Genomic DNA, 57,671 nt, shown 5'->3' with positions numbered 1-57,671 from the left:
TATTGCGAAACATAGGTAACACTTTTGAGGTATAGCCAAACGCTAAGGGATGACTTAAATCCAACTGAGCTTCAAATACGGCACCAGCAATTCTTTGTTTGGCTCTAAGTCCATCCTGATCTTTGTACGCTAAACCCGTTGTCTCAAATGCCGAGTTGATCTCGTTTTTACTCTTAAAACTGGTCTTAAGCCAATTTTGCTCCGCAAACCAATTTGCAGCCGATTTTTGACCAATAATTATACCTCCTGACTTCAACCACGCTTCGATTTTTCTGACTGTTTTATCAGGTACTTCTTTATAGCTACCTTCTACCCAAATTATATGGGTATAGCTTTCTAACGGAAATTTTCCTAATTGCTTTAAATCGGTGATTGAAACAGGCATATCCACGTGCTGGTCGAGATAATGCCATACCTCTCCCACTTCATACTGAGACGTACCGCGCCCGCCCACTAACAAAACTTTAGGTTCACTCACATTGAGCATTTTTCTGCTACCTAGATCTATACCTTGACGGGTTAAACCTGACGTCACCGAATGAATCGCAATATCAATTCCCTCACTCTGAGAGTTGATTATCTCTAGTAAATCATCTGGTTGTTGCAGAGATAAGGGGATTAGCACGGCTCCTGAAGAAAAGCTCATGCCACCTTGAGTTGTACTTGCAAAAAACGCTTCTCCCGCGACTTTTACTTTCACATCATGGGCTAATAAGCGTTGTAATAGTTTAGGAGCCTGATAATTTTCCCATGAAAATGCATAAGCATAAGCTCCTAGCGAAAGCTTTGGGGTAACTTTTGGTAACTTTTTAGCTAGCTGTTTATCAAGCTTTGGTTCGCGCTTTACGGCTTGATATCGAATATTAAAGGCTAAAGGTAAATTCCAGTTCGATACATCATAAAAGGTATTGTCATCAAAAAATTTACGGATTGAAAATAGTGACTTAATTAGTCGATATTGAGGCTGATCGAGAGGCACATACATACTGTGGATCGAATCAAACAATTGTCCCTCTACCTTTACATCCTTACTCAAAGGAAAATACTGAATTTGATGAGAAGATAACAGCTCTAGCATCGTAGAAAACCGAAAATGGTCGGACTTTTCATTCAGAATATAACCAGAGAATTCATCGTCTTTAATTAACATTTTAGTCTGCTTGGCAAACTCAATTTGATAAGCAAGAATCGCCGACTTATTTGCTAAAGCACCTTTGAAAGTTGAAATCGAGGTTGTCACTTGATTTTGAATCGTATCCGAAAATGCCAAGGGACCATTGGTTGAGTTTTGCAAATGTCCTCTACTACTGGCTTGTTCAAACAAAATACCAATACTGCCGTGGGCATCTGGATAAGTAGAACCTTTACCATAATAAAAATCATCATAACTTTCTTGAGTAAAATAGAGCTGTTTAGTTTTATCCAGCGCCGCAGCATGGAAATCACCCAAAGCAGCCGTCAACTCTGCGTTTTTAAGCGGCGTCCATGGATTTTTCCTTGATGGAATACCGGGTTGGAAAAAGTAGCTACTGTTAGTACCCATTTCATGAAAGTCAGTTAATACGTGGGGACGCCACTGATGAAACTGATTGATTCTTGCCCGTGACTCAGGATGAGTTAACAACAACCAATCTCGGTTTAAATCAAACCAATAGTGGTTAGTTCTTCCTGAAGGCCACGCTTGTTGGTGTTCTCGGCTATTAGGGTCAGAAACCAGGTTATGACTCTTGTGCATATTCGCCCATTGCGCAAACCTTGCGAGACCATCAGGGTTCAAACTTGGGTCAAGTAAAATAATATTGTCATCAAGTAATTGACTGATTAGTTCACTGTTACCGGCAGCAAGATAATAAGCAATTAACAGAGCCGCATTTGAACCCGAAGGTTCATCTCCATGCACGCTGTAACCCATCCAAATAACTAACGGATCATTCTTATCAGTAGACTGGCCTAGGTTTTGAATATGTTTAGCTTGAATATCGGCTAATTTTTGTTGATTTTCAGGAGCACTAAAAGCCAATAAATATAGCGGGCGGTTTTCGTGGGTGCGCCCAGTTTCCACCAAGCTGACGCGATCAGATTGTAACGCTAAGATACGCATGTAATTAACTATCTGATCATGGCGCACATGCCATTCGCCCACAGGTGCACCTAATGCTTGAGTCGGAGTAGTAATCTCTATGTTATATTGCGTATTGACTGGTAAGTATTCGGAATCAACTACGGCTACTACTTGAACACTGTTAAATAACAAAAAACACGCAAAAATTCGATATACGTAATCCATAAAATCCGCCGAAATAACCAATACTTACAAAAATAGTCGCACGTTTTAGTTTAAATTAACATAAGGAAAAATGATTACCTGAGTGTTTTAGTCAGGTAATTTTGGTATTATGCAGGCAGTCAAATATTAGAGGTACATAGTCCATGATTAACATTTCAGAAACAGCGCAAGCACATTTCTGTAAGTTGCTTGCGAACCAAGAGCCAGACACTAACATACGTGTGTTTGTAGTCAGTCCGGGGACGCCTAGTGCAGAATGTGGAGTGTCTTATTGCCCACCAGATGCTGTTGAAGAGTCAGATACAGTGTTGGAATTTAATGGCTTCGATGCGGTAGTAGATTTAGAAAGTGCGCCATTTCTTGAAGAAGCTGAGATTGATTTCGTTACTGATCAAATGGGGTCACAACTCACACTTAAGGCTCCCAACGCAAAAGCACGGAAAGTGGATAGCGATGCTCCTTTAGCCGAACGTGTGACTTACATGATTGAAGCCGAAATCAATCCACAACTTGCGAGCCATGGCGGTAAAGTGATGTTGGTAGAAATCACCGAAGAAAAAGAAGCAGTATTACAATTTGGTGGAGGTTGTAACGGTTGTGCGCAAGTAGATGTCACCTTAAAAGATGGAATTGAAAAACAAATGTTGGAACAGTTTCCAGGTGAATTAACAGCCGTGAAAGACGCGACAGAACATCAAGCTGGCGAACATTCTTACTATTGATTAAGTAGCAACTGCCAAAGGACAAAAACATTAACTGTTTACAGCGTTTAGGCAAAGATCCAATTAAAAGCTGGGCTTTTTTTAAACGCGGTTTAGGCATTTTTTGTTTAGGCGCAGCACTCATAATAATAGGGACAAAGTTTGTGCCTATTATTCAAATTCCTGGACTAGTTCTACTGGCAGTAGGTAGCCTTTATTCTATCAGAGGTTACCTTGGTATTCTGGCACACCGAATGACCAGTAGCTTTATACGGCCACCTTCTGAGTTCGACAAAGATAAATAAAGTATCCGCCTAAGCTTATTCCTCTTGTTAGCAAAAATAGCAACATTGCCAACCACAACCCTTTGTTTTCAAAATCTACAAACAACCAGAAAGCCGGAAAGTAAATCACCACAGCACAAAACAACATACTATTTCGCATTGCTTTTGCCCTTGTTAATCCCACAAAAACACCATCAAAAAAGAAACACCAATGGGCAATAAGAGGCAACCAATAAACAATGTTTAGATAGTCATACGTGGCGATTTGCAGACTGGCTTGATCCGTTATTATGGCGATAATTTCAGTGCCAAAAACCACAAAAATCAAAGAGTACAATCCAGCCACAATACTGGACCAAAGTAACCCATGTAAAATCACGTGAACAATACCTTTGGAATCTTTTTTGCCTTTTTGTTCACCGACTAATGCTTCTGCGGCATAAGCGACACCGTCTAGGCCAAGTGCTATTAATGTGAAAAATTGCATTAAGATTGCGTTGATTGCGGCTGAAGTAGCACCAAAGCCCACGCCTTTAAAAATCAGAAAGGCGATACAGGCTTGTAATAGCAGATTTCTAAAAAACGTATCGCCGTTGAGGGACAACAAGGGTCGCAAATAGGTAACCGAGAACCACTTTTTTTGAACTATGGGTTTTCCAATAACCTTCAGCGCGGCTACCAGACTCACTATGGTAATAAAATATTCGGCAAAAACGCTAGCCAGCGCTACCCCGAAAACCTCTAACTCGAGTCCAAACACAAACCAAAGGTTTAAAGCCAAATTTATTAGATTTGCTAGAACTTGAATAAGCAATACTTGTTTGGCTTTTTGCTGCCCGATTAACCAACCTATTAAAGCCAAATTCAGCACTGCTGCAGGTGCGCCCCATATACGCACAGAAAAATATTCGGATATGACATTTTCGACTATGGGAGTTGCGTCAGCAAAAAATAGCCCCAAGCTCAAAATACTATCCTTCACTAACAACAACAAACAACCCAGCAAGAAACTAATCAACATGCCTTGAAACAAACTTTGATTGAGCCTAAGTGGATCTGCACTACCTTTTGCCTGGGCGCTTAATCCGGTACTGGTCATTCTCAAGAAACCGCATAACCAATACAGTTGAGTAATGACCAAAGTGGCAACCGATGCCCCAGCCAGAAAATGTGTGCCTGGCATATGCCCCAACACTGCGGTATCCAACAATCCCATCAAGGGTGTAGTCACATTACTTAAGATCATCGGTATCGCTATAGCAATAATTTTTTGATGCAGACTAATCTGAAAGAAGTTTGATAGAGTAGTATTGTGTGTCATTTAGTCATCGTTAGGAAATTCATGGGGAAAAATTGGAGATTGATTACAGTCACTTTAGCATGTGCGCTGATTAGCTTAAATACGTGGGCAACTAACAATGCAGTGATACTGCTATATCACCATGTCAGTAGCACTACCCCAAAATCGACATCTGTTTCAGAACAAACGTTTCGTCAACATATGCAATATTTGGCAGACAACCATAACGTTTTACCTTTAAAACAAGTAGTGGAAGCCCTGCAAAACAAACAAAAGTTGCCAGACAAAACCGTGGTTATCACCTTTGATGATGGTTATGACAACATTTATGACAATGCACATCCCATTCTTAAAGAATTTGCATTTCCGTATACTATTTTTGTGAATCCTCCTCTAATAGGTGAAGCCAATTACCAACTAGACTGGCAACAAATTAAACAAATGTCTAAAGAAAATGTCAGTTTTGCCAATCATGGGAAACAACACAATCACATGCTTGGTAAACGCAAAGGCGAGTCGCAACAAGACTGGCTAAATCGTACGATGCAACAGGTTGAAGAAGCTGAAAAAATGCTGCAACAGCAGATTGGCTATAGCCTAAAATATTTTGCATACCCATACGGAGAGTTTGACCAAGCCTTGAAACAAAAATTAAGCTCAAAAGGCTACGTTGGATTTGCCCAACACAGTGGTGCCATAGCGTCATATAGTGACTTTTCAGCCTTACCCAGATATCCCGCAGCGGGCGTGTACAGTAACCTTAAAACCCTAGCAGTAAAATTAAATAGTTTGGCTATGCCAGTGACTAACAATTCGATAAAAGATCCAAAGGCAGCGCTTCCTTTTCAAGAGCAAACTATGACTTTTGATGTAAAAACCGCTGACATGAAATCACTTCAAATAGCCTGCTTTCAAAATGGCCAGCCTCTTAACACAGACGTATCAGAAAATACTGTGTCAGTTCAAATTAGCTCGATTACTCAAGCGGGCAGGCATAGGGTTAACTGTACTGCTCCCAGTAAAAATAACAAAGGTCGCTTCTATTGGTATTCTCAACCTTTTTTTATCCCTACTTCTGTTGGTAGCTGGTTAGATTAACTGTTTACTTAAGTGAAAATACGCACCTAAGCCTAAGGTTTTCATCCTTAGGCTTACGCCTGATTCTGCATTTTTCTGAAAACCGTGCCCTAGATAAAATTTGACTGCTTGGGTATTGATACTCTCAACATCAAGACATAAATGAGACTTACCAAAATTGAGTGCTTTTTCATTCATGAAATTTAATAGTGCCGTTCCGACACCTATTTTTTGAAAAGCGGCGGATACCGCAAAATGTCCGATACACCATTCGTGCTCTTGAGGTTTAGGAATGCAGTCTTGTAGAGTTTGGCTAGCTTGCAAAACTGCTAACGTATGGGCAACACCATAGAATTCAGTTAATTGGGTTAATGTAGCGTGATGGAATGAACTCGGCAGAGCACTATGCCAAGCACTTACGCAGCCTACGACGCGATTGTCTACCACAGCTACCCAATGATTGTTGTAACCATATTGCCCCTCAGCTCCTAACAAACAGCTTTCAAGAAAGTTTTCTGCAGACAATTTTTCATTGATACTAAACATAGCAGTAAGAACTAACGGTGCTGAAGAAAAGATCAAGGCCGCTAATTCCTTGGCATCTGCCTGATTAGCGAGTCTTATGTTCATAGACTCGCGACTTACTGAGCAACAATGGCTGGCATGTCAGCCAATATCTTTTGTCCCTCACTAATAGGTAATTTACCCACAACGAAATCTGGTTTAAAACGACCTATCACTTGAGCTTTTGGATTGATTACCACCACTGAAGAACTATGATCGACCAAATAATTTGGGTTATCAGAACTTTCAGACATCGAATACATCATGCCCATAGCCCGCACCAAAGGAAATAACTGCGCATGCTCGCCACTGGCGGCAATAAAATCAGGATGAAAAAACTTGATGTATTCATTCAAGCGCTCAGGGGTATCACGTTTGGGATCAACCGAAACCAATATGACTTGAATAGGGAAATCTGTTGGTATTTCCTGTAGTGCTGGATAAATACCCTTTAATTCAGCCAAAGTAGTCGGGCAAATATCTGGGCAAAAAGTATATCCGACGAAAACTAAACTCCAATGGCCTTCAAGGCTTTTCGAAGTAAATGGCTGTTTTTGGTGGTCTTGCAACTCAAAATCTGGCAATACTCTTGCCGCCGGATACAGACTCACGTATTGAGTGTCTTTATCACTTGCTGGAGGCGCGATAAAAATTGCCGCCGCTATACCAATAATCAGAGCGATAAGCGCTAATAAACCTGCTTGCAATTTACTCATATGTAAAACCGAAAGTAATGATCGACTAAAAGCACTACAAACAGCACCATTAGATGAATAATCGAAAATTTAAAGGTTTGCATGGCGGTTGTTTCAGAAGCGGTAAACTTTAACTTCCAAGCGTAGTATAAAAACCCAGCATTCAAAACGGTCGAACCTACTAAGTATATGAGCCCAGTCATAGCGATTAAATAGGGCAACAAACACACTACGCAGAGTAAAACCGTATACAAGAGTATTGAGGTTTTAGTGAATTCGATACCGTGAGTCACGGGTAACATAGGCACTTGTGCTTTGGCATAGTCTTTTTCACGATGAATCGCTAATGCCCAAAAATGCGGCGGAGTCCAGACAAATACAATCAAGACCAAAAGCAAAGCATGAGCATGGATCTCTCCGGTGACCGACGTCCAACCTAATAGTGGAGGAATCGCACCAGCTAACCCCCCAATGACAATATTCTGAGGTGTAGCGCGCTTTAAGTACATAGTATAAACCACAGCATAACCAAGCAGCCCAGCCAGCGTTAATAATGCAGTTAAGCGATTAACCCATAATTCGAGTATCACGTATCCAATAACAGTTAAACAAGCAGCAAACACTAGCGCTTTTCTGGGACTGACTTTGCCTTTAACTACCGGACGATTAAAGGTACGGGCCATTTTCCCGTCAATTTTTCTATCGACTACGTGATTAACCACTGCAGCTGCAGAAGACAAAAACCCAATACCTATAAGCCCCGCAGTGAATATCTGCCAACTCACCCAGCTCTCACTGGCTAAACACATTCCAACCAAAGCAGTCAATAATAGTAATAACACTACTTTGGGTTTCGTTAATTCATAATAATCTTGGCAAGTGGACCATAAATTAAATTGATTGTTTTGTTGACCTAAAGTCACGCCCTTACTCACCTTTTTCTCCTACGTTTTACGATACAGCGTATAACTAATGTTGACTAATACCAACATCAAACACGCCGCCACAGCGTTATGCATTACCGCTACTGCAACCGGCAAACTAAAGACGACATTGCTTACACCGAGTATGACTTGTACCCCCATAACCAATACCATTATGGCCGAAAGCTTTTTAACTAAGCTAGAACTGGCTGCAGCATACAATCTGAGACCTAACCATGATAAATATAAAAAAGTAATCAAGGCACCAATACGATGCACAATATGCATTGTCATTCGTTCATCATAGTCATGAGCACCAAACTCATAGTTCTCAGCGACAGGGATACTAAAAGCGCCAGCAAAGTCTAATCGTTGATACCAGGCTCCCTCACAAATAGGTAACTCTGTACAGGCTAGCGCGGCGTAATTTGCAGATGTCCAACCACCTAAAGCGATTTGTCCGGTCAAAATAAACACACCTAAAATTGCATATTTTCCATAGTGGCGCACTCGCGCATCACCACCGGGAATTCGGTAGGGAGTCAATCTCAAGTACAGTAAAAATAAAGTAGATAGAACTGTAAAACCACCTAACAAGTGCCCCATTACTACTATAGGTAATAAATTAAGGGTGACGGTCCACATTCCCAAAGCACCCTGAAAACAAACAAGAAACACCAGAAAAAGCGGCAATTTCACTGGTTTATTATAAGCACGACTAAATAGGCTACTAATAAAAATAACTAAGATCAAAAAACCTAAAGCACTGGCAAAATAACGATGAATCATTTCATTCCACGCTTTATGCTCTTCAAAGGGCCGTTCAGGAAATGCTTGTTGAGCAGTTTCGATATTTTTGGTGGTATTTGAAAAGCTAAGATGACCATAACACCCTGGCCAGTCAGGACACCCTAAACCAGCGTCAGTCAAACGCGTGTATGCGCCAAGTACGATTACAACCATTGCCAGCAGAATGCTTAAAAATACCAACTTCTTCATTAAAGTATCCTCTAGCCAATACGCGACAGTTTGAGTACCTTGCGCATATCCGCCAGAATATCTCGGCTATGCAAAATGGCTTGCTCTTTATCGATTTGTAACGGATAACGCAAAAATACGTTATTTAGGGTATCAGCAATAAAAATACCATCAGTGGGAGTTTCTTTAAACACTTGTTGCAGACTTTTCAGATCGCTACTCAATAATCGGACATTTTGCTTATTAGCGAGTTCTGCTAGTTGCTCAATATTGCTTTGTTCATGGGAAATAACGACGACTTCAGCTCGGTCACTCTCTTTACCTAACGCACTATGTACTTGAGCAATACTATACAGTGCATTTTCGCAACCCAAGCTGCACTTTTGAGGCAATATGTAAATTAACTTCCATTTGGGTTCTTGCTGCTTAGTCTGTAGAACATTAATATCTATGGGAGGTGATATAAGCTCACCTTTATTGGTCACACCTTGATTAAACCAGCCATTATCGAGCGCGAGCTTAGCTAATAATACCGGTACGATAAAAACAGCCGCTAGTAGTAACATCATCGATTTATTATTTTTTTTGGTGGTACTCACTTTGGGTTCCTTTTAAATTTATTTCTGTGGGCAATAATAAATACTGTCAACGCCGCACATGCCAATAAAAACCATTGTACTGCATAAGCTATGTGTTTTTCTGGAGCCATTACCACAGGTTGCCAATTTCTGACAAAATCTGAAGTGTCTTGTGCATCTAATAACACCACAAAGGGCAGTAGTTCTTGCTTATAATGTTGCTGAATGACATTGAGATCGGATTGTTGTAATACCTTTGGCCAAATACCGTCAACTAATGCAGTTTCTTCTATCATGGCATTATCCAAAGGCAAGGATACAACACCGGCATAGATAGACTTCTCGCCATTAATTTCGATGTCCGGCAAAATATTTCGGTTGTTAGTGGCAGCGACCCAACCAAAGTTTGCTATTACCGTGCCTGAAGTGGTTTGCAAAGGCACTAATACCTGATAACCGACTCTACCTTTATGGATTTTATTATCCAATAGAAAAAATTTCGATATGTCTGCGGTTCCCTCAAAATTTATTGGCATATCGAGCATATTATTTAAATTGCCTTGCAACACTTGTTGTAAATCGACCTGAGCTGTTCTACCAGCGATATCTAAGGCCAACAATCGCTGGGTTTTTTCTTCAGCTCTTTGCAATTGCCAATTTCCCAAAGCAAACATAATGACAACACACACAAAAGTTACTATGGTAGCTACAATGGGTAAACGTGATAAAAAAGTCCACATCGCGGCTCAGGATATCTTTAGGAGTAAGTAGATGTTAATCAAAATACTAGTTGGTGGGTTACTGTTGTTTATGGTGTTCAATTTATTTAAAGCCATGATGATTATGCTCAAAGACAATCCAAATGGTCCCTCAATGAGTAAATTTATAGGTAGAAGAGTACTCACATCAGCGATTATTATTGGTCTTATATTGCTCGCTGTTGCTACAGGGCTTATCACCCCAAACCCAACACCCCACTAGATAATGCTAAGAGCCACGGTCGTGTGGCTCTTAGTTCTCATCCATGTTTCGCTTAAAAGATATAGACGACAGCAAATAGTATTACCCAAACTACATCGACAAAATGCCAATACCAACTCGCTGCCATAAACGCAAAATGGTTATCTGGTGTGAAATGCCCTTTAAATACTCTAAGCAACATTATAAATAGAATAATTGCGCCAAGGGTTACATGAAAACCATGAAAACCAGTCAGTAAAAAGAATGTATTCCCATAAATTCCAGATTGCAAAGTCAAATTCATTTCATTGTAAGCATGAATATACTCTTCAATCTGCATCACCATAAAAATAGCGCCAAGTAATACAGTTAACCCAAGCATTAACTTTAATTTTCCACGATTGTTATTTTCTAACGCGACATGTGCAAAGTGACAAGTCACCGAAGACGCAAGTAACAATACGGTATTTATTAATGGTAATCCTGTCCACGGCATGGCTTCGGTAGTGAGGCCGCCAGGTGTTTGTACTAGTGGCCAAATGGCTTCAAATGTGGGCCATAATATTTCGCCAGTCATATCGTTATTTGATGCACCTCCTAACCAAGGTACAGAAATAAACCTAGCGTAGAATAGTGCGCCAAAAAATGCTCCGAAGAACATCACCTCAGAAAAAATGAACCAAGACATACCTTGTCTGTATGAACGCCCCAATTGCGCGCTATACATACCACTCATAGACTCGTGTATTTGATTTCTAAACCAACCGAATAACATAACAATTAAAACGATAAAGCCCGCACCTAAAATATAAGCGCCATATCCCTCTTTGCCTCGAGTACTTTCAATCACAAAATTACCTGCCCCAACAGCCATTAAAAATAGCGCTACGGCGCCCATAAAGGGCCAAGGACTTTCTGCGGGAACATAGTATTTTTCGTATTCTTTTTCTGACATTGTGTTCTCCTTCATTCTCAATTCATTGCAACCACATCGGCAGTGGCAGTGACGTTATATAGAGTATATTGCACAGTAAAATAAGTAATATTTTCAGGCAGTTGAGGGTCGACATAAAATTTCATTGGCATCAACATTTCCTCCCCAGCGTGTAACTTTTGTTGCTCGAAACAAAAGCATTCAGTTTTATTCATATATAAAGCAGCAGGACCCGGTGAAACTGATGGCACAGCTTGACCAACAATATCGGTCACGGCGGTATTTTTTACGTAAAAATCTACTTGATTGAGTTGCCCTGGATGGACTTTCACTTGTCTAGTTTCAGCTCTAAACTCCCAAGGCATACCGGTATTGGTCCGGGTGATGAAATCCACTGTTACCAAGCGGCTCTCATCAATTTCCACTGATTCATACAATGCAGCGGTATTTGATGTTTTACCATTAATGCCTAGCGCATCACACAGCACATCATATAAAGGCACCAAAGCAAACCCAAACCCAAACATACCCACAACGATGACTAATAACTTAATCACCATTTTGCTATTTTTGCTTTGGGTACTCTGCTCACTCATCAAGAATGTCTTTAGTTACTTAACAACAGGTGGTGTTTCAAAGCTATGGTAAGGCGCTGGAGACGGGATTTCCCATTCCAAGCCTTCAGCTCCTTCCCATACTTGGTCAGAAACCGGCTCACCTTGTTTTTTACAGGCTTTAATCAGCAATGCTAAGAAGATTAGCTGAGATAAACCAAACGCGAATCCACCAATACTGATCCACTTGTTGAAGTCTGCAAACTGCAATGCGTAATCTGGTATACGTCTAGGCATGCCCGCCAATCCAACGAAGTGCATTGGGAAGAACAACACGTTAACCGAAACCAAAGAACACCAGAAATGCCATTTAGCTAAGCCGATATGGAACATTTTTCCGGTCCACTTTGGTAACCAATAGTATACCGCGGCCATGATTGAGAAAATGGCACCTGTCACTAGTACATAGTGAAAATGAGCTACCACGAAATACGTATCATGATATTGGAAATCCACTGGCACAATGGCCAACATTAACCCCGATAAACCACCTATGGTAAATAACACGATAAACGCTATTGCAAACAGCATAGGTACTTCAAACGTCATAGAGCCGCGCCACATCGTGGCAACCCAATTGAACACTTTTACACCTGTGGGTACTGATATAAGCATAGTAGCAAACATAAAGAACAGCTCTGCCGCCACTGGCATACCTGTTGTAAACATATGGTGTGCCCAAACGATAAATGACAACAATGCAATAGAAGCAGTTGCGTATACCATAGAGGCATAACCAAATAATCGCTTACGTGCAAAGGTCGGCACAATCGCTGAGATAATACCGAATGCGGGTAAAATCATTATGTATACTTCTGGATGACCAAAGAACCAGAAAATATGCTGAAACATAACAGGATCACCGCCACCAGCCGCATCAAAGAAGCTGGTACCAAAAAACTTGTCGGTTAGCACCATAGTCACAGCACCCGCCAGCACTGGCATTACCGCAATTAATAAAAATGCGGTAATTAACCAAGTCCAAACAAACAAAGGCATTTTCATCCAGGTCATACCGGGAGCACGCATATTGAAGATAGTGACGATAACGTTAATCGCCCCCATAATGGACGAAGCCCCCATGATATGAACTGCAAACACAAACAACGCAGTACCATCGTTACTATAGGTGGTAGAAAGAGGAGCGTAGAAAGTCCAACCAAATGCTGGACCGCCACCTTCCATAAACAATGAAGCTAACAAGATAGCGAAAGCAAAAGGTAGTATCCAAAAGCTCCAGTTATTCATTCGAGGTAGAGCCATATCTGGCGCACCTATCATCATAGGCACCAACCAGTTTGCTAGCCCAGTAAATGCTGGCATTACCGCACCAAACACCATAATCAAGCCATGGACTGTAGTCATTTGATTAAAGAAATTGGGGTCAACTATTTGTAATCCAGGCTGAAACAATTCGGCGCGGATAACCATAGCCATTGCACCACCAGTCAAAAACATAATAAATGCAAACCACAAATATAGAGTGCCTATGTCTTTGTGGTTAGTGGTATATAACCAACGTTTTATACCCGGTGGAATATGATGATCGTGGTGGTCATCATCATGGTGATCATCTATGTGAGTGGAATCAGTTGCAGTTGTCATGGTCACCTTCTCCTATTGTCCGTTGATGGCTGAATTAATGTCTTTAGCTTGTACCAAGTCGCCAGTATCGTTACCCCAAGCATTTCGCTCGTAAGTCACCACAGCGGCAATTTCAGACATAGTTAATTGTTTAGCATAGGCTTGCATAGCAGTACCGGTGACACCGTTTAGTAAAATGTCGATATGTTTAGGTTGGTCTGCGATAGCGATTTGACTGCCTTTTAACGCTGGGAACACACCTGGAAGCCCTTCGCCATTTGGCATATGACAAGCCGCACAATTGGCATTGTATATTTTTTCACCCATATCCATCGCTTCATCCATGGTCATATTCATCGCTAAAAGTCTTTGCTCTTCGGCTTTAGCTTGTTCCTGAATCGCTTGTTGTTCAGAAATCCACTTATCGTATTCAGCGGGCTCTTTTGCAATCACTACTATGGGCATAAAACCGTGATCTTTACCGCAAAGCTCAGCACACTGACCACGATAAACACCAGGTTCATTAACCTTAGTCCATGCGTCGTTAATAAAGCCCGGGTTTGCGTCTTGTTTGAAGCCAAAATCTGGAACCCACCAGGAATGGATAACGTCGTCTGAAGTAATGAGGAAACGAACTTTTTGGCCAGTAGGAATAACGAGAGGGCGATCGACTTCGAGTAGATAGTTGTTATTTTTAGGAAGCTTACCCGAAATTTGCTCTGCTTGAGTCGCCATTTTTGAATAATACTCAACGTCATTATCCATGTATTTATAGTGCCACTTCCACTGTGAACCCGTTACTAGGATAGAAACATCAGGCTCGCTGGCGTCTTCCATATCAATTAGCAAGTTCATAGCGGGAACAGCCATAAAGATTAAGATAATAAAAGGGATAACTGTCCACGCGATTTCAACTTTGACGCTTTCATGAAAATTGGCTGGTTTAGCTCCTCTAGACTTCCTATGGAAATACATAGAGATAAACATAGCGATAAAAACACCCGCTCCTATTACTACGCAGATAATAAACATCAACATATGCATGTCGTAGACACCAGCACTGATATCCGTCACGCCTCTGGTCATGTTTAGCTGGTATTGCTCAATTTTATCACTTGTCTCTGCAAACACCGGTGCTGTCATCAATGCAGTAAGCATTGTTCCAGCCTTGAACAAAAATCTTTTCACATGGCACCTCATATACGTTACACGTACTTTTTATTTTTCACTGAAACACCAACGCCAGAAACAGTAATCGCCACCATTTTGAGTTAATGTATAGTTAATATATTGTTATTTTTTTCCACTGGAATGTTAAGGGTCGCTCATTTAATAGCTAATAGTCTAGCTTTTTTATTTAACTTACAACCAACCGGTTGTTTTTTAAACAATAAATTGTTAATAAATGATAAATAACGGAAATAAAGAGGGAAATGGCATGCAAAGACGGGAAAAGAACTAAAAATGATAAAAAAAGACGCATTATTGTAAAATAATACGCCTTCTCAATGTTACATCCAATCGGCGTTACGAATAACTCCAACTGCGATGCCTTCGATATTGAAAGGTTGAGTCGCTAAATCAACCTTGATAGGAGAAAACGCTTCGTTTTCGGCATGAAGCAGAACCTGTCGACCTTTTTTCTCAAGCCTCTTCACAGTGACATCTTCGTCCACCCTAGCCACAACTACCTGACCATTATGCACGTCAGTGGTACGATGCACCGCCAGCAAGTCACCATCTAATATCCCAATATCTTTCATGCTCATACCATTTACGCGAAGCAAGAAATCGGCACTGGGTTTAAACAAACTAGGATCCACTTGATAATGCCCTTCGACATGCTCTTGGGCCAATATGGGTTCTCCAGCAGCCACCCTTCCAATCAAAGGTAAGCCAAGCTCTTCAAGTTGGTCTTCTAAGGGGATATTCAATTTAATGCCACGAGATGTGCCGGGCAATATTTCTATCACTCCTTTACGAGCCAAAGCTTTTAAATGTTCCTCCGCAGCATTAGCGGATTTAAAACCCAGCTCTCGTGCTATCTCTGCTCGGGTTGGCGGCATACCTGTATCTGACATGGTATTTTTTATTAATTGAAGTACTTCTTCTTGTCGTGCAGTTAGTGGACGCATAAACAGCCTGTTTTTCTATACAGTTGGTGTCAGTATATACAGTTATAGCCAAATCTCAAACTTGTTTTTTCTGAATGCTTTTTGACACAAATTAAATAGCAGTCATCGATTATCAAAGATAAACAGCTAGGAATGTCTGTGGTATCCTGCGCTGGTTTTATTTTTTGTGAGCAAATAAGTATGTTGTGGCTGCATAAATTGCTGTTGGCAATGGTATCAGTGCCGGTCAAGTGGCTGGTAAAGGTAAACAGTATTCCTAGTGATCTCAGATCAGAATTGGGGATAGACAAAGAACGTCCTATTGTTTATTTACTACGTACCCGTTCAATCACCGACGAAATAGCATTAAAAATGTCAGCAGTCGCCTTGGGGCTGCCTAAACCTACGCTAAGCATCAATATTGCTGATCAGAGTCATTCCGCATGCTTATTTTTGCAAAAGCCACGCTCTGTGTTAAATCGTAAAACTGGCAGCACTTCTATCCAAGAAGATGCGGCAAAATTATTTAGATTACATAGAGAAAATCCCGATTTAGATATTCAAATAGTGCCTGTATCTATTCTTTGGGGCAGAACGCCTGAGAAAAACACTTCAGGTTGGTCAGATGTGATCGCCAACCAAATGTCTCCCAGTTGGTTACGTAAATTTTTTATTGTGTTGTTTTTGGGCAGAGACAACTTCGTTTGTTATAGCAAAGCCGTATCTTCACGCAAGATGATTGAGTTAAAAGGTAGTGATGATGAAATCGCCCATAAGCTGATTCGCTTAGCAGGTACACACTTTTACCGACGTCATCAAAACTTAACTGGCCCTAACATTCTTGAACGACATCAATTGTATAACGGAGTGTTAGGATCAAAACCGGTACGCAAGGCCATTGTTGAACAAGCTCGAAGTAAAAAATTGAGTCATCAACAAGCTAAGCTTCAGGCAAAAAAATATGTAGATGAAATTGCTGCTGATTATAGACCCGGTCTGATCAGGTTAGGCGAGAGGATTCTAACTAAGATTTGGAATAAAATTTATAACGGAATCGAAGTTAGACATGCAGAAAAAGTTAGAGCCTTAGCGCAAAATGGCCACGAAATTATTTACGTGCCATGTCACCGAAGCCACATGGATTATTTATTACTTACCTATGTAATTTATCACCAAGGCCTAGTCACGCCTCATATAGCTGCGGGTATTAACCTTAATTTTCGACCAGTAGGAGGAATATTGCGTAAAGCCGGTGCATTTTACCTACGTCGCAGTTTTGCGGGCAACAAACTCTACACTGCAGTGTTTCGTGAATACTTAGAATTGCTGTTTAACAAGGGATATTCAGTTAAGTATTTTCCTGAAGGTGGCCGCAGCAGAACGGGGCGTTTGTTACCGCCTAAAACAGGCATGTTGGCTATGACGTTACAAGCAATATTAAAAGGTGTTAACCGTCCTGTGAGTATTGTACCTGTGTATATAGGCTACGAACATGTCATGGAAGTCTCTAGCTATCTCAAAGAGCTCAACGGAACTGGCAAGAAAAAAGAGTCGTTTCTACAGATATTTTCGGCTATCAAAAAACTTAAAAATTATGGCTATGGATTCCTTAATTTTGGTGACCCTATCAATTTAACCAATTACCTCGACCAACAAGTTCCAGATTGGCGCGACGATCAAGATAACAGTAACGACAAAAAACCTAAATGGCTGACACCTGTTGTCAATAATCTCGCTACAGAAGTGATGGGTAGAATAAACCAAAGTGCAGCGATCAATGGCATGGCAATATGTGCCATGTGTTTGTTGTCAGCTAAAAAACACGCTATGGCGCAGTCTGAATTGGAACAAGCGATTGAGCACTTTTTAGAACTCTTAAGTGACGCCCCATACAGCGAACTAGCCACATTACCTAAAATATCAGGCAAGAAGTTATTGGAAAATACTCTTAAACTGAATAAATTTGATGTACACAAAGATAGTTTTGGCAAAATTATTTCATTGAGAAATAGAAATGCCGTGTCCCTCACCTATTACCGTAACAATATTCTGCATTTGTTTGCGTTGCCTGGCCTAATTGCCGCAATCGTTTTTGCCCACAAAGGTTTGCCCAAAAATCAGATTGTGCTGTTGGTAGCCAAACTGTATCCCTTATTAAAACGTGAACTATTTATTTACATGAGCATTGAACAAGCCTCTGAATATACAGAGTCAATAATTAGTAAAATGTTAGAAATGGGCTTATTGCAAACTAACCAGACTGACATTCAACCGCCATCAGCGAACAGTAAAATGTTTTATTCAGCTTGGTTACTTAACCGCAGTATTCAAGAAACCTTGCATCGCTACGCGGTAGTTTTAACTTTGTTATCCAGACAAGAACAAGTTAGCCGCTCAGAGTTAGAAAAGAAAAGCGCACAATTTGCCGAAAGATTAACGGCGCTGCATGGTATCAATTCACCTGAATTTTTTGACAAAAATGTACTAGGAACCTTTATCAACGCATTAAAGGAAAACGCCTTAATAGAAACCGACGATACCGGTCAACTGCACCACACTGAACAAAGTGCATTATTAAAAACTGATGTCATTGATTTAATCGAACCTGAAATAGCACAACGCTTACAGCAAATATAAAAACGTTAGATATTGGGTACATAAGTGCTATTCACCAAACACAGACCAACCGGTCTTTTGAGTGAGCAGTTCCAGTGCTTGTGTTCCAAGTTTACTATTACCTATGGTGTCCAATCCTGGAGACCATACCGCAATTGACGCTTTACCAGGGGCAATAGCAAGAATTCCTCCACCTACACCACTTTTACCGGGTAAACCAACACGAAAAGCAAATTCACCCGAGCCATCGTAATGACCGCACATCAACATTAACGCATTGATGCGTTTTGCTCGGTTCGAAGATACAACTCTATAGCCCGTAATAGGGTTTATGCCATTGTTTGCTAAAAATAACCCTGCAGTAGCAAGTTGTGCTGTGGTCATGGCAATAGAACAATGATGAAAATAAGTGCCTAACACTGCATCAACAGGATTTTCAAAATGCCCGAAAGATGCCATAAAATGAGCCAACGAGGCGTTTCTATCGCCTGTCATTTCCTCTGAGCGCGCCACTTTTTCATCAATTGCAATACTTTCATCGTCTGCTAAATAACGCATAAACTGCAGAATTTCTGCCAAAGTTTCTTTTGGTTGATGACCCTGAATAATTGCGTCAGCAATTGCAATGGCCCCTGCATTAACAAACGGGTTGCGAGGTTTTCCCTGTTCATGTTCAAGTTGCACAATAGAATTGAAAGGGTCACCTGACGGTTCTCTACCCACTCTATTCCAAACTCTTTCACCTAGCTTTCCTAAGGCTAGAGTTAAGGTAAATACTTTCGAAATACTTTGAATAGAAAACAAAGTTTGCGCATCGCCAGCGCTATAAATCGAACCATCTGGCAATGCTACACTAATTGAAAATTGATTAGGATTAACACAGGCCAGTTGCGGAATATAACTAGCTACCGAACCTCTATTCGTTTTTGAGACTATCTTCCTAGCAATATCGTCGACTATTTTTTGCATTTATCACTCGAATACACCATTTAAGTCAGACAAGAAAAATTTATATGCAGGGTTATCGGTTTGTTCTTGGTACAGATAACCCAATTTGGCTAAGTGGCTATCAAATTCACTTCGATCACTATCGGCTATATCAAAACCCGCCAATACTAGACCATCTGCAGCACCATGATTGCGATAATGAAACAGGGTAATATTCCATCTTTCTCCTAAAGTATCCAAAAACTTCATTAAGGCTCCGGGATGCTCTGGAAATTCGAAGGAAAATAATTTTTCGTTGAGCAGGCTAGGAGGTCTACCACCTACCATGTAGCGTACGTGCAACTTAGCCATTTCATTTTCAGATAAATCAAAACTCTTATATCCACTAGCGCTTAGAGAATCAGTCAATTGCGCTAATTCTTCTCGGCCTTTTTTTAACTTAATGCCGACAAAAATATGGGCTTCACGATCAGTAGAATAACGGTAGTTAAATTCAGTGATCGCACGACCGCCTAATAACGCACAAAATTCTCTAAAAGCGCCGGTACGCTCGGGGATTTTAACGGCAATCACCGCCTCTTTTTGTTCACCTAGTTCACAGCGTTCAGAAACATAGCGCAAGGTATGAAAATTAATATTAGCGCCACATAAAATGCCACCAATTTTTTTGCCTTGCATAGGATGGTTTTTTAAATATTTTCGTATACCTGCAACCGACAAAGCCCCTGCAGGTTCCGCAATGACTCGGGTATCGTCGAATATATCTTTAATCGCAGCACAGATTTCATCAGTGTTGACTGTAATGACTTCATCAACGTATTTTTGGCACAAACGAAATGGTTCTTCACCAATAATTTTAACTGCCACACCGTCTGCAAAAATGCCCACATGATCCAGAGGAACAGGTTTACCCGCCAACATCGCGGCCTGCAAACAAGCTGATTCATCAGATTCTACCGCAATGATCTTTAGATCTGGCTTGAGCTGTTTCAAAAACACCGAAATACCGGAAATTAAACCACCGCCACCTACAGCGATAAACAAGGTGTCCAAATCAGGATTTTGTTCAAGTAATTCACGGGCAATGGTGCCTTGACCTACAATCACATCCTCGTCGTCAAAAGGCGCAACCATAGTAAACCCCTGCACTTTGGAGAGACGTAAGGCTTCTTCTTTCGCCTGGTCAAAACTCGTACCATGCAACACGACATTGACATATTCACCGCCAAAATCTCTCACAGCTTCAACTTTTATGTCTGGTGCAGTTGCAGGCATAACTATTGACGCGTTAATGCGCTTTTTTCTTGCAGAATAAGCAACACCTTGCGCGTGATTGCCCGCAGACGACGCCACAACACCTTTGGCGAGTTGCTCGTCAGATAATTGGCTTAGCTTGTTATATGCGCCCCTCAGTTTGAAAGACTTAACGGGTTGTTGATCTTCTCTTTTCAGCCAAATTTCGTTACCTAAAGAAGCAGATAATTTTTCTAGCTTTTGTAGATCAGAATTCACCGCCACGTCATAAACAGGCGATAACAAAATACTCTTTAAGTAATCATTGGCTGAACGGCTCATTTAATCTTCCAATTTCGATGCGTCTCGCACCGCTCCCTTATCGGCACTTGTCGCTAATAAAGCATAAGCTTTAAGGGCTAAAGACACTTTGCGCTCACGAGAAACAGGTTTCCAAGGCTTTTCACTCGCATCCATTGCATCGCGACGTGTTTGTAATGTTTGGTCACTAATATCGATACCAATTTTACGGGCAGGAATATCGATAACAATAGTATCGCCTTCTTCAACCAAACCAATGCCACCACCACTAGCGGCTTCTGGCGCACAGTGACCAATAGACAAACCTGATGTACCACCCGAAAAACGTCCATCAGTAATCAAAGCACATTGTTTACCTAAACCTTTCGCTTTTAAATAGGTTGTTGGGTAAAGCATTTCTTGCATACCCGGTCCACCTTTAGGGCCTTCATAACGAATTATCACAACATCACCAGCTACAATTTCATCAGCCAGAATCGCTGCACAAGCGGTGTCTTGGCTTTCAAAAATACGCGCACGACCCGTAAATTTATGAATGGATTCATCAACACCTGCGGTTTTAACAATACAACCATTTTCGGCTATGTTGCCAAATAACACCGCTAAACCGCCTTCTTCACTAAATGCGTTGGCACGATTACGGATACAACCATTTTCACGATCAGTATCGGCGGTTGGGTAGCGACAATTTTGACTAAAAGCTTTGGTGGTACGAATTCCAGCCGGTCCTGCCTTATAAAATTCCAAGGCATATTTGTTTGCAGGATCCGTGATATCCCACTGTGCGACCACTTCACCTATGGTTTTCCCTAAAACGTGCGGCGAGTCTGTATGTAACAAACCTGCACGGTTTATCTCAGCTAAAATTCCCAATACGCCACCAGCACGATGCACATCTTCCATATGATATTGAGGTGTAGAAGGCGCGACTTTGCATAAGTGAGGTACTTTACGAGATAGCCTGTCAATATCGTCCAAAGTAAAGGGAATTTCACCTTCAACAGCGGCGGCCAATAAATGCAAAATCGTGTTGGTGGACCCCCCCATAGCAATGTCTAAAGTCATCGCGTTTTCAAACGCTTTGAAATTAGCGATATTGCGAGGCAATACGGACTCGTCATTTTCTTGATAATAACGACGACATAACTCTACTATTTGTGAGCCGGCTTGTTTAAACAACCCCTCGCGATCGGCATGTGTAGCCAACATCGAACCATTACCAGGCAATGACAAACCTAAGGCCTCGGTCAAACAGTTCATAGAATTAGCGGTAAACATACCAGAACATGAGCCACAGGTTGGGCACGCAGAACGCTCAACTTGTTCACTTTCTTTATCGCTAATATTATCGTCAACACCCGCCACCATAGCGTCAACTAAATCTAGCTTAATGATTTGATCAGACAATTTGGTTTTACCGGCTTCCATCGGGCCACCGGAAACAAAAATCACAGGTACGTTTAGACGCATTGAAGCCATCAACATACCGGGAGTGATTTTATCACAGTTTGAAATACACACTATCGCGTCAGCGCAATGTGCATTGACCATATATTCAACGGAATCGGCAATAATCTCGCGTGATGGCAGGCTATACAACATACCACTATGCCCCATAGCAATACCGTCATCTACTGCAATGGTATTAAATTCTTTTGCTACACCACCAGCTGCTTCTATGCTGCGCGCTACAAGTTGCCCCATATCTTTTAGATGTACATGTCCTGGCACAAATTGAGTGAATGAATTGGATACAGCAATAATTGGTTTTCCAAAATCGCCGTCTTTCATACCGGTTGCACGCCACAAAGCGCGAGCTCCCGCCATATTTCGTCCTTGGGTACTAGTGGCTGATCGTAACTTTGACATGATCTTTACTCTTTAATTAAATATCTAAACTGATTAAGTTAACTGTTTAGGCACGCTACAAATAAGCTCTGCCATTAACAAAAAACCCCTCGGACTTTCGTACGAAGGGTTTAGAATTCTTACTCGACGTAAGCACTATCCCCGCAATAAAATAATCACTAGCCTGGAGACTAAGTAAGTTGTCACTGCATTGCGCAAAAAAGAATAGAGCATCACATCACAAATTTTATTTATCATTACTTGAACATAGAAATAGCATGAAGCTGATAATTTGATCAAGCATTGCTATATGCCTTTTTAGCGGGTTATATACTCATATACATCGAAAATGAAAGACGTTAATTGTTAGGGGACTTATGGAAACTTGGTTACATTGGGTTGATTTAGCAGGAGTGGCTGTTTTTGCAATCGCTGGCACACTGATGGCCTATAAGAAACATATGGACGGTTTTGGAGTGGTTGTGCTGGCGTCAGTAACTGCTATTGGCGGCGGCACACTGCGGGATATGATTTTAGATCTACCAGTGTTTTGGGTACAAGACCCCAGCTTTTTTTATGTCATCATACTTGCGGCCTTTTCCACCATTTTTTGGCTACGTAGCAAAGACACCTTTCCTCTCCGCTATCTGTTTTTTGCAGATGCCATAGGGTTAGCCTTCTTTAACGTAATGGGGTTACAAAAAGCGCTAACTTATGGGGCGTCCCCCTTAATTGCCATCGCACTGGGTACTATGACAGGTGTATTTGGAGGCTTGATTCGAGATGTGATTTGCCGGGAAATTCCGTTAGTTTTAAAAGGCGAACTCTACGCTACCGCTTGTATCATAGGTGGGGCATGTTACATCTTAGGTTTACAGCTAGGTTTGAGCACTGTGAGCTGTATGATAATTGGCTTTTGCATTACATTATTCTGTCGTTTAGGTGCGATGAAGTGGAATTGGCATCTTCCTGTTTTTAATCCCCATGATTCAGTAAAGGATGAATAACTCGCAATTTTAAGAGGATTAGCTAGCCTTAAAGACTCACCTTTTACGCAAATGGAGTTGCTTGATGTCACTAGCAATTGTTTATTCACGAGCCAGCGTGGGCATTGACGCGCCACTGATTACAGTTGAGGTACACTTGGCTAATGGCCTACCTTGCTTTAACTTAGTAGGCCTACCTGAAGCATCGGTGCGCGAAGCGAAAGACAGAGTGCGTAGCGCCTTGATTAATTCTGGTTTTGAGTTTCCTGCAAAACGTATCACTGTTAATCTCGCACCTGCGGACTTGCCCAAAGAAGGCGGACGTTTTGATTTAGCCATTGCTATAGGCATTATCGCTGCTAGCAATCAATTAACCAGTAATCAACTAGAAACCATAGAACTGGCAGGGGAACTCGCCCTCTCTGGAGAAATACGCCCAATAACCGGCGCACTACCCTTTACTTATGCTTGTTCACAAGCTAAGCGAATCGCAATTTTACCCCTTGAAAATGCCCCAGAAGCATCATTAATAAAACAGGCTAACATTGTACCTGCCAAGCAGCTATTGGATGTGTTTCACCACATCGCTGGGCAACGTCCACTCGATTTATACCAAGCTGAGGTTTCAAAGCCAACGCTGACCTATGAGAGTGATTTACAAGATGTCGTAGGGCAAGCGGCTGGGAAAAGGGCTTTAGAAATAGCTGCAGCAGGCGGCCACAACCTGTTATTTACAGGGCCACCCGGCACAGGTAAAACCATGTTGGCCAGTCGTTTAATCACTATTCTTCCCCCAATGACAGATGCAGAAGCCTTGGCATCAGCCGCGATCCATTCAATTGTGGGTAAACCTGTTGACCCCAAGACTTGGAAACAAAGGGCTTTTCGTCACCCGCACCACACCAGCTCTGCCGTTGCATTGGTTGGTGGAGGCAGCATCCCTAGACCTGGAGAAATTTCTCTAGCTCACAACGGCGTGTTGTTTTTAGATGAACTTCCAGAATTTGACCGCAAGGTTTTAGATGTACTACGTGAACCTCTCGAATCCGGCACAGTCAGCATTTCAAGAGCTGCTAGACAAGCCCAATTTCCCGCAAGGTTTCAACTCGTTGCAGCGATGAACCCTAGTCCAACAGGCAGTTTGAATGATGGGCGTAGCAATTGTGACCAAATATTGCGTTACCTTAACCGCATTTCAGGCCCTTTTTTAGATCGTATTGATTTACAAGTTGATGTGCCTAAACTGCCAAACAATGATTTTTCCGAGCAGGTGAAAAGCCGCGGCGAAAGCAGTGAAGTAGTCCGTGCTCGAGTCATTCAGGCTCACCAATTACAACTTAATCGCAGCGGAAAAACGAATGCACAACTTGGCAGTAAAGAAGTCGAACAATATTGTAAGTTAGATAAGTCAGAACAGTTATTTTTACAGCAGGCTGTCGAAAAACTAGGACTCTCTTTACGCACTTACCACAGAGTACTTAAAGTCGCGCGCACAATTGCTGATTTAACCGATAGCTCAAATATTAGTAGGCAACATTTAGGCGAAGCCCTGAACTACCGTGCTTTTGACAGAATGCTGGCGCAATTGACTAATAGTTAAAATATCAATCAAATACGCTCAGTCAATTCGTATAAAATGCTATCCAGATTAATGCCAAGCCAACATTCAATACATAAAATTTAAGAATGTTTTCATAGTGCATTTTCAAAATAGGCCATTATTTCTGCCTGAGTCAACTCTTTGGTCTTATTCGAGAAACAGTAATAATCAGGACGTTGATCACTAAAATATTGCATTTCCATTTTCAAACCTTGTAGATTATTAAATATGCCTACAGGCATATTGTAATCACCACTTTTCTTGAATTTAAAGAATAAATGGGTACCGCACTCGGTGCAAAATCCGCGAGAAGCCCAGGGTGATGACTCATACATCTTGACTTTTTCAGCACCTTCAACTTCCACGTTTGTACCACATTGCACAGCAAAAAATGGTGCGCCGCCCCACCCGCGACATGCATCGCAATGACACACTGTAAATTTCGGATTAATTTCATTTGCAGTAATTTTCACTGCACCACAAAGACACTTGGCTATAGAACTTAACATATGAAAACTTTCCTTAGATATAGCGAAAAAGGATCCCACAGGCTGTGCATACTGCATTTAAGACACACAGTTACAGAGTTGTCGTATTTTCGACAACTCTGATTCAGTAAGATCCGTTAGTTAGTTTGCAGTTAGCTGTCTGCCACGATACAAAACGCATTAAGCTTATTGCCGTCTAAATCTCGAAAATATCCAGCATAAAACCCCGAAGATGCGCCTTCGGGCCGAAATCCAGGCTTACCTTCACAACTACCGCCTAATTCCAGTGCCTTATTATAGAAAGCATCAACTTGTTCGGCGCTGTCTAACGCTACAGCAACCATAGTACCGTTACCTACAGAAGCCGGTTCTTTGTTAAACGGCACAGAAACCGCAATTGAAGCTTCTCCTGGGGCTTTGGCCCATGCAATAAAATAATCGGGCTCTTCCATAAATCGCCCAGCGCCTATTGTGCCCAGTAAGGCATCATAGAATGCGCTTGATTTCGCCAAATCTGCTGTACCTAAGGTTACATATCCAATCATGATTATCTCCAATGAGTTGTTGTTTAGTGCAGATAAATATTACCCTTTAGCTACTGACAGTCTTTGTCAGTAGTGTTTCAATAAGCTTAAGTATTCATATTAATCATGACTCAGGGTATGTATGCAAAAAGCTGAACGACTTAATAACATAGTTCATCATTTACGAAGAATGCACCAAGCAGTTACCGCCTCAGTGTTAGCAGAAGTATTTGAAGTATCCTTGAGAACTATCTATCGTGATATTCAATGTTTAATGGACTCAGGTGTACCTATTAGTGGTGAGGCGGGCGTTGGCTATGTCATAGATAAACGCTATCACCTGCCACCTATTATGTTTGACGCCGATGAATTAGAAGCCATAGCGTTAGGTATTGGTATGGTAGGGAACTGGACTGATGAACAATTCGCTGTCAAAGCACAAAGTGCTTTTAGGAAAATCCAAGCGACCTTACCCGCTCCGTTGATACAAGAATTACATCAAATCAGTACGTTTTCGGCGCCTAGTCATTACAAAATTCCTTGGGAAGTGAGCTTTACCCAAGTAAGGGAGTGTATTCGTCGCAAAAACAAGGTGCAGTTCAGTTATCTAGATTTGCAAGACCAAACCACCCAACGAACCATTTGGCCCTTGGCTTTGATTTCATTTAGTCCAGTTTGGCTGCTGACTGGCTGGTGTGAATTACGCCAATCTTTTCGTAATTTTCGTCTTGATCGAATAACTGAATTCGACATTTTAAAAACTCGCTATCCAAACGACAAAAATAGAAACCTAGCGACTTGTTTAGCGCAAATTAAACATGATTAACCAACTTCCCAGCTGAAGTGTCGTAGTCAGCTCACTCGCCAATATTAGGAAATGACTCGGTCAGCGACTATCAAACTACTGACCTATTACGTTCACCAACTGACGCAAACAGATGCTTTGAGCCTAAACTCTATCAAAGCGCCATCAGTTCAGTACCGGCCGTGTTCAATATTTTCCCTCTTGTAGTTTTACCCAAAATGTTTACACTTCTCGATACTTGTCGGAGTGCCCTCGAGGCTGAGACCGTTATTTTACGGGATCCGTTGAACCTGATCAGGCTAACACCTGCGTAGGAAACAAAGTAACTCATTGTTTTGTATTTAGCTTTATTGGTTATTTATCAAAATTGTATGTCTCTAGATAAATTTTCTATCTAGAGAGCATTTAATGAGTTGCGCAACACTTCTGACAAGCAAATATCCTCTTAACTAACGAGATTTTGCTATGTCTACTCAATTAACTCGCCGTCAACGTCGAGAACAAGCCCAAGCATTTATTGCTAATTTACAACACCAATCTTACCCCAATTCATCGCGTATTTATCTGCATAACTCGGAAGGTGATGTACGTGTTGGTATGCGAGAAATATCTTTAGGAGACTCCGTCATCGGCGGCACTAAAGAAAACCCTAAATTTGCTAAGAATGAAGCAATTCCCGTTTATGACACTTCTGGGCCCTATACCGATCCTAACATCACTATTGATGTAAATAAGGGTTTACCCAAATTACGCAACGCGTGGATAGATGAACGACAGGATTGCCAAACCTTAACAGCCTCAAGTGCCAAATACACCCAACAACGTTTATCCGACGAGACTCTAGATGACCTGCGTTTTGAACACCGGCCTTTGCCTAAAATAGCTAAACAAGGGCAGTGCGTCAGCCAAATGCATTATGCCCGTCGCGGTATTGTCACTAAAGAAATGGAATATATTGCCATTCGCGAAAACATGGGTCGCCAACGTATAACCGATCAGGTATTGCTGCAGCAGCACGCCGGAGAATCATTTGGCGCTAACCTGCCAGAACAAATTACCCCAGAGTTTGTGCGTCAAGAAGTGGCTCAAGGCCGAGCGATTATTCCAGCGAATATCAATCACCCGGAAAGCGAACCTATGATCATTGGGCGTAATTTTTTAGTTAAAATTAACGCTAATATCGGTAATTCTGCGGTGACTTCGTCTATCGAAGAAGAAGTAGAGAAACTCTTATGGTCAACACGCTGGGGTGCAGACACCATAATGGATTTGTCTACTGGGCGTAACATTCACGAAACCCGTGAATGGATCATCCGAAATTCCCCAGTGCCTATTGGCACAGTACCCATTTACCAAGCACTGGAAAAGGTCAACGGCATAGCTGAAGATCTCAACTGGCAAGTGTTCTACGACACTTTAGTCGAACAGGCAGAGCAAGGCGTGGATTACTTCACTATTCATGCAGGTGTATTGCTACGTTATGTGCCCATGACAGCCAAACGTGTTACAGGCATTGTGTCTCGTGGTGGCTCTATTATGGCTAAGTGGTGTTTATCTCACCATCAAGAAAGTTTTTTGTACCTGCGCTTTAGAGAAATCTGCCAACTATGCGCCCGTTACGATATCAGCCTTAGTTTGGGTGACGGTTTACGCCCTGGTTCCATTGCAGATGCCAATGACGAGGCACAATTTGCCGAATTACACACCTTAGGAGAGCTAACTAAAATCGCATGGGAATATGACGTGCAGGTGATGATAGAAGGGCCAGGGCATGTGCCAATGCATATGATCAAAAAGAACATGACCGAAGAATTAGAACACTGCCACGAAGCGCCATTTTATACTTTAGGACCACTGACCACTGATATTGCTCCCGGTTATGATCATTTTACTTCAGGCATTGGCGCAGCCATGATTGGTTGGTTTGGTTGTGCCATGTTGTGTTATGTCACCCCCAAAGAACACTTAGGCCTACCTGAAAAAGAAGACGTAAAACAAGGGTTAATCACCTACAAAATTGCCGCCCACGCCGCCGACTTAGCCAAAGGTCATCCCGGCGCGCAGATTAGAGACAACGCGTTATCAAAGGCCCGCTTTGAATTTCGCTGGGAAGACCAATTTAATTTGTCTCTTGATCCTGAAACCGCTCGAGACTATCACGATCAAACCATTCCTCAAGAATCTGGCAAAGTGGCACATTTCTGCTCTATGTGTGGTCCTAAATTCTGCTCTATGAAAATCACGGAAGAAGTCAGAGCTTATGCAGCCAACTTAGAGAACCAAGAAAAAATCGCAATAAAAATGGTGGATATGCAAGGCAATACCCAAGCAATTCACACCAGTCAAAGTGAGATTGAAAAAGGCATGAAAAACATGTCGCAAGTATTTAAAGACAAAGGTGGTGAATTATATCACCGTGCTGACCAAGTGCTTGAAAAGGAAAAAAGCTAATGGGCTCGCCCATTAATCAATCTGCATCAAAGAGTCACCTAAGCGATACCCACAATAAACATACGCCACCGTCCGTGATGTGGACGGTGGCGGGCAGTGACAGCTCTGGTGGCGCGGGCATACAGGCAGATATTAAAACAGCCCATGATTTTTCAGTACATACAGCTACAGTGATCACTGCTGTCACGGCACAAAATAGTCAAGGGGTGGATCACCTTGAAGTGGTATCTGAACAAAGTTTTACTCAGCAACTTGCCAGTCTGCTAGAAGATATACCGCCTGCAGTCATAAAGATCGGTTTACTCGCATCTGTTACGCAAGTTAACGCTTTGGCCAACTTAATATTGAGCTTTACTGATAACACCTCTGCTACACATTCCTGCCCTTTTATCGTTTTAGATCCTGTTCAAGTGGCTTCGACCGGCGAGGAAATGGCTGGGCAAGAGGTAACTAAAGCAATCAGAAATACGCTTTTACCTGTAGTGGATTTACTGACCCCAAATCTAGTGGAATTAGCTAGTTTATCTAACAATGCATGTGCTGATATAGATGCACAAAAGGCGGCGGCAGAAAACTTGATGAGCCGTGGCTGTAAAGGTGTGTTGATCAAAGGTGGCCACGCTAGTGGCGAGTACTCAATCGACAGATATTACGGCGCCGAACACACATTTAGTATGAGTTCCAAACGCCAAAGTACCGAGCATACACATGGTACGGGCTGCACTCTGTCATCTGCAATTAGCGCAGCAATCGCCAAGGGGTATCTATTAAACGACGCCCTCGTTCTAGCGAAAGCCTATATCAATCAAGGTATTAGGCTAGCTTATCCATTAGGTCGAGGCACTGGCCCTTTAGCACATGCTGGGTGGCCGCAGCACATAACTGATTTTCCTTATGTCGGTACTGTCAGCAAATCAATACCTACACAACAGCTAGCAGCATTTTTACCCTGCAACAAGCAGTGGTTGGGTTTATACCCTGTGGTGCCAAATGTGAAATGGTTAACCCGGTTATTACAAGCGGGTGTCAAAACAATACAACTACGTATTAAAGACCCTGCAGCTACAGACCTAGAAACTCAAATTAGTGAAGCAATCGCGTTGGGGCGCTGTTATAAAGCCCAAGTGTTTATCAATGATTACTGGCAGCTAGCAATTAAACACCAAGCCTATGGTGTACATTTAGGCCAAGAAGATCTGCTTTTAGCCGACTTGCAAAGCGTAAAAACAGCGGGGTTACGTTTGGGTATTTCTACTCACGGTTATCATGAATTACTTATAGCCAAACAGCTCAAACCTTCATACATCGCCCTTGGACATATCTTCCCAACCCAAACCAAAGAGATGCCATCCAATCCACAAGGTTTAGATAACCTAAAGCGCTATGTGGGGTTATGTGAAGACATACCGACAGTGGCTATTGGGGGTATTTCAGAACAAAGAGTAGCAGCGGTACAACAAACGTCAGTTGATGGAATTGCCATGGTGTCTGCAATTTTACAAGCACCCAATTGGCAATCGGTCACCCACACATTACTCAAAAAATTAGTGGCGACTGCTGATGACTCTATTGGGGAGATGCAGCCATGAACCACGTACTTTCCCAGCCAGAGCAGTTACGTTATGCACGGCAAATGTTACTGCCCGAATTAGGCGAAAAAGGTCAGTTACGTCTAAGACAGGCACATGTGTTAATTATTGGTATGGGCGGATTAGGTTGTCCTGCTGCTATGTATCTGGCTGCTGCGGGCATTGGCACTTTAGTCGTTGCCGATTTTGATTCGGTTGAACGCAGTAATCTACACCGGCAAATTCTATATCAAGAACACCAGATTGGCCGTAATAAAGCACAACAAGGCGCTATTAACTTACATGCCATGGCTCCAGGTGTGAATTATCAAGTGGTGAGGGAGAAGGTCACGGCTGATAATGTTTTTAGTTTGGTTAGTGATGTTGATTTAGTACTGGATTGTACTGACAACATCCATACTCGTTTATTGATAAATCAGGCTTGTGTGAACTTACAACGCCCACTTATTAGTGGTGCAGCAATTGGTTTTAAAGGCCAGTTGCTGACTCTGCCAATGACCAAAAACTCTCCTTGTTATCAATGTATCTACCATTCAACACCTGACGACCAAAGCAGCTGTCTACAAGACGGTGTGATGGGTCCATTAGTTGGGATCATTGGCAGTATGCAGGCTTTACAAGGGATTAAATATCTCAGTCAAATAGGCTCAACAGGCCAAGCAGCTAGGTTACAACTATTCAACGCCATAGACATGCACTGGCAAAATTTGGCAATAGAAGTTGACCCGAGTTGTGCGGTTTGTTCAAACAAAGATTCAAGGAGCAAAGATGCACATTAAATTAAATAATAAATCAATCCAGGTCGACCTAACATGCACATTGCAAGCTTTGTTAGACAGCTATCAAACGTCTGAAGCCGGTGTAGCCGTAGCCATTAACGACACTGTCATACCTCACTCAAGCTGGCCGTCAACAACATTAAGTGAGCATGATGAAATTACTTTATTTCAAGCTATAGCAGGAGGCTAACTTATGACCTTACATATTGCTGATAAAACATTTCATTCACGGTTATTGACCGGCACCGGTAAGTTTTCAAGTGGGGAAATCATGGCCAATACTATCAAAGCAAGTGGCAGTGAATTGGTGACTATGGCGTTAAAACGCACCGATTTACAAAAAAAAAATGATAATATCTTAGATCATCTAAAACCACTTGGGGTGCAGTTATTACCTAATACCTCTGGGGCACGCACGGCCAAAGAAGCCATATTTGCCGCACAATTAGGCCGCGAAGCCTTAGGTACCCATTGGATAAAGTTGGAAATTCACCCCGACCCTAAGTACTTAATGCCCGATCCTATTGAAACCCTATTAGCCGCCGAACAACTCTGCGCTTTAGGATTTGTGGTATTACCTTATTGCAGTGCCGATCCGGTTTTATGTAAACGTCTAGCCGAAGTGGGTTGCGCCGCAGTCATGCCGCTAGGCGCTGCTATTGGCTCTAATCAGGGCCTTACCACTCGTTCAATGTTAGAAATAATTATTGAACAAGCTGTGGTGCCGGTGATCATTGATGCCGGCATTGGTGCGCCGTCTGATGCTACATTAGCCATGGAAATGGGCGCCGATGCTGTATTAGTAAACACAGCCATGGCCGTATCACCCGACCCAGTCGCTATGGGTAGTGCCTTTAAATTAGCGGTGCAAGCAGGGCATAACGCTTACCAAGCGGGCTTGGGTGTTAAATGCTCAGGCGCTAATGCCACCAGCTCACTAACAGGTTTTCTCAACGAAATGAGTCATTAAGCTATGGAATACCTACAAAGCAGTTTTTATCAGCAATGGCAGGCGTTTGACGACAACCAATTACAAACACATCTCACTCAAGCCAACGCATCAGACGTGACCCGAGTACTCGCTCAATCGAATATTGAGGTAGCAGATATGGCCATTTTGTTATCTAAAGCAGCTCAACCTTTTTTAGAACAAATGGCGCAACGCTCACAAGCACTAACTCGCCAGCGGTTTGGCCATACTTTAGGATTTTTTATTCCTTTGTATTTATCAAATTTATGCGCTAACGACTGCTCTTATTGCGGTTTTTCAATGAGCAATAAACTCAAGCGTACGACTTTAACACCCCAACAAGTCGAAGCCGAATGCCAAGCCATAAAGGCATTAGGTTTTGACAATATTCTATTAGTCACAGGCGAACACGAAACCAAGGTCGGTATGGCTTATTTCGCACAAGTACTACCTATCATCAAACGTTACTTTAGCTATGTAATGTTAGAAGTACAGCCACTCTCGAGCGAGCAATACCGTGCAGTACGACAGCTAGGTGTAGATGCCGTATTAGTGTACCAAGAATGCTATCAGCAAGATGTGTATGCAAAACATCACCTCAAAGGCAACAAAACGGATTTTCGTTGGCGCTTAGAAACGCCCGACAGGTTAGGCCAATCCGGCATGGACAAGATCGGATTAGGCTGCTTATTAGGCTTAACCGACTGGCGCCTAGACTGCTTAAAACTTGCAAGGCATCTAGATTACCTGCAAAAACGTTATTGGCGAACGCGCTATTCAGTGGCGTTTCCACGTCTTCGCCCTTGTATGGGCGGAATTGAACCGCAACACCTGCCAAGCAACGCCCAGTTAGTTCAGCTCATTTGCGCCTTTAGGTTACTTAATCCTCAATTAGACATAGTGATGTCCACCAGAGAATCAGCCACCCTACGAGATAATATTCTGAAGCTGGGCATAACCCAAATAAGCGCAGGATCTAAAACTCAACCAGGAGGCTATGCTGACCAAACTAAAATTCTGAGTCAGTTTGATATTGACGACGAACGCAGCCCCAAACAAATGGCAAAAGCAGTGTCTGCAGCTGGATTGGAAGTTGTCTGGAAAGATTGGGATGCCAGTTATTCTGCTGGGTAGAAATGGGGCTTTTAAGTCTTCAACGGCTCCCTTTAGGAAACCTTAGATGTGGCTGAAAAAACCCTTATCAAAATCAGCGCTACCGAAGATGCCTACATAGCCATACAACACTTCTAAGGAAAGTAAAACACCTGTGTTATGAATAGCTTCCTTATTCTCTTAACACCCAAGGAAAGCTACAAGGCCATCAACATCATAGTCTCCAAATGTGTAGTTTGTGGAAACATATCCATCATAGCTGCGCGCTTTACCTTGTAGCCTTTAGCGACTAAATACTCCGCATCTCGGGCCAATGTGGCGGCATCACATGACACATATAAAATCTGTTTAGGTCTGAGTTTAACTAAGGTCTGTAAAAACTCAAAAGCCCCGGCTCTTGGAGGGTCGAGTAGCACTTTTGTGACCCCGATAGAGGTAATAGTTTTAGGAGCGGGTTTGGTTAAATCGGCAGCGATAAATGACAGGTTATCTAACTCATTTTTTTTAGCATTAGCTTGACCCGCAGCCACCATACTAGGTTGCACTTCTACCCCAACCACTTGTTTAGCCCGCTTTGCTAAGGGCAGTGAAAAATTGCCCACACCACAAAATAAATCTAACACCACATCTTCTTGATTCGGAGTGAGCCAATCCATAGCTTGTGCCACCATTTTTTCATTCATGGTAGCATTCACTTGAATAAAATCTTGTGGATAATAGCTCAGGTTAAAACCATCGAGTTGATAGTGACGCATGGCTTCAGGAGGAACTTTGGCTCGCTGCTCATCTGGCGTTTGCCAGTATAAATCAACTTGTTGTTGTTCTGACCACTGTTGCCATTTATGGTATTCGGCGCTGCTAACAGTAGCAGTTAAACGCAGCAAGACAGATAAACCTTTTGTGTCTTCTAATAATTCTATATGACCAATTTTCGCGGCAACAGAGTCTTTCTTTAATTCTGTCTTTAACTGCCTAAAAATGCCTTGTAGCGGCGGCGTTAATACTAAACAGTTTTCAATTGAAACAATGCTTTGTGATGATTTAGCACGAAAACCTAAGTGTAATTGTTGATCTTTAACTCGTACCGATAGACGAGCTCGTCGGCGATACCCAAAAGGCGAGTCGGTTAACTCTGTCAACCTCTGGTCTGGACAAACTTTACGTAATTGCCCTTGCAACCAATGCATTTTTTCGGCTCGCTGCTGTTCTATTGTAAGATGCTGAAAACTGCAACCACCACAGAGCTCATAGTGAGGACACTCGGGCGCGACCCGATGCACGCTTTTTTGCTGAATATCAAGCAGTTTAGCCTCGTCATAACGACGGTTTGATTTAATCACCTGTGCTGAAACGGTTTCACTGGGTAACGCCCCGGCTATAAAAGTGACTTTACCTTGGGAGCGCGCCACGCCTTTTGCTTCATGAGTCAGGCCATCAACAGTAAAATGCTGCACAGGACCTAGGGCTTAGGACGACTTTTTACGGCCTCGCTTGTTGTTAGCCGTGTTTTTATTTGGCGATTGCGAAAAAATTGAAGGAGCGCGTTTTTTCAATAGAATGACTTTTTAAATACTAGGTAATGACCTGCATTATACCAGCACATTTACTTTTACCCTTTGAATCAAATAAAAAATATAAAAGCCCTTTGATGACTCACCCTAATACTCGACCTCAACAGAGTAGCAGTTGCGAGTAGATAGTCGCTAGAACAAGATAAGAGCAGGAGATAGTAGCGAGTTTCTAGCTGCGAGATACGAGCAAAAGCCAGACAACGGCAGATAAAAATCACTGTAAAAACACTGTCCAAACGTCAATCAACAACCAAAACACGCACATTGATTTTATATCAGTTAGTTACAATAAATGTTTTGGTGGTTTTGTTTGTATCATAATTAGCCATTCGCCTTCTTAGTAAATCTTTAATACCATTTGTAGGTGCTAGTTGGATAGCTTGTTCGGCATTTTGTTTGGCAGATTTATATTGCTTATCGCGGTATTGTAAATCTGCCAGTACAGCATACCAATGATAAGATCGCGTTAACCATGTAGGAATATCTGCTCGTTGCAAAACTTCCAATCCTTGTTTGGCATTTTTCCATTCAGCCATTGCTAGTGCTCGATTTAAAATATGTAACGCTGAAGGGGCCACATTTTCTAATAATTCATATGAGCCAACTATTTTGTCCCAACGAGTATCTTGGTAGCTTACGGCCATACAATGCTCTGCAGCTATATTGGCTTCAATATGATAACGGGAAATAGTATCTCCTTGGCCAGATTGCATCAGGTGTTCCATAGCTTGTGTTATTTTTTGTTGGTCCCACATCGACCTATCTTGTTGTGCTAATAACACCAAACCAGCTTGGTCTTCGCGTGTATCAAGTCGAGCAATATTAAGATACATAAGAGCAAGTAATGCATGACTCTCTGGTACGTTGCATATTGGATTTTGTACTAACAATAATGTTAACCGCGAGGCCTCTTCACACAGATCGTTGCGGATCAGCACATCCGGATGTGAAGACAAATACCCTTCAGTAAACACTAAGTATAAAACCCGGTGAACTGCTGAAATTCTCTGTGTAATTAGAGATTGATTGATCTCGTCTATATTAAATTTTTGTTTTATCAACACACTTTTGGCTCGAATAAAACGCTTATAAACATTGGCCTCAGAGACGAATAACCGTGCGGCAATTTCAGAAACACTAAATCCACAAAGACTTTTTAAGGTGAAGACTAATTGCGACTCAATTGGTATATGATCGTCACAGGCCAAAAAAAGCATACGCAGCAATGCATCTGATAACTCCCTTGATAGGCTTGCTTCTAAATCCCCGCTGAATTCGATATTTTGCTGATCATATTCATTATTCAATATCACCTTATGTCGCACTGTTTTTCTAAATTCAGACAATAAATGTCTGTGTGCAACTTGATATAACCACGCGGCCTGGTTACTAGGCTTCTTGTCTAATGCCCAATGTGTTAGAGCCTGTGTCATAGACCATTGCACCGCATCTTCGATCATTTCAATGTATTGTATACCTACACGACGAGCTAATGTCGCCACAAGTGAACCATACTCATGGCGAAAAACATGCTCTATATGATCTTGTTGTTCCTTGTTACTCAAGGTGTAGAAATTTCTCGGATTTCTAAACTGGTGCGGGGGTTCTCGACCATGGGACTTTGTTGAATCACTTTTACCACCTCATCTAAGCTTTCACCTGAAAGAAGCATATAACCGCCTACTACTTCTTTTAATTCAATAAAGGGGCCATCTTTGACACTATCATTTGTTACTACTGCAGCGGCGCCTGATAATGCACCTCCCATGTCTAAAATATTTTTTGCAAATTTACTTTGCCACGCTTGGTATTTAGCATACATAGTTTCCATGTCTGAAGGTGATGGTTTTTCGCAAGCCCCTGACTCACTTCGTAGAATACACATGAATTTTTTGTTACTCATTTATTGCTCCTTGATTTTTATATTTTCAGCAGGTTAATCACTACTGACATAATAAAGATGCATCAACTAGCACTAATTAGACACTTTATCGCAATATAAATATATCGCTGTCAACAGAGCCGATAAATTATCTAAAACAGAGTCTTAGTTAACTTAAGTTTCTTTTAAGTATTTATTGAACAGCCAAGGATTTTTTCGAGAACAAATCAGCACGATTTTTTAAGTTTATAGAACATCGGAAAGCCGCAATGCATTTAACAATTAAACAAAGCTTGAATGGCTGGTTCATCGGCTCGTTTTTGTAAACAACACAAACCCAACTGATAAGGTTCGATATCATCTAAGGCAATACGATTCACTTTTTGACCTATGGTGGAATAGTCCAACACAATCTGCGGCACTATAGCCAAACCACAACCTAAGGCGACCATACTTACTATCGCTTCATTCCCAGCCACTTTGGCATAAATGCGTGGCCTTATGCCTTGTTCGGCAAACCAATGATGCACAATACGTTTTGATGGACCAGAATCAGGTAAAATGAATGAGTGCTGACGCCAGTCCACTTGGTCTAATCGATTTATCAAAGTGTCTTTAGGAGCAATAAGTAACAAAGGCACTTCACCTAGTGATAAGAATTTTAACTCCGCAGGAAAGTCAGGGGTGTGAATTGCGATGGCCGCATCGACTTCCTGCTGCATCACTTTGCTTACAGATAGCGCTGGGTCACCGGTACTTAGTTTAATTTCTACTTGCGGATATTTGTGACGAAAATGATCCAAAAGGCTAGGCAAGTGACTTTGACTGGCAGTCACCGAACAAAATAAACTCAATTCCCCCTGAAGTTGCTGATGTTCTTGTTGTAACTCCCATTTTACTTTTTTCCACTCAGTTAAGATTTGCTGAGAGAAACTCAGCAGTTTTAAACCGGCCGCCGTGAGTTTAACCTTACGATTGTCCCGTGCAAACAAAGTAGTACCGCATTCCTCTTCAAGTCTTTGAATAGCGCGACTCAAAGTAGAAGGGCTAACAAACATTGATTCCGCAGTTTTACTGAAATGTAAACTGCTCGCTAAATGTTGAAACAACTCTAAGCTACGTATATCCATCTAATCGACCCAATTCGGTTTTATTGCATATATCGCAACATTATATTGCAAATATATCATTTTAAACAACACTGATTTAGATCTATTATCAAATCATCGCAAGCGACCCAATAGCTTGCAGTTAATTAGATTAGGAAAATTAAACATGGCAAATTATTTCAATACATTATCTTTACGTCAGCAGTTAGACCAAATTGGTCGTTGTCGTTTTATGCAACGTTCAGAGTTTTCAACAGGCTGTGATTTTCTTAAGGGCAAAAAAATTGTCATTGTAGGTTGTGGTGCACAAGGTTTAAACCAAGGTTTGAACATGCGGGACTCTGGTTTAGATATCTCTTACACATTGCGCCAAGCGGCGATCGATGAAAAACGCGATTCTTTCCAACGTGCAAGTGGTAACGGTTTTACTGTTGGCACTTATCAAGAATTGATACCTACTGCAGACATTGTTTATAACTTAACTCCAGATAAACAACATTCAAGTGTAGTAGAAGCGGTCATGCCTCTGATGAAAAAAGGCGCCACTTTAGGCTATTCACATGGTTTCAATATTGTAGAAGAAGGCCAGCAAATTCGCGAAGACCTTACCGTTGTAATGTGTGCACCTAAGTGCCCAGGCACCGAAGTGCGTGAAGAATACAAACGCGGATTCGGCGTTCCTACTTTGATTGCTGTGCATCCAGAAAACGACCCTCAAGGCCAAGGCTGGGATATTGCTAAGGCATTAGCCTCTGCAACAGGTGGCGACCGCGCAGGTGTGCTTGAATCTTCTTTTGTAGCGGAAGTAAAGTCTGACCTTATGGGTGAACAAACTATCCTATGTGGTATGCAACAAGTAGCGGCAGTTTTAGGTTATGAAAAAATGGTCGCAGATGGCATCGATCCTGGCTATGCAGGAAAATTAATCCAAGACGGTTTAGAAACCATCACTGAAGCACTTAAAATTGGTGGTGTCACCAATATGATGGATAGATTATCCAATCCTGCCAAAGTCAAAGCCTTTGAATTATCTGAACAATTAACTGAATTACTTCGTCCTCTTTTTGGCAAACATCAAGACGACATCATCAGCGGAGAATTTTCTCGCACTATGATGGAAGATTGGGCCAATGGCGATGCTAACTTGCTAAAATGGCGTGAAGAAACGGGTCAAACCGGCTTCGAAAATTCACCGGCCTATGATGGCAATATCGACGAACAAGAATATTTCGACCATGGCATCTTTTTAGTCGCGATGATAAAAGCGGGTGTTGAACTTGCCTTTGACGTTATGGTGGAAGCCGGTATTTTACCAGAATCTGCGTACTACGAGTCATTACATGAAACGCCGTTAATTTCTAATACTATCGCGCGTAAACGTCTATACGAAATGAACGTAGTGATTTCGGATACAGCAGAGTACGGCAACTATTTGTTTGCCAACGCGGCTATTCCTCTTTTAGCTGAAAAACTAATGCCAAGCATTGGCACTGACCTTATTGGTAAAGCTTATACAACTGCCTCTAACAGTGTTGATAACAAGAAACTTGTTGATATCAACAAGAGCATCAGAGAACACGGTGTAGAAACCGTTGGCGCTAAGTTACGCGGTTATATGACTGATATGAAAACAATTGTTGAGTCGGCATAAGCGCCTACCCATTAACCATTTGAAACGATTTCTGTCGTAAGGTGCTTGATAAAAGCCCTCTTGCCCAGCCATTTTGGCTGGGCTTTTTTATTTGGGTATTAATATCTAGCCATTAAAAACGACACGAAAAGAAACTCTCTCACCGAGCCGATTACCATCAGCAACTACTCTCAATAAATGTTTTATGCTTAGAACTTACTTTTGGTGTACCTATTAGAAGACAAGGTAATAAGCCTTAATCAACCACCTTCGTTGCTGCGAACCTAGAAAAATCACGTAAATTACGCTTTTTTTAATAACATTCGGTAACTTCATTGTTATCTGTAGCCAAATGCAGACACTGCAACCACTGAAGCCCAAGCAAAGGCTTGGTTTTACTGCTCCTGCGCGGTTGGCCAGTTATTTGCTAAATGCTAAACAAGAGTGGCAGCATACCTCACTAGTAACACTCCGTATCTACAACGCCGACATTCAATCCAATAGACAAAAAACAGGATTAAGCATGAATAAATCAATAACACGTATTGCCAAAATGGATGATTGGTTTTTTGAAGTTAAAATGGTCAGAGCAATAAAATCAAAGAATTATGGAGACTCATACTCAGCCATTGCGCAACTGACCGCTAGTGGCGAACAGATGCATATAGACTCGCATTTATCCATTAAAGACGAAGAGCTTAGTAAGGAAGACTTCATGACAATTTATAAATTTTGTCAGTCTATGGGTATGAAAAGTATTACGTACGATAGAGTTAAGAATGGTTTTAGAACGTCAAAACAAGTCGATATTTCCGAGAACCAGCCAAACATTCGCTTAGTCAAATGATTGGGCGCTTCTAGCGATTAAAAAAGCGCTATGTATACACCAAACTTTGGTACAACCTATACACAGCGCTTAAAATCGAACACTGATTCAATACGTCACTATCCTAAGCGACGCATACTGAATAGATCATGAACAACATAAATATTTAACCAGACATCAGTTGTTTTAGGATTTAGTTGCATTCCAATACAACACAAACGACAACACACCAAACCCCAAAAAGCCTAAAGCTATTGGTGTAATGGTAGATTCAATAAAACTACCAACAAATAGTGCTGTAGGTACTGAAACTAAACTGCTTAGTGAGCCAATTATAGCTGCGCCTAGGCCTGCCATTTTTCCTAAAGGCTGCATCGCCATTGCATTAATGTTTCCGAACATAATTCCGATGCAGAAAAATGCACAAAACAGCACAGCTACAAACTGCAAAAAGGGAGGCACTCCCTGATGAACAAAACACAAAACCGTTAAGATACCCGAAAACAACAACCAACCTAACATCGCCCATGTACATAAGGTTCGCATACCTAATCGTATAACTAAGGTGCCGTTAATAAAGGAGGCAAATCCAATTGAAAAAGCCAATAAAGCAAAATACACAGGAAACAAATCACCTGTGTCGTAAACATGCTGAAATAAAGTTTGCGATGAACTGATATAAGCTAAAAAAGCGCCAAAAATGATACCCGACGAAAGGGTATAGAACATCACTAACTTATGGGTCAGAATAAATTTACTCGACTGCCATAATTGCAACCAACTAAATGGCAATCGCTTTTCTTTAGGTAATGTTTCTGGTTGTCGAATAAAAAACCATATTCCAGTTAATAAACCAAAAACTAGAAATGATGAAAAAATATACTGCCAAGAAAACCAAAATAAAATAGCTTGCCCAAAACTAGGGGCTAACATAGGAACAAGTATAAATACCATCATGATAAATGACATGACACGCGCCATGGCTTCACCTTCGTATTTATCTCTTATCACGGCTAAGGTTGCAATCCTTGGCCCTGACACACCAAAAGCTTGGATAACTCGGCCAATTAACATGAGTTCTAAGGATTCCGCATAAATGCAAACTAATGATCCAATTGCAAAAACAATCAAACCAGAGATGATTGCATAACGTCTTCCTTTGTCGTCAGATAATGGCCCGTAATAAAGTTGACCAAAGGCCATGCCGAAAAAAAATAAAGAAACGATTAAATGAGTCTGCCTGGGATCTGTAATATCTAGATCCACCCCAATTTGGGATAATGCAGGCAAAACTGCGTCGATACTCAAGGCAACTAAAGACGTCATCAATGCCATTAGCGCAACAAACTCAAACAAACCTATATCGGCCTTGATTTGATTGTTTGCTTTACTAGGATTGGAATTGCGATTGAGTGACATGTTTAAACCATTGAATTTTAGGGGTGAGGATTCTAGCACCGACCAATAATTGTGCTTAGAATTTTTAGCTAACTCTTGAAAGCGGGGCTTATATAAACAACAAATTGACTAAAGCTAAGTGCAATCTATCTTAGGTTCGCCTCCAAGGCCCAATCTCACAACCCGATTTTAAAGATGTTTGCTCAGGCACAATGAATGACCTATTGATAATTGAAAAGCAACCTACAGCTCTGTAGGTGCTGAATTGTCGGGGTTAGCTAAATCTTTCAAACGTCCATTGCGTAAACTATAAATCCAACTATGAATTCTTAGCCTTTGGCCGCGATTTTTTGCATCGCGAACAATATTCGTACGGCGAATATTTTCAGCTTGCTCCAAAACATTTAATTCACACATACGAGCCGATTTATCCTGGTCATTCAGCCCCTCTAATTCGTCGTTATATTTCACGACTAAATCTTTGATGTGTCCCAACCAATTGTCAATTAGGCCGAACTGTTGGTCGCCGAGAGCGGCTTCTACACCACCACATCCATAATGACCACATACAATAATATGTTTAACCTGAAGTACATCTACTGCATATTGTAATACCGACAAACAATTAAAGTCGGTATGCACAACAAGATTAGCTACATTTCTGTGTACAAAAATATCACCGGGTATTAAGCCTAGTAATTGATTAGCCGGCACCCGACTGTCTGAACAGCCAATCCACAAATATTCGGGTTTTTGTCGTTCTGATAAACGGTTAAAAAATTCTGGATCTGCCTCTTTTGTTGATTCAGACCAGATTTTATTATTCTCAAGTAGTTGTTTAATTTCGCTCATGAAACCTCACTTAGTTGTGGCGCAGTATAAAGTAACTATCGGCTACCACAAGTCCTACCTCAAAGTTGAATTAGTGATTAGTTAGATTCTAAAAGTCGAATTGAAATGGCCGCTGCAGACGTCCTGTTATCGACCCCAAGCTTTTTATAAATCTGCTCTAAGTGTTTATTCGCAGTGCGGGGGCTCATACTCAGTATCTGAGATATTTCCCAATTAGTTTTACCATAAGATACCCAATACAAAACTTCAGACTCACGTTTTGTGATAGACAGGTTTTGCTGCAAAACTAGCGGTGTTTTTTGTAGCTTATTTTCAACCACTTTGAGCATATGTTTGTCGTCCTGCTGGCGCTCGTACATAATTTCAAATGGGGTTTCAAAACAATTTACTTTTAGATTTTCTTTGGTGCTAGTCACTAGCCAATCTTGTATTAATTCGGCCAACGTCGCCCATGGGCTTCTATCTGTACCTGCAAAATCATCGATGATCTGATGAGCCTTAGGCGTCGCCCAAGATAAGCGTCCTTGATCACTGACACAAAACACTTTATTGCCTGCATGATCTAGCGCGTCTTGTGCACTCAGCGCTAGTTTAGCCGTTTGAATATGAGTTTTAATTCGTGCAATCACTTCATCGGGTGAAATTGGTTTAGTGACATAATCGATGCCTCCGGCTTCAAACCCTTTCACCACATCCTCTACTTCAGTCAATCCAGTCATAAATATAATAGGAGTGCTTGGCCGTTGCTGCTTTAGTTTGCGACACGTTTCAAAACCGTCCATTTCAGGCATGACCGCATCCATCAAGACGATGTCAGGCTCTATTTTTTCAGCAATAGCCAGCGCTTGTGCACCATTGAGGGCGACAAGTGCAGTAAATCCTTGATTATTGAGTGCCACATTCAACATGCCTAGGGACTCAGGAGAGTCGTCAACCACTAGCACCACATTGTTCATTTTATTATTCATCGCACAATTCTTCTAAATAGCCGATAATTTTGGGGAAATTGCACAGGGCAACGTATTCGTTTATCTGCGAGGTTACTTCCACTGGAAATTCATATAACCGGTGTAGTTCCGAAAATTTACTCTTGAAACCTGATAAATAACCAATCTCTGCCAATGAAATAAGGGTTTTGTATTGCTCCTTAGTCACTGAGGGATTGGATTGATTAGCGCTTGAAGTCTTTACAACTAAGACTTCTTCCGTCGAGGCATATTGCCATTGAATGTTAATCAACTCTCCAATTTTTCCTAAAAGAGCAATTAAATTAATAGGCTTGGCCATATAACCATTATGAAAATGCTCTTCGAGCATATGGTCGTCAATATCTCGGGCATTAGCCGAAACCATCAGAACCGGCATAACATATCCTTGATCTCTGACCTCCTTTACCATTTGCCAACCATCCATATCAGGCATTCTCACGTCTAAAATGATCAAGGAAACTTGGTTTTCAGTTAACATCTGCAACCCTTTTGCAGCATGCTCTGCTAACAATACTTCAAATCCTAGAGGCCTAAGTAAATCGGCAAGCAATTGTCGTTGCTGCGGGTCATCGTCAACCACCAATATTGTTTTTGTTTCTTCCAGATAACCAATGGCTTTAGCTTGCGTATACTCTGGTGCATTTTCGTTTTTGTTAAGTTCCACCAGCATTAATCTGAAATTAAAAGTTGAGCCTTGCCCTAGTGTACTTTTAAGGGTGATTTCGCCCCCCATCAACTCAGTTAATGAACGCGAGATGGTTAACCCCAACCCGGCGCCACCAATCGCTTGAGTGTGGGAGTTCCTAACTTGTTCAAAGGGCTTAAAAATAGACTCTCGGTCTTGTTCAGAAATACCAATTCCGGTATCGACGATACTAAAGTTGGCCACCTGATTGCGGTAACTAATTTTTAATGTCACTGAGCCCCGTTCAGTGTATTTAATAGCATTAGAAATTAGGTTGATTAATATCTGCCTAAAGCGTTGTTTATCAGTTGCAACATAGTCAGGCAGGTTGGAACAGGGCTGGTAAATAAATTCAATATTTTTCTGTGCGGCTTTCATTTGAAACATGTCAATTAACTGCTGCAGGATTGCCTTTAGGTTAACTTCGTCACGCTGCAGAGTTAACCTACCCGCTTCTATTTTTGAGATTTCCAATAACCCTTCAATTAAATCAGCCAGATGTTCACCGTTGCGTTTAACAATGGTTAAGGTCTCACGTTGCGTTTGCGAAAATGAGTCATCTTGACTAAGTAGCTGCGCGTATCCCAACATCACATTTAGCGGTGTTCTTAGTTCATGACTCAACCCAGCTAAATATCGACTTTTAGCTTCGTTTGCAGATTCTGCTTTGACTTTTGCATCTTGCAAAGCCATAGATGTTTTTTCATGAGCGCTACTTTCTTTAGACAACGCGTTAGCTAACGAACGAAGCTCCTTAAGAGCCGAGCGATTACCAATTCGCGCTAAAATAAACAACCAACTGACGATTCCAATAATGATCAACAACAAGAAAAAAATCTTGATTAAAGTGTTGGCGAATACTTGTTTAACTGCAACGTCATCTACTGGCACTTGCAGATAAATCAAAAATAGGAAACCCGCTCCAATGACACTTAAACTGAGCGTTAACCCAATAAACTGCGCCATTGGCGTAGTCATTATTCTCAGTAAATCAGTGGTCAAAAACCTTCGAAAAAAGTGTTGCGACTGGTTGGATAGTGTTCCTGCAGGTCGGCATTGGTCTCCGCAACGTACATCTAAGGAGCAACACAAAGAACAGATCGGTTTTTGATAAGCTGGGCAAAAAGCCATGTCTTCTTGGTCAAAGGTATTTTCACAAATATGACATTGAGTACTTTGAGTGATAGGCGCCTGTTGATTTTTGACCAAATAAAACTGACCTTTGGTTAAATAGCCTATCAATGGCACGGTTATAAAAGGCAAACCACATGCTATAAACGAGCCCAACGCCTTTGCGGTTTCACCATACCAACCAAAATGCGCGGTAAACCCAACAAAGGAGGCGATTAACATTGAACCAAAACCCACTGGGTTGATATCATACAAATTCGAACGTTTAAATTCGATATGACCTGGACTGATGCCTAGCGGCTTGTTAATCAACAAGTCAGCCGTTACCGAACTTAGCCATGCCAAAACAATCACTGAGTAAACCGATAGCATACTTTCGATAGTTTGGTATATGCCCAGCTCCATAAGTAGTAGTGCTATGGCAACATTAAACACCATCCACACTACTCGACCAGGGTGATTGCGGGTAACGCGGGAGAAAAAGTTAGACCAGGCTAACGAACCTGCGTAAGCGTTAGCTACATTAATTTTAAGTTGAGAAATCACCACAAACGAACAAGCGACTATTACTGCAATGGTTGGGTTGTCGAATACTAGGCTAAACGCCAGATTGTACATATTTGCGGGATCATCAGCTAAGTCTATCGGTACCCCCTGTGTTAAGGCAAAGTAGGCTAAGAATGAACCTAAGAATAATTTTAGTGCGCCAAAAATAATCCAGCCAGGCCCCGCCATTATTAACGCGGTCCACCAACGCCATAAACCTTTTTTGGGTTTTTCCGGTAGAAAGCGTAAAAAATCAACCTGCTCACCAATTTGCGCTACAAGTGACAACGACACAGCTGAAGCAGCGCCAAATAATAATAGATTAAAACCTTGTCCCTGCTCTCCGGCTAACCCTGTAAATCCCAACCATTGCTGTAAATCACTGTCAGGATGAGTAAATACAAAATACAAAGGAATGAGTTGCAGCACGATCCAAAAAGGTTGACTCCACACCTGAAAACGACTGATATACGCTATCCCATGAGTCACTAATGGCAACACCACTAAGGCGCTAACCACATATGCAATAGGTAAAGGCATGCCGAACAAAATTTGTAACGCCATAGACATAATGGCGGCTTCAAGGGCAAAAAAGATGAAAGTAAAAGAAGCATAGATCAATGAGGCAATAGTTGAACCAATGTACCCAAAACCAGCGCCACGGCTTAACAAATCGATATCTACACCATATTTTGCAGCGTAATAACTAATGGGCAGGCCGGTCAAGAACACCACAAAAATAACCGCAACAATCGCCCATGCTGAATTTACAAACCCAAAATTCAGGGTTATGGCGCCACCTATCGCCTCCAAAACCAAAAACGACACAATGCCCAATGCGGTATTGGCAATCCGTTCAGGGGACCAAATACGTGCTCTTTTAGCCGTAAAACGAAGCGCAAAGTCTTCCATCATCTCGTTTGCAACGAGCTTATTGTAAGTTCTTCGTGTAGCCAGAATTTTTTTATTGGATTGCATTCAAAAGCGCTTTCAATTTAAAACTGGTTACTGAAATAAACAGCGGACCTAGCATTCGAGTTGATTGAGTTTACACAATATTGGTGAAGACGAATATGCGTAGATTGACGTAGACGTATGTAATGTGGAGCATTTGGCTGTTGAATTCAGGTCGATAAATTACTAACTTGTTAGAGCCAAGCGTTTTTAAACCCTAGATTCAACGATTGGGTCAGCCGAAACAACAAAAGAGCAATATTCTATACTGATATTAGCTATGAAAATAGCAAGACTGCATTTGGCGCCGCCGGAGTGCCGATATTTGGTTGTGGTAAACTTTTTTTGCTACATATCAATACGAAATTTAGTTAATTGCAATAAAATAGTGACAGCAAAATTACTGCCGAACTCGCTAAAGACCCAATATTCCAATTTGTAAATTTGAGAGTGTAGTTTATCTGACCCATAAGGCGTGTGTAGCCAAACAAGTAGCGCTATATTTAATGAAACCGTAATAAAAAAACCAACTCGAAAACTTGTTTTTTTGGTTTTATGACGGAGTTTTTGCTGCCCAATAATTGCACCGGGCCAACCACCCAATAGATCAGAGAAATGCAGAGTGTTTTCAGGCACTCTCCACATTCCTTTCTGTGCCGCGCGTTTATCTTTGAAATATAGTAAAAAAGAAACAATACTGGCGAGCAGATAGACTAAGCCCACTATCGCTGGCGTATATCCAAACCAATAGGAATACGCCAAGCCAATGACCAATAGTAAAACAGGAACATACCGAATATTCATAATTATTCTTTATTAAACTAACAATATCAACATCACACATCTTCGCATTTTTACACGAAAAATTGCTACCTATCTAGCTGACTTTAATTGTACTCACATAGGAAAAGTTAATGCAACGGTAGAGACTTTACCTAGCTCTCTATTTTTAGGTAGCCAAAATGAAAAGGAGGTCCCAAATTTCGCGTATATGAAAGTCGGAATTGCAACGGCGTAAAAGCCAAGTGGGCGAAACCTATTGGTAGCGTATAAATCTCCTCCTAATAAATTTATAGCAAATTTTTAAAAAAACTACGTCATTTAACGTAGTCACTTGCGCGCTTTTACGCATATTCACTGTTGACCAAACCCGCAATACTTACTCCCGCTTTAAAAACCTTTTATTCAAGGTCATCACGCAAAAAAGATGGCCCATTTACAACCTTAAAACTAAAAATAAACGGAATGCACAAATGAAACTACACGCAAAATTTACCCGGATAGCTGCATCACTATTGCTATCAATCGGCACAATCAATGCTGTACAGGCTGAAATAACCGCTGACAAATTAAGCGTTAGCGGCTTTATTGATATGTCTTATTTGTCAGTTGAAGTTGACGGTGCTGGCTCATCACATGATTCAGGCATTGATCAAGTTGAACTCAATTTTGGTTATGATTTTGGCAACAAACTAACCGCCACCGTAGATGTTGAATATCAAAATGCAGCTGAAGGTGTGGATGTTGAGCAGGCTTTTATTTCATACGCTATATCTGACAATTTCAGTATCAAAGCCGGTCGTTTTTTAAGTTATACAGGTTGGGAAACAGAAGAGCCAACTGGCTTATTTCAATACTCAGGCACAGGTTACGCGCAGTACTTTTATGGTTACTACCAACAAGGTGTATCTGCGTTATATAGCGGTGAAAAATTTGCTGTGGCGGTATCAGTCGTAAACGATTTAGCTGGACCACAATCAACTGATACAGAGCACCCAGGGGTGGAAACTATGGTTGCCTTTATGCCAACCGAAAACGTCACTGTTAAAGGCTTTTACTCGGTAGATGGTGATACCACCATGATAAACACTTGGGCTGCCTACTCAAAGGATAGCTTGACCGTAGCAGTTGAGTATAACGCTTCTGAAGACACCGCTTTTGCCGGTAGTGAAGCCGATGGCTTCCTGTTGATGGCTAACTACGGTTTTGAAAATGGATTAGGACTAACAGCTCGTTATCACGACTATGAAGTTGAAGATGCCGCTGGTGCGTCGTTTGAAAAAGCCAGTGGTATTACTATCTCACCCAGTTTTTCAGTGAATGAAAACCTGTTAATGGTCTTTGAATACCGCATGGACGAAGTAAACGATGTAGATGTGGATTACTTAGCAGTTGAAGCTTTGATCACATTCTAAATAGCGCTTTATAAAACGTTACTTTTAACCATCTTTCTATAACACCAAGAATTTATAAATAGGAATCATAATGAAACTTAAAAAACTCATAGTTGCTAGCTCAATTATTGCTAGCAGTTTAGTCACACAACTATCAATCGCTGCAGACACCATCAAAGTAGGCGTATTGCATTCTTTATCGGGCACCATGGCCATCAGTGAAACCACACTGAAAGACACAGTGTTAATGATGATTGAAGAACAAAATAAAAAAGGCGGAGTGTTAGGCAAACAACTTGAAGCTGTGGTGGTTGATCCTGCTTCAAATTGGCCATTATTTGCAGAAAAGACCCGTGAATTATTAGCCAAAGACAAAGTCAATGTGATTTTTGGGTGCTGGACGTCTGTATCTCGTAAGTCGGCGTTGCCTGTGCTCGAAGAACTCAATGGATTATTGTTCTATCCAGTACAGTATGAAGGTGAAGAGTCGTCTAAGAACGTATTTTATACTGGCGCTGCTCCGAACCAACAAGCGATACCCGCAGTTGATTATTTGATGGATGATATAGGTGCCACTCGCTGGGTATTGGCCGGTACAGATTATGTTTATCCTCGAACCACCAATAAAATTCTTGAAGCTTATCTATTGGCCAAAGGTGTAAAAGCTGAAGATATCATGATCAACTACACACCATTTGGTCACTCTGATTGGCAGGGCATTGTCTCTGACATCAAAAAGTTTGGCTCGCAAGGTAAAAAAACCGCGGTAGTTTCTACTATCAATGGAGACGCCAACATTCCTTTTTACAAAGAGCTCGGCAACCAAGGGATTTCTGCTGAAGATATTCCGGTTGTAGCTTTCTCTGTAGGTGAAGAAGAATTGTCTGGTTTTGATACCAAACCTTTAGTCGGTCACTTAGCCGCTTGGAATTATTTCCAAAGTGTTGAATCTGATAGTAATGATGCCTTTATCGCGCAGTGGAAAAAATACATTGGCGATGAAAAGCGCGTCACAAATGACCCAATGGAAGCCACCTATATCGGCTTTGAAATGTGGGTTAAAGCTGTTGAAAAAGCCGGTACTACAGACGTCGACGCGGTTGAGCAAGCAATGATAGGTGTGGCAGTACCAAACTTAACGGGTGGCACGGCAGTAATGAATGCAAACCATCATCTATCTAAGCCTGTACTAATTGGTGAAATCCAAGAAGATGGACAATTCGAAGTGGTCTGGGAAACCCCTGATACTGTCATTGGTGATGCGTGGTCAGACTATTTACCTAGCTCTAAAAACCTTATCTCTGATTGGACCGCCCCGGTTAGCTGCGGCAACTTCGATGTTAAAACAGCGAAATGTTCGGGCCAAAACTTCTAAGTTTTATGTGTGAGGACGGCGACTGATGATTTTTTAACACAGTCCCTGGTTGTTCGACTTCTCGTTTTTCAGGGGAAGTCGAACTTTTTTTAGTTCATAGCAACACATAGCAAGGAACAGGTAATGCACCGAATATATTTATTATTGCTGCTGATGTTCATTTCAGGGCAAAGTGCGGCTTTGCAGGCTGACTCAGATACTCAATCTAATTCACAATTGAGTGATTTACTTAATCAGTTACCTAAAACAAAATTACGAAAAATGGCTCCGCTCATTGAGAAAATATCCGAGACTAAACAACCACAAACTCGGGCTATTTTACAATTTATGCTCGACGGCGAGCTATATTATTTAAGAGCCAACAAACAAGTTGTACATGCTCAGTCGACGGAAAATAATCTGTATGAATTAACCGATGTATTAAGCCAAGAATCACTTACCCCAGTCAAAAAGTCGCGACTGTCTAAAGTCAAAACAAACAACCGTTTACGCAGCACTTTGCGCAACATACTCGCCAAAATTGACTTAACTGACGATGATAAACAAATACGCCTACGAGCGGTACAGCAGTTACTTAGCTCTCCAAGCAAACAATCGGCGGCTACCATTACTGAGTTAATTGATGACGAAACAGACCAAGATGTGCGGGCGTTAATGGCAACTACCTTGGCCTTGCAACAACTAAAATCAGGTAGTTCTGATGAAAAACTGATAGCGCTAGAACAACTTAGCGGCTCATTAGAGCCTACGGTAAAAAATGAAATTGTGGGTTTGCTCGAAAATCTACCTAAAAAAGACTTAACTGCAGAGCAACAAATCCTCAGGAGCCAATTAACTAACGCATTAGACGAAATCGACAATAGAGCCAGCTTTTATAGCGCAATTGAAACTGTATTCTTTGGGCTTAGCCTAGGCTCAGTTTTACTATTGGCGGCCATTGGACTGGCCATTACTTTTGGGGTAATGGGGGTAATCAATATGGCCCACGGCGAAATGATCATGTTAGGCGCCTATACCACTTACGTGATTCAAATAGCCTTTCCCTCCATGATAGAGTATTCATTACTGATTGCCGTTCCTGCAGCGTTTTTGGTGTCCGGTTTTGTAGGGATCCTAATTGAGCGGGGCGTAATACGCTTTTTAAAAGGGCGACCTCTCGAAACTTTGTTGGCCACTTTTGGCATCAGCTTAGTTTTGCAACAACTAGTAAGAACCATATTTTCCCCTCTAAACCGTCAGGTGATTAGCCCTGAGTGGATGAGTGGCTCGTGGCAAATCAATCCTATTTTTTCACTCACTTATAACCGGTTATACATCATTTTGTTTTCCATTTTTGTATTTGTCTCTTTACTGATGATCCTTAAAAAAACGTCGCTTGGTTTACATGTGCGTGCAGTATCGCAAAACCGCGATATGGCCAGAGCGTTAAGTATCAAAAGTGATTGGGTAGATGCCATAACATTTGGCCTTGGCTCTGGCATTGCTGGAGTAGCTGGCGTGGTATTGAGTCAATTAACCAATGTAGGCCCTAATCTAGGTCAGGCCTATATTATCGATTCATTCTTGGTGGTGGTATTTGGTGGTGTCGGCAATTTGTGGGGCACATTGGTGGCAGCTATGTCGTTGGGCCTGACTAATAAGTTTCTAGAACCACTCACTGGCTCAGTACTGGCCAATATCATCGTATTAGTTGGTTTGGTGCTGTTTATTCAAAAACGCCCCAAAGGACTATTTCCACAAAAAGGGAGGTCGGCGGACTAATGAATACTTCTATTAATCAAGAAATTAATCGAAACAATCAACAACAGTCATTGTTTCGTAGTAGAGATCCTTTGCATCTAACAATTGGCCTGTTATTTATTACCACTATATTGGTGACCATAGGTAATTTAATCTTTGCCGAATCATCGGCTTTTCATGTAAGCGATTACACCGTCAGCCTATTAGGCAAGTATCTTTGTTACGCACTACTAGCATTGGCAGTGGATTTGGTTTGGGGGTATTGCGGTATTTTAAGCTTGGGACATGGCGCATTTTTCACTTTAGGCGGCTATGCCATGGGCATGTATTTAATGCGTCAAATTGGCGACCGCGGTGTTTATGGCAACCCTGATTTACCTGATTTTATGGTCTTTCTGAACTGGACCGAATTACCTTGGTTTTGGGCGGGCTCCGACAGCGTTATATGGATGATTTGCATGGTGTTTTTGGGGCCAGGGTTATTAGCTTTTATTTTTGGTAGTTTAGCGTTTCGTTCACGTGTGAGCGGGGTGTACTTATCAATCATGACCCAAGCAATGACCTACGCCTTAATGTTAGCTTTTTTCCGCAACGAAATGGGATTTGGGGGTAACAATGGATTAACTGATTTTAAGGAAATTTTTGGTTTCTCATTGCAGTCTCCCAGCACCAAGTTAGGGCTGTTTATTGCCACAGCGATTGCCTTAGCACTAGCTTATTGTGCCTGCCACTTTATCGTTAAATCCAAAATGGGCAGGGTTGTCACTGCGATTCGCGACTCTGAAAGCCGCGTAAGATTTGTAGGTTACAAACCCGAGCATTACAAAGTCTGGATATTTGTAGTTTCTGCGATGTTAGCGGGTCTTGCCGGGGCTTTGTATGTACCGCAAGTAGGCATTATTAATCCCGGTGAGTTTTCACCATTGAATTCAATCGAAATGGTGATTTGGGTTGCGGTAGGTGGAAGAAACTCCCTATACGGTGCGATCATTGGAGCGATTATTGTCAGCTACGCCAAAACACGTTTTACCGCCATCATGCCCGAAGCTTGGCTATTTGCCTTGGGTGGGTTGTTTGTATTGGTCACACTACTTTTACCTAAAGGCATCGCAGGATTGCTCCCCAGTATTAAACAAAAATTTGCTAAAACAGCTGATTCAGTGGAGGCAAAATCATGACTGCCAATAAAGCAGGGTCGCCCCTGACGGCCCATGAAAACATTGTGCCTGATACGCGCCATGGGGTGATTTTATATGTGGAAGACGTCAACCTGAGTTTTGATGGTTTTAAGGCATTAAATAACCTCAACCTTTATATTAATGATGGTGAATTGCGCTGTTTGATCGGCGCAAATGGTGCAGGCAAAACAACCTTAATGGATGTTATCACCGGTAAAATCCGCCCCGATACTGGCAAGGTAAATTTTGGACAACAAATCGATTTATTACAGCTCGACGAATCAGAAATTGCGCGGGCGGGTATCGGACGAAAATTTCAAAAACCCACTGTTTTTGAAGAGCTGTCAGTATTTGAAAATATTGAATTGAGCCTTAAAGGTGACAAAGGTATTTGGACCGCGTTATTTCACAAATTAAGTGGCGAACAAAAAGACCGCATCGGCGAAATTTTACACACGATTGGCTTAATCCAGGAATGCCATTACCCAGCAGGAAGGTTGTCTCATGGACAAAAACAATGGCTCGAAATTGGCATGTTGCTCGCCGCCCAGCCGAGAGTATTGTTGGTAGACGAACCGGTAGCAGGTATGACAGGGCAAGAAACCGAACGTACCGCAGAATTGCTCACCTCTTTGGCAGGCGAACATTCGGTTGTGGTAGTCGAACACGATATGGCTTTTGTGCGTTCAATTGCCAGGAAAGTGTCAGTTTTACACCAAGGCTCGGTATTAGCGGAAGGCACAATGTCTGAAATTCAAGCCAACCCTGATGTAATCCGTGTGTATTTAGGTGAGGAGCAAGGTTAATATGATCACATTAAGCGCAGTCAATCAAAAGTACGGTGGCACCCAGATTTTATGGGACTTGGACTTAGCCATAAAACCTGGCTCTCGCACCAGCATTATGGGCCGTAATGGGGTCGGAAAAACCACTTTGTTAAAAACCATTATGGGTTTACTACCTATAAGTTCGGGACAACTCACTTTTGGTGACAGGGATATCAGCAACAGTTCAGTTGAATTACGCCCAGACATTGGTATAGGCTATGTACCTCAAGGACGGCATATTTTTCCGCAGTTAACTGTCGAAGAAAACCTAACTGTCAGTTTAAATTGCAAGCGACAAACCAGCAAAACCATACCAGAACACATATTTGAGCTATTTCCCGTATTAAAGGAAATGTTACATAGGCGTGGCGGTGATTTGTCAGGTGGTCAGCAACAGCAACTCGCCATTGGTCGAGCTTTGGTGCTCAATCCAGATGTGCTGATATTGGATGAACCAAATGAAGGCATTCAACCCAATATCGTGCAATTAATCCGTGATGTGTTACTTAAATTGAACAAAGAACAAGGCATGACCATTATTTTGGTCGAACAAAAATTGCCTTTTGCCCGAGCAGTGGGTGAAGAATTTGTACTGATGGAAAAAGGCCAAGTCATATCGTCTGGCCCTATGGCGGGGTTAACAGATGAGCTTGTAGGTCAATATTTAGCCGTTTAACACAGCGCTTTGTGGATAACAAAATAGCAAAGCGCACTCACTTAGGTATGCGATGACCGAAGCAGCAATAGAAATAGTAAAAAGTCAGTGGATAGCCAGTTTAGAATTACAATTGGGTCATTCATCTTACGGAACCCAACTGACCAAAACCAAACGTAGTGGGCCACTTACGATTCAAAAAGCCTTTTATCCAGAAGGTAGAGACTGTGCCCACTTGTATTTGTTACATCCACCAGCGGGCATAGTCTCTGGTGACGAATTGCATGTGAAAATTGATGTAAAACAAGGTGCCCACACCTTAGTCACCACTCCTGGAGCCAACCGTTTTTATCGCGCACGCACAGACTTAGCAATAGGGGATCCTAAACAAACTCAAGTTACCCAAATCAACTTAGATGCTAGGGCTAAATGTGAACATTTTCCCCTCGAAACCTTAGTGTATAACCAAGCCAATGGTGTCAATAATATTGAGGTAAAATTACACAATTCCAGTGTTTATTGTGGTTGGGACATGACTTGTTTAGGGCTGCCTAGTTCCAATGAAAATTTTACTGCCGGGCGTTTTGCACAGCTTAATACTCTATACTGTGACGACATTCTGATTTACCACGATAAAGTACTTATTGAACCACAGAGCAACATTCAGCACCACGCCGCTGGGTTGGCTGGTAATTCAGTATTTGGCACATTTTTAGCTTATGCTCCAAGTGAACAAGTTAGTAATGAACAAAGATCACAATTAATTGCGCAACTTAGGGAAATGGTTACTGAAAATAACGCCAACACTTTGATTAGTATTACCGATATTAGACAACTCTTAGTGATACGTTATTTAGGGCAGCAAGCCCATCAGTGCAAGAGTTTATTTATTGAACTTTGGAAACTAATACGGCCTTTATATATCGAAAAACAAGGCGTACAACCCAGAATTTGGTTCACCTAAACATTCAGGTCTTTCGGACCTAAGTCACAAATGTAGAGATAAAGATGGATTTATTACCAAGAGAAAAAGACAAGCTGCTGTTGTTTACCGCAGCATTATTAGCCGAACGTCGTCTGAAACGCGGGGTAAAGCTTAATTATCCTGAAGCGATGGCCTATATTTCTATGGAAATCATGGAAGGCGCACGAGATGGTAAAACAGTGGCAGAAATGATGGACTATGGACGAACCTTGTTATCGCGAGACCAAGTGATGGAAGGTATTGCAGAACTTATCAAAGAAGTCCAAGTGGAAGCAACTTTCCCCGACGGTACAAAATTAGTCACAGTCCACAACCCCATTGTTTAGAAACATAGCAAAAAGAGAACGCAAAACATGATCCTAGGCGAAATAAAAACAGACGCGGGCGAGCGGACACTTAATGTTGGCCGCAAAAAAATAGCCATCACTGTTGCCAATTCGGGTGACAGACCCATTCAAGTGGGCTCACATTATCATTTTTACGAAACCAACGCTGCACTAAGCTTTGATCGTGAAAAAAGCAAAGGATATCGACTCGATATTACTTCTGGTACCGCGGTACGTTTTGAGCCTGGTCAAGAGCGCGAAGTGACCTTAGTGCCGTTTGCTGGAAAACGCCATGTGTATGGATTTAGAGCCTTAATACAAGGAGCATTATAGTTATGGCGAGTATAAATAAACATGCCTATGCACATATGTTTGGGCCCACAGTAGGCGACCGAGTACGCTTAGCTGACACTGATTTATGGCTAGAGGTAGAACAAGACGCCACTACTTACGGCGAAGAAGTGAAATTTGGTGGCGGTAAAGTAATACGTGACGGTATGGGTCAAAGCCAAGCTTCATATAAAGACACACCTGATTTGGTGATCACCAATGCTCTAATTGTTGACCACTGGGGCATAGTTAAAGCCGATGTAGGTATTAAAGATGGTCGCATTGCCATCATAGGTAAGGCTGGCAATCCCGATATTCAAGACAACATTGATATCGAGGTAGGTCCCGGCACTGAAGTCATTGCCGGTGAAGGTCAAATACTCACCGCTGGCGGGATTGACGCGCATATTCACTTTATTTGTCCGCAACAAATAGACGAAGCCTTAATGTCTGGTGTCACCACTATGATAGGTGGAGGCACTGGCCCTGCAACGGGTACCAATGCCACAACCTGTACACCGGGGCCGTGGAACATTCACAAAATGCTGCAATCAACCAACGATTTCCCAATGAACTTTGGTTTTTTAGGCAAAGGCAACGCCAGTCTGCCCTTAGCGTTAGAAGAACAAATTGAAGCGGGTGTA

General features: G+C 41.7%; 52 protein-coding genes and 1 riboswitch (2 of these 53 cut by a window edge). Of the genes, 25 read left to right on the top strand and 27 right to left on the bottom strand.

The genetic code is table 11. The features are described from left to right. Window positions 1–2,287, bottom strand: partial view of a M14 metallopeptidase family protein gene (locus tag ABJK37_RS20500; protein ID WP_348357737.1) — the 5' portion only. Its footprint begins 260 nt before the window's first position; 2,287 of the gene's 2,547 nt are visible here — the first part of the coding sequence; it begins with the start codon at window positions 2,285–2,287; its stop codon lies off the left edge, out of view. 143 nt (window positions 2,288–2,430) lie between these two features. On the opposite strand from ABJK37_RS20500, the gene nfuA reads away from it, so the two are divergent. After that, entirely contained in the window at window positions 2,431–3,009 is a 579-nt protein-coding gene (gene nfuA / locus ABJK37_RS20495; RefSeq protein WP_215932961.1) for a Fe-S biogenesis protein NfuA, read from the top strand. A 246-nt stretch (window positions 3,010–3,255) separates the two neighbouring features. Here the strand turns inward: nfuA and ABJK37_RS20490 are convergent, their stop codons facing one another. Further along, on the bottom strand, window positions 3,256–4,593 hold the full coding sequence (locus tag ABJK37_RS20490) for an MATE family efflux transporter (protein WP_348357735.1): 1,338 nt from the start codon (window positions 4,591–4,593) through the stop codon (window positions 3,256–3,258). A gap of 21 nt (window positions 4,594–4,614) precedes the next feature. Between ABJK37_RS20490 and ABJK37_RS20485 the strand changes: the two genes are divergently transcribed. After that, window positions 4,615–5,670, top strand: coding sequence for a polysaccharide deacetylase family protein (locus ABJK37_RS20485; RefSeq protein ID WP_348357733.1), 1,056 nt, complete (start codon window positions 4,615–4,617; stop codon window positions 5,668–5,670). Here the strand turns inward: ABJK37_RS20485 and ABJK37_RS20480 are convergent. From ABJK37_RS20480 to ABJK37_RS20455, 6 genes are read right to left on the bottom strand one after another with little or no spacing between them, the layout of a single operon-like run. Beyond that, window positions 5,662–6,279, bottom strand: a complete 618-nt coding sequence (locus tag ABJK37_RS20480; protein WP_348357731.1) for a GNAT family N-acetyltransferase — start codon at window positions 6,277–6,279, stop codon at window positions 5,662–5,664. The two genes, ABJK37_RS20485 and ABJK37_RS20480, sit on opposite strands and share 9 nt — an antisense overlap. A gap of 11 nt (window positions 6,280–6,290) precedes the next feature. After that, window positions 6,291–6,929: an SCO family protein gene (locus tag ABJK37_RS20475; RefSeq protein ID WP_348357729.1), complete on the bottom strand. Its 639-nt coding sequence runs from the start codon at window positions 6,927–6,929 to the stop codon at window positions 6,291–6,293. Beyond that, complete coding sequence (gene cyoE / locus ABJK37_RS20470; protein WP_348357727.1) at window positions 6,926–7,843, bottom strand: heme o synthase; 918 nt, start codon at window positions 7,841–7,843, stop codon at window positions 6,926–6,928. Before cyoE ends, ABJK37_RS20475 begins: the two co-directional genes overlap by 4 nt. Window positions 7,844–7,852: 9 nt before the next feature. Continuing rightward, complete coding sequence (locus ABJK37_RS20465) at window positions 7,853–8,830, bottom strand: COX15/CtaA family protein (protein ID WP_348357725.1); 978 nt, start codon at window positions 8,828–8,830, stop codon at window positions 7,853–7,855. 11 nt (window positions 8,831–8,841) lie between these two features. Continuing rightward, the gene (locus ABJK37_RS20460) at window positions 8,842–9,408 is read right to left on the bottom strand and encodes a hypothetical protein (protein WP_348357724.1); all 567 of its coding nucleotides are present in this window, start codon (window positions 9,406–9,408) and stop codon (window positions 8,842–8,844) included. Further along, window positions 9,405–10,127: an SURF1 family protein gene (locus ABJK37_RS20455; protein WP_348357722.1), complete on the bottom strand. Its 723-nt coding sequence runs from the start codon at window positions 10,125–10,127 to the stop codon at window positions 9,405–9,407. Before ABJK37_RS20455 ends, ABJK37_RS20460 begins: the two co-directional genes overlap by 4 nt. Before the next feature lie 31 nt (window positions 10,128–10,158). On the opposite strand from ABJK37_RS20455, the gene ABJK37_RS20450 reads away from it, so the two are divergent. Further along, window positions 10,159–10,368, top strand: coding sequence for a DUF2909 domain-containing protein (locus tag ABJK37_RS20450; protein ID WP_215932944.1), 210 nt, complete (start codon window positions 10,159–10,161; stop codon window positions 10,366–10,368). A 52-nt stretch (window positions 10,369–10,420) separates the two neighbouring features. On the opposite strand, the gene ABJK37_RS20445 is transcribed toward ABJK37_RS20450, so the two are convergent. From ABJK37_RS20445 to lexA, 5 genes are all read right to left on the bottom strand, one after another. Beyond that, window positions 10,421–11,302 carry a cytochrome c oxidase subunit 3 gene (locus ABJK37_RS20445; RefSeq protein WP_348357720.1) on the bottom strand — a complete coding sequence of 294 codons (882 nt, stop codon included), beginning with the start codon at window positions 11,300–11,302 and terminating at the stop codon, window positions 10,421–10,423. Between the two features lie 17 nt (window positions 11,303–11,319). Then, on the bottom strand, window positions 11,320–11,877 hold the full coding sequence (locus ABJK37_RS20440; protein WP_348357718.1) for a cytochrome c oxidase assembly protein: 558 nt from the start codon (window positions 11,875–11,877) through the stop codon (window positions 11,320–11,322). A gap of 15 nt (window positions 11,878–11,892) precedes the next feature. Beyond that, window positions 11,893–13,500, bottom strand: a complete 1,608-nt coding sequence (gene ctaD, locus ABJK37_RS20435) for a cytochrome c oxidase subunit I (protein ID WP_348357716.1) — start codon at window positions 13,498–13,500, stop codon at window positions 11,893–11,895. Between the two features lie 12 nt (window positions 13,501–13,512). Further along, complete coding sequence (gene coxB / locus ABJK37_RS20430; RefSeq protein ID WP_348358236.1) at window positions 13,513–14,622, bottom strand: cytochrome c oxidase subunit II; 1,110 nt, start codon at window positions 14,620–14,622, stop codon at window positions 13,513–13,515. 368 nt (window positions 14,623–14,990) lie between these two features. Beyond that, window positions 14,991–15,614 carry a transcriptional repressor LexA gene (gene lexA, locus ABJK37_RS20425; RefSeq protein ID WP_348357714.1) on the bottom strand — a complete coding sequence of 208 codons (624 nt, stop codon included), beginning with the start codon at window positions 15,612–15,614 and terminating at the stop codon, window positions 14,991–14,993. Between the two features lie 180 nt (window positions 15,615–15,794). On the opposite strand from lexA, the gene plsB reads away from it, so the two are divergent. Then, complete coding sequence (gene plsB / locus ABJK37_RS20420) at window positions 15,795–18,230, top strand: glycerol-3-phosphate 1-O-acyltransferase PlsB (protein ID WP_348358233.1); 2,436 nt, start codon at window positions 15,795–15,797, stop codon at window positions 18,228–18,230. 27 nt (window positions 18,231–18,257) lie between these two features. On the opposite strand, the gene ABJK37_RS20415 is transcribed toward plsB, so the two are convergent. The 3 genes from ABJK37_RS20415 to ilvD are packed head-to-tail and all read right to left on the bottom strand — an operon-like array spanning window position 18,258 to window position 22,580. Continuing rightward, on the bottom strand, window positions 18,258–19,178 hold the full coding sequence (locus ABJK37_RS20415) for a glutaminase (protein ID WP_348357712.1): 921 nt from the start codon (window positions 19,176–19,178) through the stop codon (window positions 18,258–18,260). 3 nt (window positions 19,179–19,181) lie between these two features. Further along, window positions 19,182–20,732: a threonine ammonia-lyase, biosynthetic gene (ilvA, locus tag ABJK37_RS20410; protein ID WP_348357710.1), complete on the bottom strand. Its 1,551-nt coding sequence runs from the start codon at window positions 20,730–20,732 to the stop codon at window positions 19,182–19,184. Continuing rightward, window positions 20,733–22,580: a dihydroxy-acid dehydratase gene (gene ilvD / locus ABJK37_RS20405; RefSeq protein WP_348357708.1), complete on the bottom strand. Its 1,848-nt coding sequence runs from the start codon at window positions 22,578–22,580 to the stop codon at window positions 20,733–20,735. It abuts the gene before it with no gap. Window positions 22,581–22,936: 356 nt separating this feature from the next. On the opposite strand from ilvD, the gene ABJK37_RS20400 reads away from it, so the two are divergent. Beyond that, window positions 22,937–23,566, top strand: coding sequence for a trimeric intracellular cation channel family protein (locus ABJK37_RS20400; protein ID WP_215932931.1), 630 nt, complete (start codon window positions 22,937–22,939; stop codon window positions 23,564–23,566). Window positions 23,567–23,630: 64 nt separating this feature from the next. After that, complete coding sequence (locus ABJK37_RS20395) at window positions 23,631–25,145, top strand: YifB family Mg chelatase-like AAA ATPase (protein WP_348357707.1); 1,515 nt, start codon at window positions 23,631–23,633, stop codon at window positions 25,143–25,145. 92 nt (window positions 25,146–25,237) lie between these two features. Here ABJK37_RS20395 and ABJK37_RS20390 read toward each other — a convergent pair whose 3' ends face one another. Both ABJK37_RS20390 and ABJK37_RS20385 read right to left on the bottom strand, forming a co-directional pair. Continuing rightward, window positions 25,238–25,654 carry a GFA family protein gene (locus ABJK37_RS20390; RefSeq protein WP_348357705.1) on the bottom strand — a complete coding sequence of 139 codons (417 nt, stop codon included), beginning with the start codon at window positions 25,652–25,654 and terminating at the stop codon, window positions 25,238–25,240. 131 nt (window positions 25,655–25,785) lie between these two features. Then, window positions 25,786–26,178, bottom strand: coding sequence for a VOC family protein (locus ABJK37_RS20385; RefSeq protein WP_348357703.1), 393 nt, complete (start codon window positions 26,176–26,178; stop codon window positions 25,786–25,788). A 121-nt stretch (window positions 26,179–26,299) separates the two neighbouring features. Between ABJK37_RS20385 and ABJK37_RS20380 the strand changes: the two genes are divergently transcribed. The 7 genes from ABJK37_RS20380 (at window position 26,300) to thiH (ending at window position 33,885) form a co-directional block, all read left to right on the top strand. Continuing rightward, on the top strand, window positions 26,300–26,983 hold the full coding sequence (locus ABJK37_RS20380) for a YafY family protein (protein ID WP_348357701.1): 684 nt from the start codon (window positions 26,300–26,302) through the stop codon (window positions 26,981–26,983). Window positions 26,984–27,194: 211 nt separating this feature from the next. Then, window positions 27,195–27,296, top strand: a riboswitch (TPP riboswitch). 131 nt (window positions 27,297–27,427) lie between these two features. Then, complete coding sequence (gene thiC, locus ABJK37_RS20375; RefSeq protein ID WP_348357699.1) at window positions 27,428–29,413, top strand: phosphomethylpyrimidine synthase ThiC; 1,986 nt, start codon at window positions 27,428–27,430, stop codon at window positions 29,411–29,413. Beyond that, the gene (gene thiE / locus ABJK37_RS20370) at window positions 29,413–31,002 is read left to right on the top strand and encodes a thiamine phosphate synthase (RefSeq protein WP_348357697.1); all 1,590 of its coding nucleotides are present in this window, start codon (window positions 29,413–29,415) and stop codon (window positions 31,000–31,002) included. The genes thiC and thiE overlap by 1 nt, the downstream gene beginning before the upstream one ends. Then, a complete protein-coding gene (locus tag ABJK37_RS20365) occupies window positions 30,999–31,781 on the top strand; it encodes a HesA/MoeB/ThiF family protein (RefSeq protein WP_348357695.1) in 783 nt (260 codons plus the stop codon). The genes thiE and ABJK37_RS20365 overlap by 4 nt, the downstream gene beginning before the upstream one ends. Then, complete coding sequence (thiS, locus tag ABJK37_RS20360) at window positions 31,771–31,971, top strand: sulfur carrier protein ThiS (protein ID WP_348357693.1); 201 nt, start codon at window positions 31,771–31,773, stop codon at window positions 31,969–31,971. Before ABJK37_RS20365 ends, thiS begins: the two co-directional genes overlap by 11 nt. 3 nt (window positions 31,972–31,974) lie before the next feature. Then, window positions 31,975–32,751, top strand: a complete 777-nt coding sequence (locus ABJK37_RS20355; protein ID WP_348357692.1) for a thiazole synthase — start codon at window positions 31,975–31,977, stop codon at window positions 32,749–32,751. A gap of 3 nt (window positions 32,752–32,754) precedes the next feature. After that, complete coding sequence (thiH, locus tag ABJK37_RS20350) at window positions 32,755–33,885, top strand: 2-iminoacetate synthase ThiH (protein WP_348357690.1); 1,131 nt, start codon at window positions 32,755–32,757, stop codon at window positions 33,883–33,885. 176 nt (window positions 33,886–34,061) lie between these two features. On the opposite strand, the gene rlmD is transcribed toward thiH, so the two are convergent. The 4 genes from rlmD to ilvY all read right to left on the bottom strand — a co-directional run bounded on the left by rlmD (window position 34,062) and on the right by ilvY (window position 38,447). Continuing rightward, on the bottom strand, window positions 34,062–35,318 hold the full coding sequence (gene rlmD / locus ABJK37_RS20345) for a 23S rRNA (uracil(1939)-C(5))-methyltransferase RlmD (RefSeq protein ID WP_348357688.1): 1,257 nt from the start codon (window positions 35,316–35,318) through the stop codon (window positions 34,062–34,064). A gap of 392 nt (window positions 35,319–35,710) precedes the next feature. Beyond that, window positions 35,711–37,000 carry a sigma-70 family RNA polymerase sigma factor gene (locus ABJK37_RS20340; protein ID WP_348357686.1) on the bottom strand — a complete coding sequence of 430 codons (1,290 nt, stop codon included), beginning with the start codon at window positions 36,998–37,000 and terminating at the stop codon, window positions 35,711–35,713. Beyond that, complete coding sequence (locus tag ABJK37_RS20335; protein WP_348357684.1) at window positions 36,997–37,338, bottom strand: YciI family protein; 342 nt, start codon at window positions 37,336–37,338, stop codon at window positions 36,997–36,999. The genes ABJK37_RS20340 and ABJK37_RS20335 overlap by 4 nt, the downstream gene beginning before the upstream one ends. Window positions 37,339–37,592: 254 nt before the next feature. Then, the gene (ilvY, locus tag ABJK37_RS20330) at window positions 37,593–38,447 is read right to left on the bottom strand and encodes an HTH-type transcriptional activator IlvY (protein ID WP_348357682.1); all 855 of its coding nucleotides are present in this window, start codon (window positions 38,445–38,447) and stop codon (window positions 37,593–37,595) included. A gap of 145 nt (window positions 38,448–38,592) precedes the next feature. Between ilvY and ilvC the strand changes: the two genes are divergently transcribed. Together ilvC and ABJK37_RS20320 are read left to right on the top strand one after the other, a co-directional pair. Beyond that, the gene (gene ilvC / locus ABJK37_RS20325) at window positions 38,593–40,077 is read left to right on the top strand and encodes a ketol-acid reductoisomerase (RefSeq protein WP_348357680.1); all 1,485 of its coding nucleotides are present in this window, start codon (window positions 38,593–38,595) and stop codon (window positions 40,075–40,077) included. Window positions 40,078–40,408: 331 nt separating this feature from the next. After that, window positions 40,409–40,903 (top strand): hypothetical protein, encoded by a 495-nt coding sequence (locus ABJK37_RS20320; protein WP_348357678.1) that lies wholly within the window; start codon window positions 40,409–40,411, stop codon window positions 40,901–40,903. A gap of 165 nt (window positions 40,904–41,068) precedes the next feature. Here the strand turns inward: ABJK37_RS20320 and ABJK37_RS20315 are convergent, their stop codons facing one another. The 5 genes from ABJK37_RS20315 to ABJK37_RS20295 form a co-directional block, all read right to left on the bottom strand. Beyond that, window positions 41,069–42,301 carry a multidrug effflux MFS transporter gene (locus ABJK37_RS20315; protein ID WP_348357676.1) on the bottom strand — a complete coding sequence of 411 codons (1,233 nt, stop codon included), beginning with the start codon at window positions 42,299–42,301 and terminating at the stop codon, window positions 41,069–41,071. A 222-nt stretch (window positions 42,302–42,523) separates the two neighbouring features. Continuing rightward, window positions 42,524–43,132 (bottom strand): carbonate dehydratase, encoded by a 609-nt coding sequence (gene can / locus ABJK37_RS20310; RefSeq protein ID WP_348357674.1) that lies wholly within the window; start codon window positions 43,130–43,132, stop codon window positions 42,524–42,526. 77 nt (window positions 43,133–43,209) lie between these two features. Further along, on the bottom strand, window positions 43,210–44,100 hold the full coding sequence (locus ABJK37_RS20305) for a DNA-binding response regulator (RefSeq protein WP_348357672.1): 891 nt from the start codon (window positions 44,098–44,100) through the stop codon (window positions 43,210–43,212). Then, window positions 44,093–47,461 (bottom strand): ATP-binding protein, encoded by a 3,369-nt coding sequence (locus ABJK37_RS20300; protein WP_348357670.1) that lies wholly within the window; start codon window positions 47,459–47,461, stop codon window positions 44,093–44,095. The genes ABJK37_RS20305 and ABJK37_RS20300 overlap by 8 nt, the downstream gene beginning before the upstream one ends. A gap of 324 nt (window positions 47,462–47,785) precedes the next feature. Next, window positions 47,786–48,241, bottom strand: a complete 456-nt coding sequence (locus ABJK37_RS20295; protein WP_348357668.1) for a DUF1294 domain-containing protein — start codon at window positions 48,239–48,241, stop codon at window positions 47,786–47,788. 449 nt (window positions 48,242–48,690) lie between these two features. Between ABJK37_RS20295 and ABJK37_RS20290 the strand changes: the two genes are divergently transcribed. The 10 genes from ABJK37_RS20290 to ureC all read left to right on the top strand — a co-directional run. After that, entirely contained in the window at window positions 48,691–49,632 is a 942-nt protein-coding gene (locus ABJK37_RS20290; protein ID WP_348357666.1) for a porin, read from the top strand. A gap of 70 nt (window positions 49,633–49,702) precedes the next feature. Beyond that, window positions 49,703–50,986, top strand: a complete 1,284-nt coding sequence (gene urtA, locus ABJK37_RS20285) for an urea ABC transporter substrate-binding protein (RefSeq protein WP_348357664.1) — start codon at window positions 49,703–49,705, stop codon at window positions 50,984–50,986. A gap of 123 nt (window positions 50,987–51,109) precedes the next feature. Then, window positions 51,110–52,747, top strand: a complete 1,638-nt coding sequence (urtB, locus tag ABJK37_RS20280; RefSeq protein ID WP_348357662.1) for an urea ABC transporter permease subunit UrtB — start codon at window positions 51,110–51,112, stop codon at window positions 52,745–52,747. Further along, a complete protein-coding gene (gene urtC / locus ABJK37_RS20275; protein ID WP_348357660.1) occupies window positions 52,747–53,904 on the top strand; it encodes an urea ABC transporter permease subunit UrtC in 1,158 nt (385 codons plus the stop codon). The genes urtB and urtC overlap by 1 nt, the downstream gene beginning before the upstream one ends. Continuing rightward, window positions 53,901–54,710, top strand: coding sequence for an urea ABC transporter ATP-binding protein UrtD (gene urtD / locus ABJK37_RS20270; protein WP_348357658.1), 810 nt, complete (start codon window positions 53,901–53,903; stop codon window positions 54,708–54,710). The genes urtC and urtD overlap by 4 nt, the downstream gene beginning before the upstream one ends. Before the next feature lies 1 nt (window position 54,711). Next, entirely contained in the window at window positions 54,712–55,407 is a 696-nt protein-coding gene (gene urtE, locus ABJK37_RS20265) for an urea ABC transporter ATP-binding subunit UrtE (RefSeq protein WP_348357656.1), read from the top strand. A 52-nt stretch (window positions 55,408–55,459) separates the two neighbouring features. Then, window positions 55,460–56,350, top strand: coding sequence for an urease accessory protein UreD (locus ABJK37_RS20260; protein ID WP_348357654.1), 891 nt, complete (start codon window positions 55,460–55,462; stop codon window positions 56,348–56,350). 44 nt (window positions 56,351–56,394) lie between these two features. Further along, window positions 56,395–56,697 carry an urease subunit gamma gene (gene ureA, locus ABJK37_RS20255; RefSeq protein ID WP_348357652.1) on the top strand — a complete coding sequence of 101 codons (303 nt, stop codon included), beginning with the start codon at window positions 56,395–56,397 and terminating at the stop codon, window positions 56,695–56,697. A 27-nt stretch (window positions 56,698–56,724) separates the two neighbouring features. Continuing rightward, complete coding sequence (locus ABJK37_RS20250) at window positions 56,725–57,030, top strand: urease subunit beta (RefSeq protein WP_348357650.1); 306 nt, start codon at window positions 56,725–56,727, stop codon at window positions 57,028–57,030. 2 nt (window positions 57,031–57,032) lie between these two features. Further along, window positions 57,033–57,671, top strand: the 5' portion of a protein-coding gene (gene ureC / locus ABJK37_RS20245; protein WP_348357648.1) for an urease subunit alpha. Its footprint extends 1,065 nt past the window's final position; 639 of the gene's 1,704 nt are visible here — the first part of the coding sequence; its start codon is at window positions 57,033–57,035; its stop codon lies beyond the right edge, outside the window.

The sequence above is a fragment of the Paraglaciecola sp. genome (genome assembly GCF_039964565.1).
Classification (GTDB): Bacteria; Pseudomonadota; Gammaproteobacteria; order Enterobacterales; family Alteromonadaceae; genus Paraglaciecola.
The sequence above is the reverse complement of the archived record's forward strand: the minus strand, read 5'-3'. Positions and strand labels throughout refer to the sequence as shown.

Excerpts from the sequence above, each read along its gene's own strand:
- nfuA (WP_215932961.1), top strand. The coding sequence starts at position 2,431 with ATGATTAACATTTCAGAAACAGCGCAAGCACATTTCTGTAAGTTGCTT.
- ABJK37_RS20490 (WP_348357735.1), bottom strand. The coding sequence starts at position 4,593 with ATGACACACAATACTACTCTATCAAACTTCTTTCAGATTAGTCTGCAT.
- ABJK37_RS20485 (WP_348357733.1), top strand. The coding sequence starts at position 4,615 with ATGGGGAAAAATTGGAGATTGATTACAGTCACTTTAGCATGTGCGCTG.
- ABJK37_RS20480 (WP_348357731.1), bottom strand. The coding sequence starts at position 6,279 with ATGAACATAAGACTCGCTAATCAGGCAGATGCCAAGGAATTAGCGGCC.
- ABJK37_RS20475 (WP_348357729.1), bottom strand. The coding sequence starts at position 6,929 with ATGAGTAAATTGCAAGCAGGTTTATTAGCGCTTATCGCTCTGATTATT.
- ABJK37_RS20465 (WP_348357725.1), bottom strand. The coding sequence starts at position 8,830 with ATGAAGAAGTTGGTATTTTTAAGCATTCTGCTGGCAATGGTTGTAATC.
- ABJK37_RS20455 (WP_348357722.1), bottom strand. The coding sequence starts at position 10,127 with ATGTGGACTTTTTTATCACGTTTACCCATTGTAGCTACCATAGTAACT.
- ABJK37_RS20450 (WP_215932944.1), top strand. The coding sequence starts at position 10,159 with ATGTTAATCAAAATACTAGTTGGTGGGTTACTGTTGTTTATGGTGTTC.
- ABJK37_RS20445 (WP_348357720.1), bottom strand. The coding sequence starts at position 11,302 with ATGTCAGAAAAAGAATACGAAAAATACTATGTTCCCGCAGAAAGTCCT.
- ABJK37_RS20440 (WP_348357718.1), bottom strand. The coding sequence starts at position 11,877 with ATGAGTGAGCAGAGTACCCAAAGCAAAAATAGCAAAATGGTGATTAAG.
- ctaD (WP_348357716.1), bottom strand. The coding sequence starts at position 13,500 with ATGACAACTGCAACTGATTCCACTCACATAGATGATCACCATGATGAT.
- coxB (WP_348358236.1), bottom strand. The coding sequence starts at position 14,622 with ATGACAGCACCGGTGTTTGCAGAGACAAGTGATAAAATTGAGCAATAC.
- lexA (WP_348357714.1), bottom strand. The coding sequence starts at position 15,614 with ATGCGTCCACTAACTGCACGACAAGAAGAAGTACTTCAATTAATAAAA.
- plsB (WP_348358233.1), top strand. The coding sequence starts at position 15,795 with ATGTTGTGGCTGCATAAATTGCTGTTGGCAATGGTATCAGTGCCGGTC.
- ABJK37_RS20415 (WP_348357712.1), bottom strand. The coding sequence starts at position 19,178 with ATGCAAAAAATAGTCGACGATATTGCTAGGAAGATAGTCTCAAAAACG.
- ilvA (WP_348357710.1), bottom strand. The coding sequence starts at position 20,732 with ATGAGCCGTTCAGCCAATGATTACTTAAAGAGTATTTTGTTATCGCCT.
- ilvD (WP_348357708.1), bottom strand. The coding sequence starts at position 22,580 with ATGTCAAAGTTACGATCAGCCACTAGTACCCAAGGACGAAATATGGCG.
- ABJK37_RS20400 (WP_215932931.1), top strand. The coding sequence starts at position 22,937 with ATGGAAACTTGGTTACATTGGGTTGATTTAGCAGGAGTGGCTGTTTTT.
- ABJK37_RS20395 (WP_348357707.1), top strand. The coding sequence starts at position 23,631 with ATGTCACTAGCAATTGTTTATTCACGAGCCAGCGTGGGCATTGACGCG.
- ABJK37_RS20390 (WP_348357705.1), bottom strand. The coding sequence starts at position 25,654 with ATGTTAAGTTCTATAGCCAAGTGTCTTTGTGGTGCAGTGAAAATTACT.
- ABJK37_RS20385 (WP_348357703.1), bottom strand. The coding sequence starts at position 26,178 with ATGATTGGATATGTAACCTTAGGTACAGCAGATTTGGCGAAATCAAGC.
- ABJK37_RS20380 (WP_348357701.1), top strand. The coding sequence starts at position 26,300 with ATGCAAAAAGCTGAACGACTTAATAACATAGTTCATCATTTACGAAGA.
- thiC (WP_348357699.1), top strand. The coding sequence starts at position 27,428 with ATGTCTACTCAATTAACTCGCCGTCAACGTCGAGAACAAGCCCAAGCA.
- thiE (WP_348357697.1), top strand. The coding sequence starts at position 29,413 with ATGGGCTCGCCCATTAATCAATCTGCATCAAAGAGTCACCTAAGCGAT.
- ABJK37_RS20365 (WP_348357695.1), top strand. The coding sequence starts at position 30,999 with ATGAACCACGTACTTTCCCAGCCAGAGCAGTTACGTTATGCACGGCAA.
- thiS (WP_348357693.1), top strand. The coding sequence starts at position 31,771 with ATGCACATTAAATTAAATAATAAATCAATCCAGGTCGACCTAACATGC.
- ABJK37_RS20355 (WP_348357692.1), top strand. The coding sequence starts at position 31,975 with ATGACCTTACATATTGCTGATAAAACATTTCATTCACGGTTATTGACC.
- thiH (WP_348357690.1), top strand. The coding sequence starts at position 32,755 with ATGGAATACCTACAAAGCAGTTTTTATCAGCAATGGCAGGCGTTTGAC.
- ABJK37_RS20335 (WP_348357684.1), bottom strand. The coding sequence starts at position 37,338 with ATGAGTAACAAAAAATTCATGTGTATTCTACGAAGTGAGTCAGGGGCT.
- ilvY (WP_348357682.1), bottom strand. The coding sequence starts at position 38,447 with ATGGATATACGTAGCTTAGAGTTGTTTCAACATTTAGCGAGCAGTTTA.
- ilvC (WP_348357680.1), top strand. The coding sequence starts at position 38,593 with ATGGCAAATTATTTCAATACATTATCTTTACGTCAGCAGTTAGACCAA.
- ABJK37_RS20320 (WP_348357678.1), top strand. The coding sequence starts at position 40,409 with ATGCAGACACTGCAACCACTGAAGCCCAAGCAAAGGCTTGGTTTTACT.
- ABJK37_RS20315 (WP_348357676.1), bottom strand. The coding sequence starts at position 42,301 with ATGTCACTCAATCGCAATTCCAATCCTAGTAAAGCAAACAATCAAATC.
- can (WP_348357674.1), bottom strand. The coding sequence starts at position 43,132 with ATGAGCGAAATTAAACAACTACTTGAGAATAATAAAATCTGGTCTGAA.
- ABJK37_RS20305 (WP_348357672.1), bottom strand. The coding sequence starts at position 44,100 with ATGAATAATAAAATGAACAATGTGGTGCTAGTGGTTGACGACTCTCCT.
- ABJK37_RS20300 (WP_348357670.1), bottom strand. The coding sequence starts at position 47,461 with ATGCAATCCAATAAAAAAATTCTGGCTACACGAAGAACTTACAATAAG.
- ABJK37_RS20295 (WP_348357668.1), bottom strand. The coding sequence starts at position 48,241 with ATGAATATTCGGTATGTTCCTGTTTTACTATTGGTCATTGGCTTGGCG.
- ABJK37_RS20290 (WP_348357666.1), top strand. The coding sequence starts at position 48,691 with ATGAAACTACACGCAAAATTTACCCGGATAGCTGCATCACTATTGCTA.
- urtA (WP_348357664.1), top strand. The coding sequence starts at position 49,703 with ATGAAACTTAAAAAACTCATAGTTGCTAGCTCAATTATTGCTAGCAGT.
- urtB (WP_348357662.1), top strand. The coding sequence starts at position 51,110 with ATGCACCGAATATATTTATTATTGCTGCTGATGTTCATTTCAGGGCAA.
- urtC (WP_348357660.1), top strand. The coding sequence starts at position 52,747 with ATGAATACTTCTATTAATCAAGAAATTAATCGAAACAATCAACAACAG.
- urtD (WP_348357658.1), top strand. The coding sequence starts at position 53,901 with ATGACTGCCAATAAAGCAGGGTCGCCCCTGACGGCCCATGAAAACATT.
- urtE (WP_348357656.1), top strand. The coding sequence starts at position 54,712 with ATGATCACATTAAGCGCAGTCAATCAAAAGTACGGTGGCACCCAGATT.
- ABJK37_RS20260 (WP_348357654.1), top strand. The coding sequence starts at position 55,460 with ATGACCGAAGCAGCAATAGAAATAGTAAAAAGTCAGTGGATAGCCAGT.
- ureA (WP_348357652.1), top strand. The coding sequence starts at position 56,395 with ATGGATTTATTACCAAGAGAAAAAGACAAGCTGCTGTTGTTTACCGCA.
- ABJK37_RS20250 (WP_348357650.1), top strand. The coding sequence starts at position 56,725 with ATGATCCTAGGCGAAATAAAAACAGACGCGGGCGAGCGGACACTTAAT.